Consider the following 44,290-nt stretch of genomic DNA (forward strand, 5'->3'; position numbering starts at 1 on the left):
AGGATGCGCCGCGCCGCACTCACAAATCGCTACTCCGTTCGAACAGCCTGAAACTTCGGTTCGAGCTTAGCGAGCTTCCCGCGCGCTGGGGAGGGGGAGACAGTCATGCGAGCCGCCATTAACGCCGCAGACAAGCGTCAAATCGCCGCGAATGCAGCGCATGACCGTGCGAATGACCGCCACGGCATCGGCATGAAACCCGTCCATGGTGATCTGCCACAAACCTGAGGTGGCATCGATCTGTCGTGGTGGCAGACGTTCGGGCACGATGCCGGGTACCAGATGAACATGGAGCACAAGGGTTGTCTGGGGCGCAGAGGGCATCTGTACCAGACCGACACCGCGTATTTCGACCAGCCCGGCCAGAGCCGAGGCAGGGCAGGCCAGCTTGCCCGCAAGATGGATCTGGTCATCGCCCACAAGCATGAACCCGCTATCGATCAGGCGGAGCAAAAGACTCGATTTCCCGGCACCGGAACAGCCGGTCAGCAGAACGCCTGAATCGCCCAGGCTTGCGCATGAGCCATGCACCAGCCCCGATGGCGGAATGTTGAAAGGCGATGTGCAGCTTTGGGAATGTGCGTTATGCTTGGGCTCATGCACGATCATTCCTCCCCTCCCTCCCGTCCTGTCCTGCAGGACAGTGTGACCTATTACGGTGTGACAGGGCTGGGCCCGGACGGAAAGCCTCCGGAGAGTCTGATCGAGGAATGCCAGAATGCCCTGGCGCGTATCCGGGATATTCTGGCGACCCATGACCTTGTGCCCGAGGATATCGTGCATCTGGCCTATATGATTCCTGACAGTGTCACGTTCAGCGCCTGTCAGCGCGTGATTGCCGAGGCTTTGGGTCCGGCGCGGCCGGCCATGACCCTGAGACTCAAGCCTTCATTCGATGTGCCGGGTCAGCGACTGGAATTCAATTTCATTGCCTCTGCCTGAGGCGCCCGACGGGATGACCCGTGTCCGGGCGCTGTGCATGCCATTGGGGTGATAGGGCGGACCACCGTGCCGGGCATCTTGATCTGCCCGGCACGGGGGGAGGGTTGATGCCTGCTCAGTGACGCGCGGAATAGAGGGTCGTCAGGCGGTCTGGTGTGTTGGCAATACGTTCGAGATGCGGGTAGCGCAGTCCGTCATGATACGGAATGGATACGGTGCGGAAGTGCTCGCCTGACTTGACCAGCAGCGTGATAGGCGCCTTGTCGGTCTTCGCGGCCTTGATGGCATCGATCAGGACTTCGGGGGTAAAGCTGTCGCCATTGACGGCGATGAGCTGGTCATGGATGGCAAGACCCGCCTTATAGGCCGGGCTGTCCCAGGCAACGGTGCCCAGCGTGCCGTTCTTGGCGTTGATGATCACGCCCAGTGAGAAACGAAGCCCCACGCGGTGGCGGTTCTTGAGCAGCTGCGCTTCGAAGGCATTCTCCTGATCGGTATAGACCAGCTTGTAGCCGCCTGCTTCGAGCCCGTTCAGCGGCGCGCGCTTCTGGACCGTGCTGATGCGCTCGTTCAGGAACTTGGCCCAGTCATAGGGGACGATCTTGTTGAGCGTCAGAACCACATCGTCGAATGTGTAGGGGCTGACGATGATGCTGCCGTCATTCGTGCCGAAAAAGGCCTTGGCAAAATCATCGATCGACTTGGTGTCATGGGACAGCTTGCGGATGGTCATGTCGGCATCCAGCCAGACGAGCTGGCCCTCGACATAATAATCCTCCGAGCGCTGGAAGTCGCGCCATGAAAGCGGCGAGCGCTGGGCGATGATCGGGTCATTGGTCGTGTCGGCCACAGGGCGCCAGCTACGCCCTGCCTGCGAATCATAGGTGGCGGCCATCAGGGCAAGGCTGTCGAAGCCCTGGTCCTTTGTCACAAGCCCCGAACGCGCGGCGAGGATGTTGCCCCAGAATTCTGTCTGGCCCTCATAGACCCAGAGAAGCGAACCGCGCTGGGGCGTGTTGAACGTGGCGCCGTAGAGATCGGCCGGACGACGATACTTGCCGTTCCAGGAATGGGTGTATTCATGCGCCAGCAGATCGCGCTGCGGGAAGGAATGCTTCCAGTCCGTGAAATAATCTTCGGACACGCTGTCTTCGCTTGACTGATGATGTTCGAGACCGATCCCGCCAAGCTCGTCGGTCAGCGCCATCAGGAAGTCGTAATGTGCGTAATGCTGCGAGCCGAAGGTCAGGAGCGCCTGCGTGACCAGATTGCGATGGATCTGCAATTCGGCGTCGTCATAGGCCAGGTCGCTTGGTTTGTCGGCCACCATATTGAGCGTGACGGGCACGCCGCCCGGGGCATTCAGCGCAACCTTCTTGACATAGGCGCCGGCAAAGATCGGGGAGTCGACCAGCGTGTTATACGGCACCGTCCCGAAGGTGAGCGTATCGCCCGTGGCCGGGCCCGTCGGACGCAGGGCGGTAGCGGCCTGCCAGCCATGGGGCAGGGTCAGGCTCGCCTGATAGGGCATGTTGCGCGAGTAATAGCCCGCCGGATAAAGCGAGACCTCGTTCCACTGCACGTTGACGATATGCGGGGTCATGACCACGCGGCCTTCATTATCCGTGACAGGCGAAAGCAGCTTGAAGTCCAGATCGAGCTGGGTCTGCGCCTTGGTGACGGGCACATGAAACGCAAAAACGTCCACGGGATCGCGCAGCCAGGAGAGGCTCTTGCCTCCCGAATGCACTTCGAGCCCGCCAAGCTGGGTGATGGTTCCCTCGGGCGCATGACCGCCCGGCACCCATTTGGGATAGAGCAAAACCAGCTCGCCCGCCTCGCGTGCGGCCTGGGGCACAGGCAGGGTTTCATGAATGCTCATCACGTGATGCGCCAGATCGGTGGCATTGACGCTGAGCTTGATGGTGCCGGGGAAGGCGCCGTCCTTTGCCTGAGGCAGAGGCGAGGGGAGCGGCGTCGCCTCGGGCTGCGGTTGGGCAGCCAAAGCGGGCAGGATCGGGCTGCCAAGAAGCAGGGCGGTCAGGAAACTGCCGGCGCGAAAGAGGCGGATCGTCAAGCGGGAACACTCCGGAAATAGGGTCTTGGCTGAAACGGTTCATTACCAAAATGGAAACAGAGGCGCATGGCAACCCATATTCCGGGCATAATTTCTCCCCCGTTGCGAACTCTGTCTGATCGCCCCGGCGAGGAGGGCCATCACCGGACCGTGCAACCCGTTATCGCCCAGGCACCGTCATCCCGACGCAAGGCCTCGTGGTGAGCACAGGGTCCCCCCGGAAATGCTGCTTTGCCTCGATCCGGGAGATCTGTCCTGTGCGGGTATGCCCCGGGGTTCCTGACGTTATCGGGGCGTTCGCCACATCAGAGAGGTCTGAAAATCTCGGCCTGCGAGGGGGGAATACCGCCTCAGCGCGAGGTCAGAAGCCCGATATCGCCACCGAGTGCGGCATGGTTGACGGTCACGACGCACTCGCTCAGCAGCCATTCCGGGCGCACCGTATCGAGATCATAGACCGGCACGACCATTCCCTCCCGGGCGGTTACCGTCAGGGCGGCCTGTTCGGCGCTCTCGGCGCCTCGCTGGATGATCATGGCATCGCATTCCGGCAGGGCGCCGGGGTCGACGCGAGTGATGATATTTGCGAGCTGACGCGATACCTGACGCAGCCATTCCACGGCGGGATCGGGTGCGAGCACAAGCACGGTATTGCCCGTGCCCAGAGCCAGACCAACCGCATGAAGCAGAGCTGGCCAGCTTTCGCAGGCGCAGAGAATGACGCCGCGCGGGCGCAGGGTATAGCGGTTGCTCTCGCCGGAGGGAGCGGGCAGATCGAAAGATAATCCGCTCAACCCGTGGGCAATGACGGCCCGAACGCGTCGTGCCGAGGGCGGATCACGCGGCTCGAGAAAAGACAGGAAAGCCCGTGCCGCGGAAGGAACAGGGGTTTCCGGCGCCGCGATGATCGGGCAGGGCGCGCCATGCATCAGCCTTGGTAGAAGAAGAGGCCCGCCCAGTTTGGGTCCGGAGCCGGACAGGCCCTTGCCACCGAAGGGCTGCATCCCGATCGTGGCCCCGATCATGGGGCGATTGACATAGATGTTGCCGGCTCTGCTTCGCGAGCAGGCACGCTCGGTAGTCGTGGAAAGGCGGCTCTGCACGCCGAAAGTGAGCGCATAGCCTGTCGCATTCAGCGCATCGATCACGCCATCGAGCTCATGCCGCGCGTAGCGCCGCACATGCAGGACCGGGCCAAATACCTCTTGTCCGATATCGGCCACGCGTCCGATCTCGATCAGGGTTGGCGCCACGAAATGCCCACGCAGGGTTTCGGCCTGCATGTCGGGCTGCCAGACGCGATAGCCGGCGCGCCTCATACGCTCGATATGATCTTCCAGTCGTGCCCGGGCACTGGCCGAGATCACCGGGCCGATATCGGTCCTGAACTGATCGGGTGCTCCGATGCACAACTCGCGTATGGCGGATTGAAGCCGCTCGATCAGCGTGTCGGCTCCGTCTTCCTGAATTAGCAGGACGCGCAGAGAGGCACTGCGTTGCCCGGCGCTGTCGAAAGCGGAAGACAGGATATCGGGAATGACCTGCTCGGGGGGCACGGAGCTGTCCACGAGCATGGCGTTCTGCCCGCTCGTATCGGAGAGCAGGGGCACGGGCTGACCCGTACGCCCGGTGCGTCCGAGCAATTCGCGACTGATGGTTTTCGCAACGGCTGTCGAGCCTGTGAACATCACCCCGTCTATGCGTGAATCCGCGACGAGCGAGGCGCCGACATTTCCCTCACCGGGCAGGAGCTGAAGGGCACGCGCGGGAAGTCCCGCCTCCAGAAACAGGCCGAGCAGCCGGGCGGCGATCAGCGGTGTTTCCTCGGCGGGTTTGGCAATGACGGCATTGCCCGCGGCTAAGGCCGCCGCAACCTGTCCGGTGAAACTTGCAAGCGGAAAATTCCACGGGCTGATACACAGAATAGTGCCAAGAGGCGCGCCAAGCCCGCCTGTTTCAGCAAGGCTGCGTAGCTGGGCGGCGTAGTACCGCAGGTAATCTATCGCTTCTCGCCATTCGCCCGCGGCATTGGCCAGGGTCTTGCCTGCCTCGCGTATCAGCAGGGCGATCAGGGTCGTCTGATCCTGCTCAAGAGCCAGGGCCATGCGATCGAGACAATCGGCGCGCGCAGCGGGCTCGGTGCGGCGCCAGATCATGTCGGTTTCGGCAGCGTTGAGCGCGGCGTCGATATCGCGTGGTCTGGCGTAGACCACCACCCCCACCCTGTCCTCATGGGTGGCTGGGTTGCAGATGGCGCGTGGCCTTCCCTCGGCTCTGGGCATGGCGGCGCCCATCGGGAGTGCCTGAAACGGGCCGAGCTGTGTCGGCAGACTGGCCGCGAGTCCTCCCAGTGTGAGTGGGTTCGCCAGATCGAGACTGGCGGCAGAGACCCGCTCGGGCAGAAACAGTTCGGTAGGGGGCGTGATGCGCTGGCTTGGCATGCCGCGCGGCAGGACATTGCGCGCCTTGGCCACCGGATCGGCGATCAGCGTGTCCAGGGCAATAGTCCGGTTGGCGGCCTGATTGACGAAAGAGCAAGGAGCCCCGTTCTCGAGCAGACGACGCACCAGGGTTGGGGCGAGGCGTGAATCGGGGCCGATCGGGGCCATGATCCGACAGCCCGGCCTTGCAGCATTCAGCCCCGCGTTGCTATGCCCCGCAACGGGAACGGCGTTGGCGCGCATCAGCGGGGCATAGAGCGTTTCGCCCATGCCATGCAGGGAGCCGAATTCGTATCGACCCGGGGTGAACGGTCCAGCAAGGGCCATGATGGTCGCGACGCTGCGGGCATTATGGGTGCCAAATTGCGGATAGAGCGCTTCCGGCGCCTCGAGTGCCCGCCGGGCGCAGGCGATGAAGCTGACATCGGTGTGGCATTTGCGCGTGAAGACCGGGTAATCGCTGGCCGATTCCCTCTGGGCGTCACGGATCTCCCGATCCCAGAACCCGCCCTTGACCAGACGGAGCACGAGGCGTCTCTCGGTCTCGCCTGCCAGCGCGATGAGATGCTCGATGACGGGCAGGCACCTCTTGTCGCTGGCCTGCACCGTGAAGCCCAGCCCGTTCCACCCGGCCAGCTCATGCAGATGGCAGAGAGCCTCGAACAGATCGAGTGACAGCTCCAGTTCGGTGCTGCGTCCGGCATCGAATATCAGGAGAATGTCGGCGGCATGGGCGCGTTGCGCCAGCGTGGCGAGAAAGGGCAGCAATTCGGCCCTGATCCGCGCGATCTGGGTCATGTCGAAGCGGGGATGCAGTGATGACAGGCGCAGCGAGAGCGCTGGACGCTCGAACAGTGAATTCCCCCGTGCCTGTCGCCCTAGGGTATCGATCATTGTCAGGGCATCGCGCCGCGCCATCTCGGCTTCCTCGGCGGTCTGGGCTGGCTCGTGCAGCGCGGCATAGGCGAGTGTGAAACCCTGCTGTTCCAGCTTCCGCCCGCGCCGCAAGGCCTGATTCAGGGTTTCCGCCAGAACGAACTGGCTGCCCATCATCCGTATGGCCTTTTCCACCCCATGCCGGAAGAAAGGGGCGGTTCCCCGCATGGCGAGACTGCGCAGTCCGCCTGTGACGGCATTGAAGCGCGACGAGGTGGACATGGCCCAGCTCGCGGCATTCAGGAAGAACGGATGGTCATGGCCTCCATGATGCAGCCACTCCCCCTGGCCGATCTGGTCATGGATCAGAGCATCGCGCGTTGCGGCATCGGGAATGCGCAACAGCGTTCCGGCAAGGCAGAGCAGGGCCTTTCCCTCGGATGAAGCAAGGGGGAAGGCCTGCATCATGGTCTCGACCCCTTTTGTATCCGCATTGTCGCGCAGGGTCGTCGCAAGGAGGCGGGACTGGGTCTCCACCTCTTCCAGCTGGCTGTCGGTCAGGGTCGCGCGGGTCAGGAGCGGGGCAAGGATCTCCGCCTCGGGACGGCGGGCAGCATGGGCAATGGCCTCACGCGTGGGCGAGAGCGCCGGACGGTGGGGGAGGAAACTGGAAAACGGGGTCATGCTGTCTCGATCACACGAGGACTTAAAGCCTGAGTCTAGACGGGGGAACGAAGCAGGAAAACCCCACGGTCGTTACTTGTGAGTCATGAACGTCTCTGGCCCGGTTTCGCTTCCGATCGGGGTAATGCGGCGGCAGGTCAGGCCTGGGAGATTGCAAAGCCAGTGACCGTAAGGAGTGCCGTGGGTCACGCCTCCCTAGGGTGTTCCTCGGCGGAGTTGCAAACGGTCAGGGGTGATGTCTGTTGAAGAGTCGCACGCTACGCTCCTCGATCTTAAGTTCGCGCAGCGCAGCAGCGAATTTTTCGAAATGCGGCGTTTTCAGATGCGCCTCGAAGGCTGCTCGTCCAGTATAGACTTCATGGAGCACGACGATGCCTTGGTCATCCTGCGGAGTCAGGACATCGAAGGTCAGACACCCCTCTTCATCTGCACGCGAACGATCGCTGTCATACCGGCAGATATCGAGAAATGCGGTCAGGCTTTCAGACGGAACGGTGAATTCCGCGATGACAGTAAAGTGCTCTGACATGTCCGTAACTCCGTCGAGTTTACTGAATTGACTTTTCTGCCCCAATTCTGCGAAGAGTAAACACCGATTCACGGGAGAGACCGGACAATTTTTCCGGCGCCGAAGGAGCAACCGCCCCGGAAACTCTCAGGCAAAAGGACCGCGATCGGCTGGAACTTCTGGAGAGAGGCATCCCTGTGGGGTGTCCGCCGACGGGATAGCGATCTCAGGCAAAGGCGACAGAAGGGGCGACGATTTTTTCGTTTTCTGCCTTGGGGGATTCCGCCCGTTGTTCGACCCGCTCTCATTCACGCCGCTCAATGACCTGCATATCGAGCTCGGAGCTCGCATGGTGCCGTTTGCGGGCTATTCCATGCCCCTGCAATACCCGGCCGGGCTCATGGCAGAGCACCTGCATACGCGCAAAAGCGCAGGGTTGTTCGACGTCTCCCATATGGGACAGCTGCGGATCACCCCCAAACAGGGCACGCTCAACGATGCCGCTCTCGCGCTGGAAAGCCTGATCCCGGTCGATCTGGCGGGTCTGGGCGCCAACCGCCAGCGCTACGGTTTTCTCACCAATGACGCAGGCGGTATCCGTGACGATCTGATGGTCGCCAATATGGGTGACTGGTTGTTCGTGGTCGTCAATGCCTCCTGCAAGGCCGCCGATACGGCGCTGATGGAAGCGGCTCTCGGGGATCGGGTGGTGATCGAGAAGCTCGATGATCGCGCCCTGCTGGCCCTTCAGGGGCCGGAAGCTGTCAACGTTCTTCAGGATCTTTGCCCGGAAGCCGCCGAAATGCGGTTCATGGATGCGATCGAGGCTGACATCGATGGCGTTGCCTGCACCCTGACCCGCTCGGGTTATACGGGTGAGGATGGCTATGAGATCGGCATCCCGGCCGAGCATGCCGAGCAGATCGCCCGTGCGCTTCTGGCCGATGAGCGCGTTCTGCCCATCGGTCTGGGTGCGCGCGACAGCCTGCGTCTCGAATCCGGTCTGTGCCTGTACGGGAATGACCTGGACGAAACCACCACACCCGTCGAGGCCGCTCTTGGCTGGGCCATGCAGAAGGCGCGCCGTGAAGGCGGCGCGCGTGCAGGGGGCTATCCGGGCGCCGAGATCATCATGAAGCAGGCGCGTGAGGGCGTGTCCCGCCTGCGCGTCGGTCTGGCTGCGGAAGGGCGCGCGCCCGTACGCGCTGGTACCGAGCTTTTTGCCGATGAGGCTGGCACGCAGAAGGTGGGTGTCGTCACCTCCGGTGCTTTCGGTCCGAGCATCAACGCCCCTGTGGCGATGGGCTATGTCGAGACGGCTTATGCCGTTCTAGGCACCACGCTTTACGGCGCCCTGCGCGGCAAGTTCGTGCCGGTTCAGGTGCGCGCCCTGCCTTTCGTCCCGCCCGGCTTCAAACGCTGAAAACCGTCAACTGAGAGAACGCGATCAATGAGCACCACCTATTATACCCCGTCCCATGAATGGATCCGTCTCGAAGGCGATATCGCCACGGTCGGCATCACGGCTCATGCTTCCGACGAACTCGGCGAGCTGGTTTTTGTGGAAGCCAAGGACGAAGGCACCGAAGTGCCGCAGGGTGAGCCCGCCGCCGTTGTCGAATCGGTCAAGGCCGCTTCGGACATCTATGCCCCGGTGAGCGGCGTTCTGGCCGGATTCAACACCCGTCTTTCCGATGAGCCGACCCTGGTCGGGACCGATCCGGAAGGCGAGGGCTGGATTTTCAAGCTGCGCGTGAGCGATTCCGCCCAGCTCGAATCCCTGCTCGATGCGGATGCCTACAAGGCGTCGCTCTGATCTGACCGCCGGGCTGGCTTGCCGGTCCGGCTCCTTTTGTACCGTCAGATCCGGATGGCCGGTCTGATGCTTCCTTCCGAGCACAGGGTGGCCCGTGCCGTCCTGACTCGTTTGCGTTCCTGACGAGGATCTGCCGAGACGTGACCCGTAACGCCCCGCTCAATACGTCGCCCAATACATCGCTATGGCCCGCGCATGAAGACGACCAGTTCGTCTCGCGCCATAACGGCCCGCGTCCCGGCGAAGTCGTTTCCATGCTCAAGACGCTCGGTGTACCGAGCATCGATGCGCTGATCGAGCAGACCGTGCCTTCTGCCATTCTGGACCGCAAGGCCTCTGGCGTCGGTCCTGCGCTGACCGAGAGCGAGGCACTGGCGCGGCTGAAGCAGATCGCAAGCCGCAATGTGGTCATGCAGTCCATGATCGGGCAGGGCTATCACGGCACGATCCTGCCTCCCGTGATCCAGCGTAACATCCTCGAGAACCCGGCCTGGTACACGGCCTATACGCCGTATCAGCCTGAAATCAGCCAGGGTCGCCTCGAAGCGCTGCTGAATTTCCAGACGCTGGTCTGTGATCTGACCGGGCTCGATATCGCCAATGCGTCGCTTCTGGACGAGGCCACGGCCTGCGCCGAAGCCATGGCGCTCGCCCAGCGCAACGCCAAGACCAAGAGCACGGTATTCTTCGTCGATTCCGACACGCATCCCCAGACCCTTGCGGTGCTGCGGACACGTGCCGAGCCTCTGGGCTGGACCATTCAGCTCGGTAATCCCGAAACCGATCTCGATCCTGAAGCCGTTTTCGGTGCGCTGCTTTCCTATCCGGGCAGTTCGGGTGCGGTGCGCGATTTTCGTGGGGTGATTGCGTCCCTGCATGAAAAGGGCGCGATTGCAGCCCTTACCTGCGACCCGCTGGCTCTCGTCATGCTTGAAGCGCCTGGCAAGCTGGGGGCAGATATCGCCATCGGCTCCATGCAGCGTTTTGGCGTGCCCATGGGCTTTGGTGGTCCCCATGCCGGGTTCATGGCCGTGCGTGATGCCTATAAGCGCACCATGCCGGGCCGTCTGGTTGGTGTGTCGCGTGACAGCCGTGGGGCTTCGGCCTATCGCCTCGCGCTCCAGACTCGCGAGCAGCATATTCGTCGCGAGAAGGCGACCTCAAACATCTGCACGGCACAGGTGCTTCTGGCAGTCATCGCCTCGATGTATGCGGTCTATCACGGCCCGGAAGGTCTCCGCGCCATCGCCCATCGCGTGAACCGTCTTGCATCCATTCTGGCCGAAGGTCTGCGCGAACTGGCCGTCAAGGTCGAGACCGGCGTTTTCTTCGACACCATCACGGTCGAAGCCGGTGAGTCCGCGGCCCTCGTGCTCGAGCGCGCCCGCAAGGCCGGGATCAATCTGCGCGATGCCGGTCAGGGTCGTCTGGGTATCGCCTGTGACGAAACCACCGAGGCGAGTCATATCAAGGCGCTGTGGCGCTGCTTCTGCCCGGATGATGCGCGTCTTGCCGCGCTCGAAGCCAAGCTGGACGGTAACACGACCATCCCGGAATCGCTGACGCGCAGCGGGGCGTTCATGACGGCCGCCGTCTTCCACGCGCATCGCTCCGAGACGGATCTGTTGCGCTATATGCGCCGACTGTCCGACATGGATCTGGCGCTCGATCGCACCATGATCCCGCTCGGCTCCTGCACCATGAAGCTGAATGCCACGGCCGAGATGATCCCCATCACCTGGCCGGAATTCGGAGCGCTTCATCCTTTTGCGCCAGCCGATCAGACCGAAGGCTATCAGGAGCTTTTCGGCATTCTCGAACACGCTCTTTGCGCCGTGAGCGGGTACGATGCCGTTTCGCTCCAGCCCAATTCCGGCGCGCAGGGCGAATATGCCGGATTGCTGGCCATTCGCGCCTATCATCAGGCCAATGGTCAGAGCGAGCGCGATGTCTGTCTGATTCCGGCCTCGGCTCATGGCACCAATCCGGCTTCTGCCCAGATGGTTGGCATGCGTGTGGTCGTGACCGCCTGCGACGCCTCAGGCAATGTCGATCTGGAGGATCTGCGCAAGAAGATCGCCCAGAATGAAGGCCGTATCGCAGCCCTCATGCTCACTTATCCCTCGACGCATGGCGTGTTCGAGGAGGCCGTGATGGAAATCTGCGATCTCGTCCACGAGGCGGGCGGTCAGGTCTATCTGGACGGCGCCAACATGAACGCGCAGGTCGGTCTGGCGCGTCCCGGTCTGTACGGCGCCGACGTGTCGCATTTCAACCTGCACAAGACCTTCTGCATCCCGCATGGCGGCGGCGGTCCGGGCATGGGACCGATCGGGGTCAAGGCGCATCTCGCCCCGCATCTGCCCGGTCGCCCGGAACGTGGCGATGCCCGCGCGGTGTCGGCAGCCCCTTTTGGCTCGGCCTCCATCCTGCCGATTTCGGTCGCCTATGTGCTCATGATGGGCGATGACAGTCTGCGCGAGGCCACCGAAATGGCGATCCTGAACGCCAATTACATCGCAGCCCGTCTCGAGCCGCATTATCCGGTGCTCTATCGCGGCAGCAACGGACGCACCGCGCATGAATGCATCATCGATCTGCGTCCGCTCAAGGATGCTGTGGGTGTCACGGTGGATGACATCGCCAAGCGCCTGATCGACCATGGCTTCCATGCCCCGACGGTCAGCTTCCCCGTGGCAGGCACCTTCATGATCGAGCCGACCGAGTCCGAAGGCAAGGCCGAGCTGGATCGCTTCTGCGACGCCATGATCGCCATCCGTGAAGAGATCCGATCAATCGAATCCGGAGCCATCGCCATGGAGGCCAGTCCGCTGCGTCATGCGCCTCACAGCACCGCCGATCTGGTGGGTGAATGGGACCGTGAGTACGACCGTATGCAGGGCTGCTTCCCTAACGGGCTGGACCGCGTAAAGTATTTTGCACCGGTCAACCGTATCGATAACGCCTGGGGTGACCGCAATCTGGTTTGTTCCTGTCCGGATATTTCCAGCTACGCCGAAGCTGCGGAGTAAGCTGGGTCGACCCTCGTCCCTTTTGAGGGGCGGGGGGCTTCTTTTTCTGGAAGAAAAAGAAGCAAAAAGACTTTTTTGGTTTTGGCTGGAGGCATTGGGGAGCGCTTTAGCCCTCGGACCGCCGGAGGCATTCTATCAATCGGCGGTGCCCCCTGAACCGGCACTTGCGCCTTCTTGCCCCCTCCCGGCTCAAACGCTCATCGAATCAAAAGTTTTTTGGTTCTTTTTTCCAAAAAAGAACGCTCACTTCCCATCCTGCCGCACATGAACCCAAACCCCGCCTGTCAATTCGATAAGGCGTTGCGGCGTCATGCGTACCGAAGCCGTGATCGACCCGGCGGCGGGGATGATTTCGTCGAAGGCCTGGAGGGACTCATCGCAATAGACGGGGAGGGGAGCGGGCAGACCAAAAGGGCAGACACCGCCAACCGGGTGGCTGGTGACGTCGAGCACGGCTTCAGGGCCCAGAAAGCGGGGCTTGCCGCCCAGCGCTTCGCGGGCGCGCCTGTTGTCGAGCCGTGCCGTGCCCGCCATGACCACGAGTACGATACGCCCGCCCACATCCACGCACAGCGTCTTCGCAATCTGGTCGGGCTCCACATTGTGGACTTCGGCCGCTTCGAGAACGGTGGCGGTGCTGCGGCCGTCATCGATGATCGACAGATCGGGGGCAAGGCGGGCGAGTTCGTCGCGAACGGAGTCCAGGCTCATACGGGTCTCAGCGTCTGATCAGGATATAATTGATGGTGAGGTCGATATCGAAATGGTCGCCCTTCATATCGGGCGGAACGGGGGGGAGTTGGGCACCCTGGAACATGCCCGTGGTCGCGGCATCGAGCGAATAGGAGCCTGACTGCCCGGTGAGTCGTACGGACTTCACCCGTCCGTTGCGGTCCAGAACCACATGCACGGAGGAGGGGCCGTCCTCGCCATTCTTGATGGCGTCCTCGGGATAATAGAGATGCGCGCGAATCCAGCGATCGATCTCGCTCCCATAGTCATCGCTCACCCCGCGAATGGAGTTGCGCGTCATGAACGGTGCGTTGATCTGACCATTGGTCGATAGTGGACCGAGCGACATGTCGATCGGCGCACCCGAACCGCCACGGCGCCCGCGCTGGCGACGCGGGGTGGAGGGGGCCTCGCCAAAATCGAGCGTGGTCATGTTCGCGAAGGGGTTATCCGACTGCCTGGTGGTCGGGCGGCGGCTCGAACGATGGCTATGGGCCCGTGTCTGGGTCTGCTTGCCCGATTTGGCAATGCCGGGGCTGACCGGACGGTCTGTCTGGGTCTTGGGCAACTCTGTCGAGGGGCCTTCGGGGACAGGCGGGGCTGCGGGCGGTGTGGGCGTCGGGACGGCCGGGGTCGGGGTGGATTCGGCCTGATCGGGTTGTTGCTCCTGCTGTTGCTCGGGGCTGGAGGCCGAAGGGGCATCATGGCTCGATGAGGGTTTTTCCTCACCGCCCGGCTTGTCCTCATGCGGGCCAGCCATGCCACTGCGGGAGGGCGGCGCGAACATCATCTCGACCTGGGGTTGTTCCATACCGTCGGGCAGGCCACGCGCATGGCGGGCGCCTTCGAGCAGCAGCAAGCCGATCAATAGGGCATGGGCGATGGCCGAGGCGATGAGAACGGTCGTGACGCCCGGGTCTTCCAGAACCTGAGGGCGGATCAGTGACGTGCTTGCGGGCTTGAGATCGGGTTCGAGACCTGTCCTGGGCTCGTAATGGGTGATGGGCGCGCGCGCACCCTTCATGGGCGGCAGGGCGCGCGCCGATCGTGCCGTCGGTGCAAAGAGCAGCGGCTCGTTTCGCACCCGTTTTCTGTCCGGGCGCGGGCCATTGGCCCCACCGGGAGAAGGTGAAGCCGGATCGACGGGTCGGGTGCGTTTCAGAAGAACACCTGCAAGAATCGGAACACACGCCGCCACGCAGCCGGGCAGGCACTCCCTGCATCACGACACGATCTGGCATCTGGCGCTATCATGGCATTGGACCCATGATCTTGCCAAGCGCATCAGCGCCTTACCTGTTACATAAGGGAAAAACGCGTGTACGATATTCCTGCCCTTTATGACTGCCTTGGGCAGGATCCGGCCCTTGCCGAAGCGATCGAGCGCATCGGTCCCTGCCGTCTTCGCGGAGCAGATGGCAAGACACCCTATCAGGCCTTGTTCCGGGCCATTATCGGACAGCAGCTTCATGGCCGTGCAGCGGAAGCCATACTGGGCCGGGTCTGCGCCCTTGCTGGCGGGGAAATGCCCTCTCCTGAGGCCCTGATTGCCTTGCCGGAAGAGGAACTACGCCGATGCGGATTATCCGCAGCCAAACTTATTGCATTGCGCGGGTTGGCGCAGGCGCGACTGGACAACATCGTCCCCGGTGCTGAGGACGCTGCCATGCTGGATGATGAAACGCTGGTGACACGCCTGACTGCCCTGCGTGGCGTCGGACGCTGGACGGTTGAGATGTTACTCATCTTTACGCTGGGGCGGCAGGATGTGCTGCCGGTCGATGATTTTGCCATAAGGGCAGGCTGGCAGAAGCTCAGGGGTATGGAACTCCCACCTCGGCCCGCCGCGCTGCGGGGAGAGGGTGAGCGTTTCGCGCCATGGCGGTCGGGCCTTGCGTGGTATCTCTGGCGTCTGTCCGAAGAAGGCAAGACGATCAAGAATGCTCTGACCGGCTAGACAGGGTCGGCCATGGCCGACCCGCCGTCAGAGGCTGGCCTGGTTATTTTCTGGCAAGATCCGGAATGAGCGAGAGGAGGAAATGCAGTCCGGGCGTGATGGTCGACAGGGGCACGCGTTCATTGAGCCCGTGACTGAAATCATCAGAGGATTTCATGAAAATGGGCGATGCCCCGTAACTCGGTATGTTGAGCGCACGAAACCACATGCTGTCGCTCGCACCCGAACTCATGCTCGGAAAGACAGGAACATCCGGATAGGCTTCATGCGCGGCGCGTGCCACGGCAGCCGAGAATGGCGTATCGAGGGGGGAAGGCTGGGTCTCGACCGACCCTGCGGTCTGATCTGCGATATGGACCGACGGGTCATCGATCACGGCGGTCAGCTCCCGGATCATGTCGTAGCGGGAGTGGCCGGGAAAGATACGGCAATTGATGTTGGCCTGTGCGCGCTGCGGTAGGGCATTTGGGGCATGGCCGCCATGAACCATGGTCACTACGCAGGTTGTGCCGATACTTCCCACCAGAGCAGGGTCTGCGCGTAGGATCGCAACGGCCTTCGCGTTGTCGGGGCTCGCTGCAAAGATACGCATGGCTGCGGCTAGTTTGGGGGGCGAGAAGCGAGCTGCATTCATGAAATAGCTGCGCGTCAGGGCATTAAGCTCGGGTCGAAAGCTATGGGCCTGGACCTTGAGGAGTGCCGCCGCAAGTACATCGATCGCATTGCGAGCGCGTGGCTCCGAAGAATGTCCGCCCGGATCGGCTACATCGAGGCTGAGATCGGCATAGGTTTTTTCCGCACCTGACCAGGTATAATAGAGGGGGCGGCCCGTTTCCTCGTCCAGTGTGCCACCGCCCGCGTCGAGATTGAGGACCTGGGACGCATTGGAGAACATCTTGGCCAGGATCTGGCCGGTCTTCATGGAGGTTTCCTCGTCCCCTGACAGGGCAAGGACGATGTCACGCTCTGGCTTGTAGTCGTGCTGGCGCAGATGGATCAGCGCCGTGATGGCCAGCGCATTGCTCATCTTCATGTCTGTGGAGCCACGGCCGAACAGATAACCGTCTTCCACGACAGGAGTGAACGGGTCGCGTGTCCAGTCTGTGGCGTTAGCAGCGACCACGTCCATATGCCCCGAGATCACCAGCGGCTTCAGCGAAGCATCCTGGCCCCGCCAGCGCAGCACCAGAAAAGCGGTGTCATCCTGACGCGTGATCGTGATGGCTGACTCGGGAAAGCCGCCGGACACGAGCGCCTTTCGATAAAGCTCTGCTACCGATACCGTCTCGTTCTGCGCACCCGCAACCGAGCGGAGCGATATGGAGGATTCTGCCAGAGTGAGGGCCTGCAGCCCCTCACGGGTGAGGGCGGGCAGCGGCTCGGCCTGTGCGGTACCGGTCGCGAGCAACAGCAGCAGGGCAGCGCGTCTGAACATGGTCATCCGGAATCCGGAAAAAGAGAGAAGGGGCATCATATGGAGTTGATGAAATCGAGCATTTTCTCGGAGAAAAGCTTGGGGTTATCGGCGTGGAGCCAGTGTCCGGCATCCGGAATGGTCTCGAGCGTGTAACGAGGAAACAACCGGCGCATGACAGGTTCGTGATCCTTGGCGATATAGGGGGAATGTTCGCCACGCAGGAAAAGTGTTGGCCCGTCATAGACATAGCCTTCGGGCACATAGGGCCAGTTTTCGATGTTGGGCATCGAGTTCGTGATATCCCTGAGGCCAATCTGCCAGCCAGGCTCGGTGCCCAGACGAACATTCTGGAGCATGAGATCGCGTACGCTCCGGTTTGGGATTTCCTTCGCAAGAAGCTGATCCGCGCCCTGACGGTCGAGATGATCCGGGAAATGGATGTGCAGCATGGCCTCGGCAAGCTTGGCCTGACCGAAGCCCGTCCGTGCAGGCGCCATGTCACCTACAAGCAGTCCCGATACCAGTTCGGGATGCTGCAGGGCCATGATCATGGCCAGCTTGCCGCCCATGGAATGACCGACAAGAATGGCGGGCAAGGCATCATGGGCGCGCAGGGTCTCCACCACATCCTCTACCATGGCCGGATAATCCATAGGTCCGTGAGGGCTGTCGCCGTGGTTGCGCAGATCAAGCGCCAGTGTGCGATGCGTATGAGCCACCTGACGCTGCAGAAACCCCATATTGCGTGCGCGTCCGAACAGGCCATGCAGGAACACGACCGGCGGATGTCCGGCCGGCTGGGCCGATAGGCGTTCGATAACGTTCAGCTGCACGATGAAGGGGTCCTTTCAGGCATTTGACCAGTCGGGCGCCGTGTGAGGCAGAGGCGGAGTCTGGGGTTTTCTGTTGCCTGGGGCAAGTCGGACCGACAATAAGGACAGCGATCTGCTTCGGTCCTCAAAGTCATGTCAGGATCTCTCTTGGGTTCAGGGTTCCACAAAGCTGTACGCCGGCAGGCCGTCACGCGAATCCGCCAGATGGTGCATGTTCCGTACTATGCCCGCGCCCTCGTGCGATCCAATGAAATCTGGTTGACTGTTCTATCGTCTTGTGTCGGCGCTCTTGCAGGGGTGAGCGTGTGGGTCATGACCTGCAGCACGCTTGCAGCGCATCGCTGGCTTTATGACCTGCATAATGATGGGCGCCTTTCCGGACTGACCAGCCTCGCCCCATGGCGCACTCTTGTGATGCCGTGTCTGGGCGGGTTGGTACTTGGCCTGTTCGGGCTACTGATCGCGAAACGCTTCCGCCATCGACCCGTTGACCCGATCGAGGCCAATGCCCTGCATGGTGGACGTATGTCTGTGCGTGACAGCGCTATCGTGGCGTTCCAGACCTTCCTCTCCAATGGCAGCGGCGCCTCGCTGGGGCTTGAGGCTGGGTTCACGCAGATTGCAGCGGCACTCGGGAGTTTCTGCGGCCGCCTTTTCAGGGTGCGCCGCGCCGATTTGCGTATCCTGGTGGGATGCGGAGCTGGGGGCGCGATCGGGGCGGCTTTCGATGCCCCCATCGCGGGCGCGTTCTATGCGTTCGAGCTGGTGATAGGGACCTATTCCCTCGTCAATCTGGCGCCTGTGGCGGTAGCGTGTATCGCGGCTGTGGGGACGGCTCATCTGCTGGGAGGCGTCAGCACGACGCTTTCTCTTCTGCCCCATCCTCAGTTGACCCTGCGCGATACGCTCCCGGTGCTGGCGCTCGGCGTGTTCTGCGGGCTGATCGGCATTGGCACCATGCGGGGCGTCACTCTGGCCGAAACAGTGTTCCGCCACCTGTCGTTGCCGTCTTGGCTGCGTCCTGCGCTGGGCGGGCTCATGGTAGGGGGGCTCGCGCTTTATTCGCCCTCCATTCTCTCGGCGGGCCATGCTGCGGTCAGAAAGGTTCTGGAGGAAGGGCAGGCTCTCGGGCCCATCTGCCTGCTCCTCATTTTCAAGGTCATGGCCTCGTCCATTTCCATCGGCAGCGGCTTTCGGGGTGGGCTGTTTTTCGCCTCGCTTTATCTTGGGGTGCTCTCAGGGTCGCTTTTTGGCTTTGGCCTCGAGTCATTGGGCCAGGGAGGCCCCTCGGTCACGACCTGCGCCGTGCTCGGTATGAGCGCCACGGCGGTCGCGATCATCGGTGTGCCCATGACCATGACCTGCCTGATCCTTGAGATGACCGCAGATCTGTCGCTTGCAAGCGGTGTGTTGCTGGCCAGCGTGCTCTCTCTCCTGACGGTGCGCCAGCTCTTCGGTTATTCCTTTGCGACATGGCGGTTCCACCAGAGAGGGGAATCGATTCGCTCAGCTATCGATGTGGGCTGGCTGCGCGAACTCGTGGTCGAGAAACTGATGCAGCGCGAAGTGCCCTGTCGCGCCCCGGAGATGTGTCTTGCCGAGGCGCGGCTGAGCTGCCCGCTTGGTATGGGGCCGCACATCGTTCTGACAGAGCCGGGGGGGCGTTATCGCGGGATCGTGTTGCTGTCTGAGATTCACGCCCCCGATCATGCGCCCGAGCGGTCTTTGGCGAGCCTCGCCCTGCAGAGGGAGACGGTTCTGATACCGGGCATGTCCTGCCGTGAGGCGGTCGGACTGTTCGAGCGGGCCGAGGCAGATGCACTTGTTGTTGTGGCTGATTTTGCCTCCGCAAGGGTCGTGGGAATACTGAGTGAGAAATATGTCCTGCGCCGCTATGCCGAGGCTCTGGACCGCACCAGAAGGGAGCTGGCCGGAGAGGCGCGTATGGTGTGACACGCAAGGCGCAGCGGGGCGAACCGGGCTGAAGAAATCATTGTCCAGCTGTTACGAGGCGTTGACACGACACGTCGACATGGGTAGCAGACGCGCACCAAGGACTCCCCGCTCAGGGGAGAAAAGCGAGGTATGGAATCGTGGGCGCACAGGACGACCTGAACGTTTCCTCGCAAGCGGGCGAAGGTGCTGAGAGCTTCGACAAGAGGCTTGCAGAGGCTGAAGCCCGGATGCGCGGCAAAAGCGGCAAGTCGGACAACGTTTCCACGCGGGATAGTGGCAATGCCGATTACTCGGCATTCGGGCTGGCAATGAGGATCGGGACCGAGATGGTCGCGGCGCTGGTTGTCGGTGTGGTTCTGGGGTATGGGCTTGATCGCCTGTGCGGGACCAAGCCTCTTTTTCTGATCCTGTTCTCGCTCGTCGGCGGTGCGGCAGGAATGCTGAATGTCTGGCGTGCGGTGAAAAACGCCAACGTCTGACGTGCTGGCGCAGGGTCATGTGCCGGTTTTTGGGTTTTCATGGATCGCCGGGGTTCTCCCGGGGTCTGCATCGTAAACGGGAGAGGCAGCTTGGCCGCCGGATCAACGATTGACGCGCTCGGCCAGTTCGAGCTTCATCCTGTTCTCGGGCAGATCGGCGAGGCGCTGCGCTTCAGCCAGTCTCCGGCCTTCATGCTGGTGGCTATCGTCCTGGTTCTCGGCTTCCTGTATATTGGCATGCGCCCCGCCGCCGTGGTGCCGGGACGAATGCAGGCCGCGGCCGAACTGGGCTACGACTTCATCCATAACATGGCTGTCGAAACCATCGGCAAGGAAGGCACCGCCTTCTTCCCGTTCGTTTTCGCTCTGTTTTTCTTCATTCTGGCCGGTAACTATCTGGGCCTGATCCCTTATTGCTTCACCTTCACGAGCCATATTGCGGTCACGGCGTCTCTGGCCATCCTCGTTTTCGTGGTGTCGATTCTGGCCTCGCTGAAATACCAGGGCATCAAGTTCTTCGCGCATTTCATGCCTGAAGGTGCTCCTGTGTTCCTTGCGCCGCTTCTGATCCCGATCGAGATCCTTTCCTTTCTTTCGCGACCCGTCAGCCTGTCGATCCGACTTTTCGCCAACATGATGGCTGGTCACGTTCTGCTCGAAGTTTTCGCCGGCTTCACCCTGATGCTGGCTGGTCTTGGAGCTTTCGGGTCGGTGCTGGCCGTGGCGCCTGTCGTCATCAATGTCGCACTGACGGCTCTGGAATTGCTGGTGGGCGTTCTGCAGGCTTATGTGTTCGCCATCCTCACCTGCATTTATCTGCGTGAGGCTGTGGCGCACTGAGTGCACGCCCCGATCCACGCTCAACTGTTGTTTCGTTGTAACCAAGGAACCTGACTCATGGACGTCTCTGCTGCTCGCGAAATCGGCGCCGGTATTGCTGTTATCGCTCTTGCCGGTGTCGGCATCGGCCTCGGCAACATTTTCTCGACGCTGGTGAGCTCGATCGCCCGCAACCCTGCCGCTCGCCCCCACGTGTTCGGCCTCGGCATGCTCGGCTTTGCGCTGACGGAAGCCGTCGCACTGTTCGCTCTTCTGATCGCCTTCCTGATCCTCTTCGTCTGATCGAAAGGCAGGGATAGCCATCATGCGCCTTCCGTCTCGTAATCTCGCTGCCCCGCTGGCCATTGCGCTGGCGCTCGGCACTGTGCCGGGACGGGCCTGGGCCGTTGGCATGCCGCAGCTTGACTTCTCCAACCCCTTGCTCATCGGGCAAGTGGTCTGGGGAGCAGTCATCTTCGCGGTTTTCTACGTCATTCTGAGCCGCTCGGCCCTGCCGCGCATCGAAGGGGTTCTGACCCATCGACGCAACCGGATCGAGGGCGATCTCGATATTGCCCGCCGTGCCCGTGACGACGCTGATCGCGCCGTTGACGAGCTGCGTCGCGCCCGTCATGACGCGGCCGCACAGGCTCAGGCCAATATTGACCGGGTCGTTCAGGAAGCCCGTTCGGCTGCCGAAGCCCAGACCCATGAAATGAACCATCGGCTCATGGCCGATATTGCCGAAGCCGAGAAGCGCATCGCCTCTGCCCGTGCAGAAGCGCTCGCGAGCCTGCCTGGCGTGGCGACCGAGACGGCCCAGAGCCTGATCGAGAAGCTGCTGCGCCCCGCCGGTATCGAGAATGCAATCTCCGAGGCACAGGTGCAGGACGCCGTCCGCACCGGTCTTGCGGCAAGCAGAGGCTGAGGGATAACGCGATGTTCCACGATCAACGTTTTTGGGTCGCCGTTTCCTTCGTCGCCTTCTTCGTGCTGTTCGGTGGCAGGCTTTGGAAGGCCATTGCGGCCGTTCTGGACGCCCGCGCCAATCAGGTCCGTAGCAACCTCGATGAAGCGAGCCGACTGCGTCGTGAGGCCGAGAAGATGCTTGAGGATGCCACGCGCGAGCGTGAGCAGGCTCTGGCCGAATCCCGCGCCCTGATCGAGCGTTCGCGTGAGGAAGCCGCAGCTATTGCCGAGCATGCCCGCCGCGAAGCCGAGGCTGTCGCGTCGCGTCGCGAGCAGATGGCGCGTGACCGTATTGCTGCGTCCGAGCGCCAGGCAATTCGTGAAATGCGCGAGGTTGCAGCCGATGCCGCGATCCAGGCAACACGCGCTCTGGTTGGCCAGTATCTGCGCTCTGAGCAGGCCGGGGCCTCAGCCCTGCTCGATCGGGGTATCAGCGACCTGCCCCAGGCGCTCAAGGCATCGAATGAGGCCGGATCGCGCAGCCAGAGCGCTGCGTGACCGATCTGTCCGGGCTCCATGCCCGGACAAGCCATAGGCGGTTTCTGCCATGAGTGTACGACTTTCCATCGTCATTGCTGTTCTCAACGAGGCGGAAAATATCCGTCCGGTTTGCGAGGAACTCGCGAACGTCTTCGAGAACGCCCCCGATATCGAAATCCTTTTTGTCGATGATGGCAGCACGGATGCCACCTGCAAGGCGCTTCTGGCGGCGCGCGGGGAGCTGCTTCCCGGACTGCGCCTGTTGAGCCATGATCGGCGTCGGGGTAAATCGGCAGCCCTGCGCACGGGTATCGAGGCGGCGCGCGGGCATTGGGTCGCCACGCTCGATGGTGACGGACAGGACGATCCGGCGGTCATCATCGACATGCTCAAGCGGGCCGAGGCCTGCAAGGAGGGTGAGCCGCTGGTGGTGGGTGTGCGCCTCAAGCGCAGCGATCGGTTGTCGCGTATCATCGCCACGAAGCTGGCCAATGGCCTGCGTCGTCGTCTGCTCAAGGATGGCTGCCCCGATACCGGCGCCCCGATGAAGCTTTTCGCGCGCTCTGCCTTCCTGCGTATCCCCCAGTTCGAAGGCGTGCACCGCTTTCTTCCCGCCCTGCTGGGTTGTTACGGCGCAAAGCTCATCTGTGTGGAGACGCGTCATCGCGCCCGTCTGCACGGACAGTCCAAATATACCAATTTCAATCGCGCGCTCGTCGGCATCCGTGATCTTCTGGGTGTCATGTGGCTGCTCAATCGTACGAGACTGCCGGGCCGCGTAACCGAACGCTGAGGGCTCTCATGACTCTGACTTGGCGCCACTATCTCGGCGTGGCCTTGCTGACCCTGCTGATCTTCCTGCCGGGACGCATGACCCTTGTACCGCTCGATCGCGACGAGCCGCGTTACATGGAAGCCTCGGCCCAGATGATCGAGAGCGGCAATTATGTCGATGTCCGCTTTCTCGATCAGCCGCGCTATCTGCAGCCCGCGGGGATCTACTGGCTCGAGGCGACTGCCGAGAGAATCGCAGGCGGCGCTCACAGGCGTCATGTCGCCTGGCCCTATCGCATCCCCAGCCTGATCGCCGCCATCGCGGCGGTGACCCTGACCGCCTATCTCGGCGCGAGCCTTTTCGGTGGGGTGGCCGGTCTTCTGGCGGCGGGTTTTCTGGCGGTTTCCACGCTGCTGACCGCTGAAGGCCGCATGGCCACGATCGATACGGTGCTGCTGCTCGATATCCTGCTGGTTCAGACCGCGCTGCTGCGCGCCTATATGGATGAGCAGCGTAACCGTGTGACGCCGCTCCCGATCGCGCTGCTTTACTGGGTGGCGCTTGGCTGCGGGCTCATGCTCAAGGGGCCGGTGGTGCTGATCCCCGGTCTCGCGACACCTCTCGCGCTCCGTATCATCGAGCGTCAGGCGCGCTGGTTCCGGCGCCTGCGTCCGAGCTGGGGCTGGTTGCTGACCCTTGCCGTGGTACTGCCCTGGTGCATCGCCATCGGCGTGGTGAGCCATGGCGAATTCTTCTCGCGTGCCGTTGGGACGAATTTTCTGGGGAAGATCGGTCATGGGCAGCAGGCGCATGGTTCGCCCCCGGGCTTCCATATCGCGGTCTTCCTGCTGGCTTTCTGGCCCGGTTCGCTCTTTCTGGTTCTGGGCCTGCCCGCCATCTGGGCGCGTCATCGCGAGCCAGCCATCCGCTTCCTGCTGTGCTGGATCGTTCCGCACTGGCTCGTTTTCGAGGCGATCGCCACCAAGCTGCCGCACTACGTATTGCCCACCTATCCGGCAATTGCCATCCTCACAGCCGCGACCCTGACCCGCTGGCCACTGCATCGCCCCAACGCGCTCTGGGCGAAAGGCATGATGGGGCTTTATGGGCTTCTCTGGGGGGTACTCTCCCTCGCTTTCGTCGTGGCAGGGTCAATCCTGCTCTGGACGAGCGAGCGTCGTCTCGATTATGGCGCCCTGATTGCGTTTGCAGGGGCCTTGCCGCTGGTACTCTACGCATTCTGGCTCATCTGGAAGACTGAGCGCTTTCGGGCAGCCTGGGTCATGCTGAGCGCGGCCGTGGTGATCCATGCAGGGATTTTCCTGACGGTCATCCCCAATCTGGGTCTGTTGCAGCTCGCACCGCGTGCTGCCGCTCTGTACGATGATTATCGCCCCTGCGAGGACAGTACCCTCGTTTCCGTTTCCTACTCCGAACCGAGCCTGGCTTTTCTGGCAGGGTCGAACACGAAGCTTCTGGGAGTGGGGCCAGCGTCAGACTATCTTGCGAAGAATGCGTCCTGCGCATTGGTTCTGGTCGACCGAAAGGATGAAACAGCCTTGTATGCTTCTATGGCAGCCAAAGGCTTCGGTCTGACGGAATATGGCCGTGTGAACGGGCTCAATTATTCCAATGGTCATCATCTTGATCTGGGACTTTTCGCCCCTGTGCGTCAGTAGAGCCTGACAGGATGAGTAGCTTGAAGAGGGAAAGCGGTCTTATTTCTATTCGCTTCACTTCTTCAAGTAATCATCTATCCAACCGTGGAGTGATCAGGCGGTACGGTCGGCAGCAATCGTGGCAACAAGAAGCGCGCCAATAACGGGAATGAAGGAGATCATCGACAGGGCGCTCAGCGCGCTGAACGGGTGAGCAAGAAGATTGGCGATTTCGACGGTGAACATGTGAATTTCCTTGGGTATCTGATGTGTCGGCGCGGTAAGAGCGCTTAAACCGATCCAAAGGCAATCTCATAAAACGCGTTCCAGCAATGCAGTAAACGCATGGAACGAACATGGTTTCTATTTACGGGTTACTGGGGGTATTAAAGGGATATAAAATTCCGCCTCCCCCACCCTCGAACGTTATCTTGTTGCTTTGATGAGCGCCATCGGCTTGGGAAGGGCACCGTCTCTTTTCAGGCCATGCCATGCAAGAAGCGTGTCGACCAGAAAGGAAGAGAGCGCACCGACCGTGCAGAACAGGGCGCCTCCAAACAGAAAGATGAGCCAGGCGACGGTCTGACTGTTGTGCAGGCTGCCAACGAAAAGCGCCAGAGCGGCGCCGCAGGTCGAGGCGCCTCCCACCCCCCCCAGCATGATGGCGCTGTCGAGTGCGAAGACACGGCGTCTCAATCGGCGCTGATGACGCTCGAGTTTTGCGCGCTCCTCCGGATCATCCGTCTGGCCGTCCAGACGATGCGCCACTTCCTCCACGTGATCGGATACCCGGGCCAGGCGTGTATTGAAGAGCGTCAGGAGGGAGGCCACGCCGGACAGCATGAAAACCGGGGTCAGCGCGGTCTGGATGACATGCGCAACGCTGTCGATGGGTTCGGGGGCCAGAAGGGCGTTGAGGCCGACAGGGTCGAGCGCCATGGGGCAGGGGCTCCGGAGTCTGGAGGGCAGGAGAGGGGCAGGTTCTACAGCCCTGGCAAAACTCTGCAACATCAAGGGCCCGGCACTGGCACGGGGCCGAAGCTGTGTTAGAACAGGCTGTAACAGAATGCTCCCTGCTTCAAGGTGGAAATTCCGCGCGTGCCGAACCTTCTCTCCCTGCGCCAGCGTCTCTGCGCCGCTCTTCTGGTTGCCCCACTGGCTCTCGCCGCCGCACGGTCTGCAAAAGCTGCAAGCGTCGAATTCTCCCGCCTCACCTGGACCGAAATCCAGACTCAGATTCGAGGCGGCACCGACACCATCATCGTGCCCGTGGGCGGGACCGAACAGAGCGGCCCCTATATTGCGGTCGGCAAGCATAATGTGCGGGCTGAAGTGCAGGCTCAACGGATCGCCCAGGCGCTTGGCCACACGCTGGCCGCGCCTGTGATTGCCTATGTGCCTGAAGGCGGGACGGATCCGCGCAGCTCCCATATGCGTTTTGCTGGTACCATCTCGATCCCGCCCGCCGTGTTCGAAGGGGTGATCGAAGGCGCGGGAGAGAGCTTTCATGTGCAGGGTTTTCGTCGTGTCGTGTTTATCGCCGATCACGGGGGATATTTGTCCTATCTCAAAGCGGCTGTGGCCAGGCTGAACAATAAATGGCGCGGTCAGGGAGAAGCGATCTACCTGGCCGCTTATTACGATAGCATCGGGTCCACCTACGCTCAGGTCCTGCGTCAGAAAGGCTTCGGGGCCGATCTGGGCAAACATGCCGATCTGAGCGATACGGCGCTCATGCTGGCCATCGACCCGGGGATGGTACGTGAAGAGGCCCTCAGGGCGGCGCCCCTGCCAGGCGTGGCCCAGGGTGTCTATGGGGGCGACCCCCGTCCCGCCACTGCGGATCTGGGGCGTATCGGCACGGAGATTCAGGTTCAGGCAGCACTCAATGCCCTCGGCAGATCCCGCTGAGATGAATCGTTTTCAAGGAGCATCTATGAAGTTCTCACGTCATGCGTTCGTTGTTTCGCTGTTGGGTCTGACGCTCGGCGCAGCCCCTGCGACACGAGCGCAAGAGGCCGCACCGAAAACGGTTCCGGCCAGCCCTGCCGCCCCGAACGAGACGGCACCCGCAGGCTCCGCGGCCCCGGCAGCCCCCGTCACGAGTGCTCCTGCAGCCGGGGCTCCTTCCGCTGCCCCGGGCGCGCCGGCAGCTCCTGCGGTGGCCGATGCCCCGATCCAGACCATACCGGGAATGCCGCCCGTGCTGGATCCGCACGACATCTATAGCGAGACGGTGGCGGGCAAGATTTCGCCCGCGATCAAGGACGATCTGGCACGGGTCTATGTGCCCAATCTGCGTGGCAACAGCGTATCGGTCATCGATCCGGCGACCTTCAAGGTCGTCGACACCTTCAAGGTCGGCCGCAGCCCGCAGCATGTCGTGCCGAGCTGGGATCTGCGCACGCTCTGGGTCACCAATAATGCCGAGGGCAGCAATGACGGCAGCCTGACGCCCATCGACCCGCGCACCGGCAAGCCCGGTCAGGCCATCACGGTCGATGATCCTTACAACATGTATTTCACCCCCGATGGCAAATACGCCATCGTCGTGGCCGAGGCTCACGAGCGCCTTGATTTCCGTGACCCGCACACGATGGCGCTTGTCGGGTCGGTCGAGGCACCGCAATGCAAGGGCATCAACCACGCCGATTTCTCCATCGACGGGCGCTACGCCATTTTCACCTGCGAGTTCGGGGGGTATCTGGCGAAGATCGACACGGTCAATCGCAGTCTGATCGGCTATCTGAAGCTTTCCAAGGGCGGTATGCCGCAGGATATCCTGACAGCGCCTGACGGGCATAAGTTCTACATTGCCGACATGCATGCCGATGGCGTGTTCGTGGTCGATGGCGACAGTTTCAAGGAAACGGGCTTCATCCCGACCGGCCCGGGCACCCATGGCGAATATCCCAGCCGCGACGGCAAGTTCATGTATGTGGCCAATCGCGGATCGCACAAGATCCATGGCCCACGTCGCAGCCCCGGTAGTGTCTCGGTCATCGACTTCGCGACCGACAAGGTGGTCAAGACCTGGCCGATCCCCGGCGGCGGGAGCCCCGACATGGGCAATGTCAGCGCAGACGGCAAGCTGCTCTGGCTCTCGGGTCGCTTCGACGATGTTGCCTATGCCATCGATACCGAGACGGGCGACGTGAAGAAGATTCCTGTCGGTGCGGAGCCTCATGGCCTGACTGTCTGGCCGCAGCCGGGCCGTTACAGCGTGGGTCATACCGGCATTCTGCGCTGATCCTGCTTATCCCGCTCCGGTACCAACTTTGGCATCGGGGCGGGGCTTGCTTTGAGCACGCCGTTGCCCTCCCGGTCAGCGCCCGGGAGCTGGCGCGTCATCCAGCCTCACAGGTCAGAGTTCGCTTGAACAGGCCCAAGGCCTGACTCTCCGCCTGCATAATGGCGGGGAGTCAGACGAGCAGATCATCGCAACGCACAGGCCGTCCTCCAGGCATTCCGCGAATACGGGCACATGGCAGGGTCCGCGATAGGCCGGCCCCGGTGGGCCACGCCCTTCATCACCTTATCATGGCGTTTCGTCAGCAAATCCGGGATCCGATGGCGGCACAGGATCATGCGTGTGAGACACGCTTTCGCCAAACACCGCTCTCCTTAGGAGCCCCAGCTCGAGGCTGATCGCCGCGCCCCGATGGATTATCACGAGGCTGCGCGGTGGAGGCATCCCCCGTTTCTGTCTCACGGCATCGATGAGGGGGCCTGGGCGGGATATACGTTTGGCCGTGACCCGGCGGATCTGCCCGCAGCCATGTGGCCATGACTCTGACCGGTGCCCGGGTCATCGACCAGCTGACGCGGGAGAGGCTGGTCAAGGCGCTCTCCTGACATCCCCTCCTTGGCGCTCGGGGCAGTTTCTGCCCCGGCTCATAGCGGGATCTGAAATTGCAGCCAGTAGCGGTCGCCCCGCGTGCTGTTTTGAACACCCATCTCATGCTGCCATTTCAGGGCTACCGCGTAGGGCGGTCTGAAAAACCAGATCAGTTGCGGACCGAGACCGTATTTGGCCAGGCGATTGCCATCCCCCACACGATGACCGTTCTGGACGTCATTGGTGAATTGCGAGGTGACGAACCCGTTCAGCCCCAGCCGCAATTGCGGCAGAGCCGGGCTCAGCATGTAATTTGCGCCGAAATCGATATTGATGACATTGCCCGATTTATAGTCCGTCGCGCCATTGCGGGCATTGATCTGCAATTCCCCTTCGGCCGAGACATCGAAGCGTTTGGTCGGCATCCAGGTCAGTGCGGCTTCCTGATTGAACCCGAAAACATGCGTGGATTCATTCACTAGATCCGTCCTGCTGAAGGAGCCGATCGGCATAAAGGCGCCCTCACCCAGATAGACGTGCAGTTTGGGCGTATGCCAGGACAGGTAGAGCGGTGCCAGGTAGAGCCAGTTCGGTCCAAACGCCGTACTCCCCTGACCGCCTGCACGCAGGGTCAGGCTGTTGATGGCCAGAATGGCGCTGCTCGAGAGCGTCGCGCCCAGAAACTCTCCGTGCCAGCTATGGAACAGGCGGGCTGCATTGGCGATGGCCGTGGCCCTGAAACCGGGAACCGACGATTTCCTGCTGGTGCTTGAATAGGCCCCATTCGGGTTCACCACAAAATAGTCCTGCCAGTAGGTCTGGCCTGGCGGAGGGGTGAGCGCAGGATAGATGGTCTGAACACCCGAGGCCCAGTTGGTCTGCCCGCCCTCAGTTGCCCGGCTGGCGGGTGTCAGCGCGCCGATGACCGCCATCAGACAGACCGAGCGCGTGAGATGCCCTGTGAACTGCGTTTTCATCTGATCCCCCATGGTGATGCCGTGGGGAAAAAATCATCATGAGCGAGGCAGGTGGTTCTTGTCCGGGAGAGAGGATTTTCTTGCTGCGGGCTCGCGCTTTGTCCCTGGGCGGAACAATAACGATACCGCAACGTATTGGGGCGTGATATGGGCGGTTTCAGGCCAGATGGGGGCACGAAGGGAGGGCAGGGAGCATGCCGCTCGTCATGCAAAGCTATGATACGCTGGGTCTGTCGCCACGGGCGGGTCTGGAATTCTGGCAGGATGTCGTCTGCCGGTCTTTCGTCCCGCTGGAATGCCGCGCTCAGGGGGCAGGGTTCCACGGGGCGGTAAGGCGCCTTGAAATGGAGGCGTTCAGCCTCACGACTGTCTGTTCCGGCGCGCAATCGGTTGCCCGAACGCGTCGTCTGATCAGCGCGGCCGGGGAGAGCCATTATCTCGTCAGCCTCGGCGTGACCGGCAGGGGGCAGGTTATCCAGGATGGACGGGAAGCCATCGTGACGCCCGGCAGTTTCGCCCTCTATCATACCGACAGGCCCTACACGTTGCGCTTCAATGAGGATTTCGAGCAGATCATCCTGATGATGCCGACTGAGGCGCTGGACGCCCGGTTCGGCCATGCGCCGGGCCTGACCGCCACAGTGATGGACGGGGCCAATCCGCTTTGCGGTCTGGCTGCGTCCTTTTTTCACGGGTTGACCGGGATCAGCCGATCCCTGCCGGATCTGCTCGTCCCGCGCCTGACCGCGCAGGCGGCTGAACTCGTGGCCTCGATGCTGATCGCCTCTGGATATCGTTCAGGCGCGCCGACGTCGCATCGCCTGACCATGGGGCTCCAGATACGCAACGCGATAGAGACGAAGCTGCGTGATCCTTCTCTGGGGCGCAAGGCGCTGGCCGAGCAGTTTCGTATCTCGACGCGCTATCTCGATGACCTGTTTGCCGATCAGGGCATGGGCGTCTCGGAATACATCATGAAGCGTCGTCTTGAGTGGGCGCGTGAGGCGCTCGCCGATCCTTGTCGTGATCGCTACCAGATCGGCGAGATCGCAGCGATGAGCGGCTTCGTCAGCCAGGCGCATTTCAGCCGTGTCTTCGCTGCGGCCCATGGCTGCGCGCCACGCGCCTTCCGTCTGGCCAGCCGTGAAACCCGAGAGACCAAGGGGCTTTCGGATGGCTGAACGCCTGCCTTGCATGCCGGATATCATGAGGCATGTTTTGCTTCCGTAGCGGACAAGACAGGTGATCGTTGCGCTCTAGGATCGATCCTGTGCCGGGCTCTCCTGTCCGGCTGGAGATCTAGTGACGGAGCGGAACAGTGAGCCTCAAGCACCCTCGATACAAGGTCGCTGTCGTACAGGCAGCCCCTGTCTACCTTGACCTCGACGCCACCATCGACAAGACGATCGCCCTGATCGATGAAGCCGCAGCGAAGGGGGCGGCGCTGATCGCCTTCCCCGAGACATTCATCCCCGGCTATCCGTGGCATATCTGGCTGGACAGTCCCGCCTGGTCCATCGGGAGCGGTTTCACCGGGCGGTATTTCGACAACTCGCTGGCCTATGACAGCCCGGAGGCCGATCGCCTGAGGGGCGCGGTCAAGCGGGCAGGAATCACCGCCGTGCTGGGTCTGTCCGAGCGTCAGGATGGGTCGCTCTATATCGCCCAATGGATCATCGGCCCCGATGGGGAGACGATTGCCACCCGACGCAAGCTGCGCGTGACCCATGTGGAGCGCACGGTCTATGGCGAGGGCGATGGCAGCGATTTGGCGGTCCATGCCGTGCCGAGTCTGGGGCGCGTAGGGGCGCTCTGTTGCTGGGAGCATATCCAGCCCCTCACGAAATACGCGATGTACGCCCAGAACGAGCAGGTGCATGTGGGTGCCTGGCCAAGCTTCTCGCTCTATGAGCCCTTCGCCCATGCGCTGAGTGCCGAGGTGAATATTGCTGCCTCACGCATCTATGCCGTGGAGGGCGGCTGTTTCGTGCTGGCCCCGTGCGCCGTGGTCTCCGAAGCCATGATCGAGACATTATGCACGACGCCTGAGAAGCGGGGTCTGCTCAAGGCAGGCGGGGGCGCTGCCCGCGTCATTGGCCCGGATGGGCGCGATCTTGTCGCGCCCCTTGCGCCAGATGAAGAAGGTCTTCTGATCGCCGAGATCGATCTGGCCGCGATCCCGATTGCCAAGGCTTCTGCGGACCCGATCGGGCATTATTCGCGCCCTGATGTGACGCGCCTCCTCTTCAATCCGGTACGGGCGCGCCGTGTCGACTACATGCGCCCCCGTGACCCCGACCCGGTCGAGGCAGGCTCCTTCTGCGTTCCACCCGGCCTGGAGGATTGAGGATGGAAAGCGCCATTGCCCCCCATCTTCGTTGCCCCCGGCATGATCCTGACCTCAATCCGCGCCGCATAAGCGATGATTTCCTGCCGCCTTTCCCGGCCTGGACGGCGAGGGACAAGACGGAGCAGGACCAGAGCGTCATGGGGTATTTCGGCGTGCAATGGCGCGATCCGGCGCTCAGGGAGGCCGCAGATCGTCTGCTCGACACGCTGGCACAGCGGCTGGCCGGATCTGCCGTCAATGTGGAGCGGGCGATTTTCGAGGATGGGGCGGGATATGCCAATGCCGTGCTGATCGGCTATTGGCCGGACCCTCAGGCCCATGCCGGATGGTGGCGTGTGCAGCAGGAATGGTGGCAAGGGCAGGCCTGTGCGCTCGGTGGGCTTGGGCTGTATCGGGAGGTTTTCCTGCCGCGCAGTACCCATCTGGAAACGCTGTTCAGCGCGTCGGACCGGCTGGAGGGCATCGGAGTGATGCTGGGCGGGCGCAGCGCTGAGCCCATTCAGGAACATGGTTATTGGGGCGGGATGCGCGACCGTTTGCCCGCCAGCCAGAAGGAGGCGTTCGCAGCCTCCGGAGGGCGGGAGATCGTGCCGATCGCGCCGGGTGCACGGCTGGTGATCGGGCATGAGGGCCTGGCCCTGATCCGGTCCGGTCAGGACTGGTCGGATGTGATCGGGCAGGAACTGGCGCTCTATCGGGACCGGATCGAACCAACGCTGCGCGCAGGCATGATGTTCCTGCGCGATAAGGGGGTGGAGATCGGCTGCTATTTCAATCGCTACATGCAGGTGGATGAAACGCGGGGAGGCAAACCCTGCCGCAGTTTCGGCATGAGTGTCTGGCGCGATCTGGCCTCTCTGGAGCATTGGGCCGAGCATCACCCGACCCATAAGGCGATTTTCGGCGATTTCCTCGAAGTGGTTCAGGCGCTCAGAGGCATCCTGAGCCTGCGCCTGTTCCATGAGGTGGCCGTCCTGCAATCCGACGCACAGATCTACGAGTATCTCGGCTGTCATGACCGTACCGGTATGCTCAACGGATTGGCATAGGGTGCCCTGCCAAGGACAGGCCCATGAGTCCGAAGCAGCGCGATCAGAATCTGGGCGAGGGGGGCAGTGTGCCACTGCCCGCTCCCTCTCAGCGGGTCGGAAAAGTTTCGCCCACCATCGATTCGCTCAACTTCCAGAGTCCCTCGGCCCGTGCCGGATCGACGGCATAGGCGCGCACGCCGGGGATGGTGATGCCGAGGGGCTCGTCATCGGGGACAATGGCGCTCACGCTGCAATTCTCGCCGTAGCGCCCGCCAATGGCCTGCGGATCGGCTATGGTTGCCGCCCAGACTGCGCTTGCCGCGCCTTGCGGGATGGATTTGAAAACGAAGGGCGGTCGCCCGGCCTCGGCCTCCTGCCGGTTGATCCCTTCGACCATGGCCTCGATTGCGCCCTCGGGCATGTGGCGTACGAGTTCCGTGGCGATCCCGCCGGGATGCACGGCCATGGCCCGGATATCACGGAGCTTGTGTCGCGCATCGAGCGCGACGGCAAACAGGATATTGGCCGTCTTGGAACGGCCATAAGCGCCGAACGGTGTGTATTCGGTGCGCTCGAAATTCGGGTCGTCCAGATCGACATCGTCATAGCGATGCCCGGCAGAGGACAGCATGATGACGCGCCCGCCTGGCTTCACGAGGGGCATGAGCCGGTTCACGAGGACGAAATGCCCGAGATGATTGGTCCCGAACTGCGTCTCGAACCCGTCTTTCGTATATCCCAGCGGTGTTGCCATCACCCCCGCATTTGCGATCAGCGCATCGAAGGGAAGATCGGTGGCCAGAAGACGATCGGCACAGTCACGCACGCTCGCCAGATCTGCGAGATCGAGGGGTGTGACACTGAACAGGGCGGGGTCGATCATGTGTGTGGCCTGTCGGGCCTTGGCGAGATCACGCGCCGTGCCGACAACCTGTGCCCCATGGGCGACCAGCGCCCGGGCGGTTTCGACGCCGAGCCCTGCTGAAACGCCAGTGACAAGATAGCGCTTGCCGGTGAGCGACACCCCGCTGAGCACGTCATCGGTCGTCGTCTGTGCGTTGAGAGAAATGGACATGAACGGCCTCATGGGCAGAAGGCGCCTGCATCTTGCCGGCCGACAGGACACAAGCTAAACGGAAGCATACTCCGCTTTTCATATACGGAATCATATTCCGTTTAACAAGAGGGTTCTCTCCGATGACCGACACCCCCAAGGCGCGCCGTCCGCGCTCCGATGGGCAGCGCAGCCGCCTGGCGCTTCTGGCTGCAGCGCGCAGTGCCTTCATGGCGGGGGAAAGCGATATCCGCATGGATGCCATTGCGTCGCGTGCCGGGGTCGGGGTTGGGACGCTCTATCGTCATTTCGCCGATCGTTCCGCCCTGATCGAGGCGGTTTATGCCGATGAACGCGATCAACTCGTGGCGTCGGCTCCGGTTTTGGCCGCCCGCCACAAACCGCTCGAAGCGCTGCGCCAGTGGATGCAGCTCTTTGTGGCTTATGCCGCGACCAAGAAGATGATGACTCCGGTGCTTGAAACCGTGACCGGCGGCGCGGCCTCTTTGCATGAGCGCTCTGGCGCACCGATTATCGACGCCATGCAGCGCCTGACATCGGCCTGTGTCACGGCAGGCGCTCTGCGAGACGATATCGATCCTATGGACATGCTGCGCGCGGTCTACGGGGTCTGCACGATTGCCGGAGACAGGCCGCAACAGGCCGTCCAGTTCATCGATATCGTTCTCGCTGGCGCCCGTCCTGGAGTAACGCCCTAGGAGGGCTGCCTGCCTGCCTGCCTGGCGGGCCGGGCGCAGTAGGCGCTTATTTCATGGGGAAGCCGAGCGCGCGCAGGGAAGACAGTATCGTATCACGCCCATGCAGGGCTGCCCGTGTCGCGATTCGTGCTGCCATGGTTTCGGACCATAGCCTCGGCGGCAGGCCCTGCTCCTTCTGGAAATCACCGTCGCGCGCGTCATGCAGTGCGATCAAGGATGCCTCATCCGCGACGCCATAATGCTCGTGATGGAGCACGACCGGCTGTGGCAGGCGTGGCTTGACGCTGGCCGGACGAGACGGGTCGGGATAGCCGACGCAAAGCCCGAAGACTCCGATGCAGCGTGCGGGAAGGCCGAGTTCGCGAGCGACTTCTTCGGGATGGTTGCGCAAACCGCCGATATAGACGGTTCCCAGTCCCGCAGCCTCGAGCGTGGCGACAGCATTCTGGGCAGCAAGAGCCGTGTCGATGGCGGCCAGAAGCGTCAGCTCGGTATAGTCGAGCGCCTCGTGGCCCTGGCCGCTCGCGCTGGCAACCCGCTCGAGGCGGGAGAGATCGGCCAGCCACACGAGGAAAACCGGGGCCTGGGCGATGTGGGCCTGGTTGCCACAAAGCTCAGAGAAGCGGGCCCGCCGCCCGGGATCGCGTAGCGCGACGACGCTCCAGGCCTGGAGGTTGCTCGAGCTTGGGGCAGATTGTGCGGCAGCGACGGCAGCTTCGATGGTGCCCTCGGGCAGGGTGTCGGGCAGATAGGCGCGCACACTGCGATGGGTCAGCAATGAGTCGAAGATATCGGTCTGTGCAGCGGGTGTCTCTGCCAGCTCCGGGGGAGGGGCGGTACGATACCGTTGCTGCCAGAGGGTGGTGAGGCGATCGGTCATGACGGGCTCCACTTGGGGCCCGTCCTTGAAGGAGCAGGACGCAGCCCGTGGCGCACCTGCCCGACGGGCCTTCAGGCGGGGTAGGTTAGGAGTGAATGCAGCGGTACGTCCAGCTTGTCGCGGCCGCCCAGACCATCCAGCTCGACCAGAACCGAGGTGCCAACCACTTCGGCGCCAACATTCTGTAGCAGCCTGATCGAGGCGGAGAGCGTGCCACCTGTGGCCAGGAGATCATCGAGCACCACCACGCGCTGGCCTGGCTTTACGGCGTCTTCCTGGATGTGCAGTTCGTCCTGACCGTATTCCAGTCCGTATTTGAGCGCGATGGTCTTGCCCGGGAGCTTACCAGGCTTGCGCAGCATGATGAAGCCGCAACCCAGGCGCATGGCGACCGGAGCGGCGGTCAGGAAGCCACGGCTCTCGATTCCTGCCAGCAGATCGGGCTGCCACGGGGCGATGGCGCGTGCGAGGCGGGCAGTTGCGATCTGCCAGGCATCGGCATTACGGATCAGGGTCGAGATGTCGTAGAACAGGATGCCCGGCTTGGGGAAATCCGGGATCTCGCGAATATACTTCTTGAGATCGAGTTCCGGCTGGTCGCCGTGCGTCACGTTCTGGGCCATGGTCCTGCTTCTCTTCCCTGGTTTACTGGAGCATCAAAAGGCGCGGCATCTAGCCGCTTCGGGTCGCAAAAGTAAATGTCGGGCCGCCCCAAGGCTCAGCCCTTGGGCGCCTCTGCCGCCGTGATCGCCTCGAGCAGGGCGGCGCGTCGGAATGGCTTGGGCAGGATCACGGCACCCGGCACCAGATCGTCACGCGACGAGGAATCGTCGAAATCACCCGAAATCAGGATCACGGGCAAAGCAGGGCTCGTGTCCCTCAAGCGCAGCGCCAGTTCGGCTCCAGAGCTGCCGGGCAGGTTCAGATCGGTGATCAGAAGACCGGGCATGGTGTTTGCGGCCAGAGCGAGCGCCTCGCTGGCCGAGGCTGCGCGCGACACGCCCCGGTCGAGGGTGGAGAGAATCGTTTCAACGATAAGGGCAATGGAATCGTCATCCTCCACAAGAAGGACAGGCGAATCGGGCATCTCTCAACTCTCCACCACGGGCGTTGCCGATTATTCGGCAGCCGATACGGATTTGTGGCCGTGAGGACGCAAAATGGCAAATACGCCCATCATCAGAGCCGCAAACAGCATCAGCGCGGCCATAGGCATGGGGGTATCCGCAGGGAGGAGCCCGATAGCCGTGCTGGCCAGTGAACCCAGCGCGTATTGCATGGTTCCTGCAAATGCCGACGCGCTCCCGGCAAATTGAGACTGGTTGCTCAAAGCCCCCACCATTGAATTGGGGCCGATGATACCGGTCATGCCCAGGGTAAGCATCATGCAGCCCACAATCGGGATCAGCATGATCGGGCGGATGTGATGGTTCGGGCCCAGATACTGCTCTGCCAGCATCACGACCACCAGAAGCGCGATGGCGCCGAGGATCGCTATGACAAGCGCCCAGCCGAGCATGGCCGACGAACTGACCCGCCCGACCAGGGCGCCGTTGATCTGTGACGAACCGATCATGCACACCGCGAACAGGCCGAACAGCATGCCGTAATGGGCGGGGGTGAAGCCGAAGATATGCTCGAACACGGTGGGAGCGGCCGTGAGATAGGTGAAGGACAGGAAGCCGCAGAAACCCCAGACCAGAGCATTGGTAATGAAGCAGCGCTCACGCGCGATGAAGAGATAGCGGTGCAGAAGCGAGAGCGGCCGCAACTCGCGACGGCTCTCGACAGGCAGCGTTTCGGGAAAGGCACGCAGCAGGAACAGCACGCACACCCCGCCATAGACGGCCGACACCCAGAATATGGCCCGCCAGCTGATATAGTCGAGCGCAATCCCGCCCAGCATCGGAGCAAGAATGGGCACGATCCCCTGAATGAGGATCAGCTTGGACATGAGCTTGGCAGCTTCGTTCCCCGTCGAGAGATCGCGTACGCAGGCACTCGGAATCACGATGCTTGCCGAAGCCGCGATGGCGGCCACGAGCCGGAAGACGCACATCCAGCCCATGGTCGTGGCCATGGCGCAGCCTACGCTGCCCAGCGTGTAGACGATCATGCCAAGCAGCATGGGAATGCGTCGCCCGAAGCGGTCGGCCAGAGGCCCCATGCTGATCTGCCCGATCGCCAGACCGACCATCCAGGCCGAAAGCGTCATTCCGGCACTGCCTGCAGGGGAGTGGAGCGACTTTTCGAGCGCCGGGAAGGCAGGAAGATAGATATCGGTCGAAACCGGACCTACCGCCGTCAGGAACCCCAGAAGCAGGGGAAGCCAGCCAGGCATGACGACGGGAGCGGCCCGGGCAGGGTCGCCCCGCAATCCGGTGGCAGAGTTATCAGAAAGAGAAATCCCGTCGGGAGAGGCCATGAGGCGCTCCTGCTGGATGATGGACTGCAAGATGGTAGGCTTATGCCCTGTGTCAGACAGGTGCCGCGCTCTTCAAGCGCATCATAAAGAAGGCGGTTTTTGGACCAGTCTCTGGCAATGACCTGTCAGATATCGCAGCGCTCAGGTTTTTCAATGACTTTTTTCAATCTTGTCCGGGACTTTTTTCGCTGAAGAGCGGCCCAAATGATGCTTGAGGGGCTACAGGCGTTTCACTTTGCGTTGTCTTCCGGAAGGTCTTCTGACAAGGCAGCAAGCGCGCCGCCCTCACGCCTTGCCCGCCTCATGAGCAGCCACGCCAGAATCGACGATCCGATGAAAAGCAGGAACCCGAGACCGATCTGGACACCCTGACCGAGCTGGGCCCCTGCACCGACAAGGACGAAAACGAGGTTTTGCGGAATGGCGCCCAGAAATGTGGCCCAGCCAAACGCCGCCAGCGGCACGCCGTAAAGTCCGGCGGCTACCGTCACCATGATGGCTGACCCGACGGGCATCAATCTGAGGGTGAGCACCGCCTGGAATGGCGTCTTCTCAAGGACATGGCCTATGAGCGTCAGTCGCCCCCTGAAGCGGGCCTGCCAGAGCGCACGCTGCGCGGGAGAAGCCATGCGTCGTGTCCAGAGGAAACCGAGAAGGGCACCTGCAAGGCTCGCAGCGCTCGCCAGACAAAAGCCTGCCAGCGCCCCGAAGACGAGACCCGCCACCACGCAGAGCGCCTGACGGGGCAGGCCGAACAGGCTGTAGGGAATACCGATGGCGAGGAAAACCAGTGGCGCAAGCGGTCGATGTTTCCACCCTTCGATATAGCCAAGCAGGGCACGGGTCAGCGAAAACTCCCTCACGGCAAGCAGAAGCGCCGTGACCAGAAGCAGGGTCAGAACAGGTTTGGAGAGCGCCTTGAGCTGCGACCGGCGCGATGGGGAGGAAACGGTCAGAACGTGGCTCCATACGGTGTGTCACGAGCGATTAGCAGCCCTTTAACGCCAGAGGAAGGAGCCTATGATGCAGATGGGTAACAGTGGGTGACGATTCTGTCACCCGAGCGCAATTGTCACGCAGGTTTCGTTGCTGTTGGTGAACGTAACTGGTAGCCGGAGAGTGAGTTTCTGTTTGATGTCGTAACGATATTGACGACGTCGGGCAGCGACACTCTGATCGTCTAGTGCCGAGGGAACCGCTACTCTATGTCGTCCAGTTTCACGCATCGCTGTCTTATGACGCTTCTTGCAGGCACCGCCCTGGCAGGAAGCGTTCAGGTCTCGACCGCCGCGCCGACCCGTCACAAGCACCATGCGTCCACCCACCGGACGGCAAGCACGGCTCCCGCTGCGGCAGCGACCCCGGTCGCAGCGCCGGTCGCTCCGGTTGCGCGCCCGGCTCCGGCGGCAGTCATGGCACGCACGCAGCCCGAGGAAATTGCCGTGACAGGCCGCAGCAGCCGGACACGCCAGCCCGGCGCCGGTCTGCTGCGCGTCGAAACGGCCCCCAAGGCCGTTCAGACCATCACGCATGACTTCATCGCCAAGCTCGCTCCGAGTGTGAACCTGCAGCAGGTCATCGCCATGCTGCCCAGCACCAACGTGGCGCAGGCCGATCCTTTCGGTCTTTACACGGGTCAGGTGAACGTGCGTGGCTTCGACACGACCGAAGTGGGCTGGCTGCTCGATGGCGCGCCGCTGAACGATATCGGTGGCGGCCAGTTTTATGCGAACGAGGTGCTCGAATCCGAGAATCTCGAAAGCGTGTCCCTGCAACCCGGATCGGTCAATATCGACACCCCGGTCATCAGCGCCTCGGCAGGCATGACCTCGATGACCATGAGCAACCCGACCCATCATTTCGGTGGGGTGATGGACGTGTCCTTCGGATCGTTCGATACGTTCCGCCAGTTCATCCGCCTGAACTCGGGCGATATCGGCAATAGCGGCGTTCGCGCCATGTTCGCTTTCAGCCACACCAAGGGCAATACCTGGCGCGGTCCCGGTCAGGCCGAAAAATACCATTACGACTTCAAGATGGTGAAGGACTTCCGCAACGGGAGCCATACCGGTCTGACGGTGGCCTATAACGACCAGACGAACGACTTCTATCTGGCCCCCAATCTCAGCCAGTGGCGCACCACGGGCTACTCGACGAATTATGCGACGGATTATGCGGGGCCGACCTCGGCTGGCGCCAATTATTACAAGCTGCACGTCAACCCGTTCGAGAACGTCGTTGCGTCGCTGCCGACCCATATCGTCATCACGCCCAAGCTGACGCTCGAGGATTCGCTGTATTTCTGGCACGGTATCGGCAACGGCACCGGCGCGTCAGTCATCAATGCCTCGTCCTATATGGGCAATCAGGCGGTCAAGCTCGACCTCGGTGGCGCCAAGAGCGTGCTGGCCCTTGCGCCGTCAAACCAGGAACAGTTTCGTACCGGCAACACGATCTCGCTGCACTACAAGCCCGATCATCACCACGATATCTCGCTGGGCTGGTGGTACGAGTACGCCAATCTGTACCAGTACTCGCCTTATGGCATCGTGAATCAGTCGACGGGTGAAGCCAACAATATCTGGGGCACCACAGACGTCATCAAGACGACCACGGGTCAGCCTTTCCGCGCTCGTGACTTCCTGTCGCTCACGCAGGTCAACATGATCTTCATCGGCGACACGATGAAGTATTTCAATGACCGCCTGAACATCCAGATCGGCTTCAAGGAAGCCATGGTCACGCGCCGGATGTACAACTACACGCCGGGCACGCAGTATAACCGCAACCTGCACACGCCCGAGCCGCTGCCGCAGATCGGTATCGCCTGGAACTTCAACAAGCAGCATCAGATTTATGTCTCGGGCAGCACCAACTTCAAGGCGCCGTCCAACACCTCTCTGGTCGATTACTATAACACGGCAGGCGCCCGTACGCAGCGCGGCGGATCGTCCAAGCCCGAGTATACGATCGAGGAGGAGCTGGGGTATCGCTACAACGGCGATCTGATCGTCGGATCGGTCTCGTTCTTCAACTACAACCTGACCAACCGTCAGCAGACCCTCAATTATTATGATGGTGCATCCGGCGCGAGCTACAGCCAGACCGTCAATGCCGGTGGTCAGACCACGCGTGGCGTTGACGTTCAGCTCGGCACCCGCTCCTGGCACCATTTCCGTCCTTACGTGACGTTCGAATATCTGCGTTCGACCATCGACAACAATATCCGCGTCGGTGCGGATCTGCTGCCGACCGCTGGCAAGATCGCCATTCGTTCGCCGTCCAAGCAGGCCAAGTTCGGTCTCGATTACGACGATGGCAGCTTCTGGTTCTCGGGTCAGGTCATCTATGTCGGCAAGCAATATGCCAGCTTCATGAATGACAGCTCGGTTCCGCAATATGTCACGAACCAGGTGGGTATCGGCTATCGCTTCAAGAATGCCGGCTTCATGAAGTCGCCGCAGATCCAGCTGAACATGACCAACCTGACGGGGGCCAAGTTCCGCAACGGCGTGTATGGCTTCACCACCAATGCCAATGCGACACGCGGTGTGTATGGCACCATGATCGCTTCCGGCGGTCAGCCTTCCTACTATCTCAACCCGCCCTTCTCGGCGATGGTCACCCTCTCCACAGGGTTCTGATCATTCTGCAAGAGGTGCCACCGTCCAGCCGAAATGGCTGGCGGTCGGTTCGGGGGTGATCTCGCATTGCAGGCCTCTGCGGCCTGCATTCACGAAGATCGTTTCCTGTTCGAGCGCGTGTCGGTCCAGAAGGATCGGCACGCGTTTTTTTTGTCCGAACGGGCTGATGCCGCCTGTCTTATAGGCGGTCAGGCGTTCGGCATCGGGCGGAGCCATCATGGCAGCAGATTTCCCCCTCAGGGCAGCGGCGACCGCCTTGAGATGCAGCTTGTGATCCGACCGGATGATCGCGCAGGCAGGTTTGTCCTTGTCTACCCAGACCATCAGCGTCTTGAAGACACGTTCAGGCGAGACGCCGAGCGACTCAGCCGCCTGTAGTCCCTTGCGGCTCGCCTCAGGGTCATAATCGTGAGCATGCAGGGTGTAGGCTATGCCCTCTTTCTCCAACAGGACGAGGGCAGGGGTCTGGCCAGAGACGGGCTTCATCGCGGGGGTTCCATGAAACGTGTGATTATGCCTCATCAGAAAACCGCGCTACCTGTCTGTCAAATCGTCCCGCAGTCGCGTCCCCGTACCGTTCCCCGGCAATAGTGCCTTACCCCTGTTCGACTTCCACGGGTTGAGGCAGCGGCCTGCGGCGCAGGAATGCCAGCACATTACCCAGCAGGATCAGCACCAGCCCCGCCAGCATCGGCGCAGACCAGGTCACCTTTTCGAGGAATGCCGACATGCCCAGGGCAATGACCGGTGAGAGAATGGTCGCATAGGCGGCGCGATCCGCTCCGATGCGCCGCACCAGTTCGAGATAGAACAGAAACCCGGCGACCGAGCCGAACAAGGCAAGGTAAAGCAACCCGCCCAGCCAGCGCGTCGTAAGCGGGAAGTGATAGCTATGACCTGAGAGCGGGATGACAACGGCAAGTAGAGTGGCACCGCAAACCATGCCCCAGAAAATGGTGTTGGTGAGACTCAGATCGAACGCGGCCAGATGGCGCGAGAGCATGTTCCCGCAGGAAAACAGGAACGTCCCCAGCAAAGCGAAGCCCATGCCCGCAAGCATCAGGTGCCAGTTTTCATGAGCCATATCGCCGGCCAGAAGAAGGGCCACGCCACATACTCCCAGAAGCCCCCCGGCCAGCACACGCATATCCGGCGTCTTGCGGAAGAATAGCCAGAGATTGAGCGTGTTGAACAAGGTGGCCATGCTGAAGATGACTGAAACTGTCCCGCTCGGCAGATAGAGTTCAGAACTGTAGATGCCGAGAAAGTTGCAGGAGAACAGGCAGGCACCCATGCCCGCAATCCAGTGCCATGCCGCTTTGGGTGGTACACGCAGCCTGCCGGTCAGGGCCAGACCGGCCCCGATAAGCGTTGCCGAGAGAACAAAGCGCCAGAAAATGGCCACGTCGGCAGTCGTTCCGCCAATCTGGAGATGAATGGCGAACCAGGTCAGCCCCCAGAGGATGACAACGGCGAAAAACAGGAAGGGGGCCATTTATGCGCTTTCTTGATCCCGGAGACAGGGGAAACCTACCTTATGGGATCGTTCTTCCCAGAAAAAGAGTAGCTCATGACGAAAACGTCATATTTCATGCGACTTTGAGCAGGATGATGCGTTGAGAAACCCGTCCTGTCAGCGGCGTAAAGCCAGACGGCAGAACCTTGCAAAAAGGAACAGTGTCATGAGTTCATTCACGGACAAGGTCAGCGGCACCGTCAAGCAGGTGGTCGGCTCGATCAAGGAAGAAACAGGCAAGCTGACCCATAACGAGAGATTGGAGGCCGAAGGCGCCGCCCAGAATCTCGAAGGCAAGGCCGAGAAAACAAAGGGCGATGTCAAAACTGCCGTCAATAACGGCATTGATAGCGTCAAGGATGGCCTCAACAAGCTTTGAGGTTTTCATGAAATCCGCCTCGCACTATCCCGCGAGGCGGATTTCTTTTGCCTGATCACTCAGCCGATCAGAAGGGTGAGGGCCGATATCGTCAGCAGGCCCCCCATGAAGCGATTGATCAAAGCGGTATGGCTCGACATCGCATCGAGACGATACAGGGAGAGCCCGAGTACCGCCCAGCCGAGTTGAGACGCGAGTCCAATAACGAGCTTGATGCTGATCACGAACGCCAGCGTCCGTAACCAATGCGGGCCTTGGGGAAGGTAGGCTGTGTCGGTCGTCAGCGCCAACATCCATGCTTTCGGGTTGGACCAGCAGAGCAGGAGCGCCCGGCTCCAATGAAGCAAGGCAGCTTCAGATGCTGCATCGGGGCGCTGACAGGCAATTGACCAGACGAGATAGAGCATCCAGTTGGCCCCCAATGTCCCAAGAACACGGGTAAGAATGGGCATGGGCAGAAGAATGATGCCACCGCCGATTACGCCGACAACGAGCATTGCGCCGAACGCCAGGGTAATAGCTGCGATGCTCGGCAGGGTACTCCTCAGCCCGGAGCGTCCGGCAATGGTCATGATTAGCAAATCATTCGGCCCGGCGCTTGCAGAGCTTGTCAGCGCGAAGACCAGAAAGGAGGCGATGGCCTCACCGGAGAGGCCAAGGGAAGTCTCGAGGGGGAAAGTTGCTTGCATCGAGGAAGCACCGTGTCAGGTTCACGCGGCAAGACCTCAAAATGTCCCGCCGTTAAAGCGGGGCTGGGAGGGGGCCTAGCAGAAACTCTGCAGGCGCACCCGCCCGACCCTGTCTGTGCAGGAGACGGGTACGACGAGGGGGAGATGCTACTGTGCCATGGAAAGATGAGCTCAGCGGCCTCCGGTGCACTCGCAAGGACGCGCATGCGCGCTGGTGAGGGGGAAATTTTCGTTTTTTTCGGATTAATTTGGTTTTGTTGTGTCGGGGATGGGTCTGGGAATCGGGAATGGTCTATGTGTGGTGTGGGTTTTGGGTGTTTTGAGGAAGTGTTTGACA

At 61.8% G+C, this 44,290-nt stretch carries 42 protein-coding genes and 1 riboswitch (1 of these 43 only partly in view); of the genes, 21 read left to right on the top strand and 21 right to left on the bottom strand.

Annotation, left to right across the window (positions count from 1 at the left end; genetic code table 11):
* Both rapZ and AA0535_RS00500 read right to left on the bottom strand, forming a co-directional pair.
* Window positions 1-23 carry the 5' portion of an RNase adapter RapZ gene (gene rapZ, locus AA0535_RS00495; RefSeq protein WP_264813915.1) on the bottom strand. 946 nt of this gene lie to the left of the window's left edge, so only the first 23 of its 969 coding nucleotides appear in the window; the start codon lies at window positions 21-23; its stop codon lies off the left edge, out of view.
* A 43-nt stretch (window positions 24-66) separates the two neighbouring features.
* Window positions 67-609, bottom strand: coding sequence for an HPr kinase/phosphorylase (locus AA0535_RS00500; RefSeq protein ID WP_264813916.1), 543 nt, complete (start codon window positions 607-609; stop codon window positions 67-69).
* On the opposite strand from AA0535_RS00500, the gene AA0535_RS00505 reads away from it, so the two are divergent.
* A complete protein-coding gene (locus AA0535_RS00505) occupies window positions 598-942 on the top strand; it encodes a RidA family protein (protein WP_264813917.1) in 345 nt (114 codons plus the stop codon). The two genes, AA0535_RS00500 and AA0535_RS00505, sit on opposite strands and share 12 nt — an antisense overlap.
* A gap of 115 nt (window positions 943-1,057) precedes the next feature.
* On the opposite strand, the gene AA0535_RS00510 is transcribed toward AA0535_RS00505, so the two are convergent.
* The 3 genes from AA0535_RS00510 to AA0535_RS00520 all read right to left on the bottom strand — a co-directional run bounded on the left by AA0535_RS00510 (window position 1,058) and on the right by AA0535_RS00520 (window position 7,549).
* Complete coding sequence (locus AA0535_RS00510; protein ID WP_264813918.1) at window positions 1,058-3,019, bottom strand: M61 family metallopeptidase; 1,962 nt, start codon at window positions 3,017-3,019, stop codon at window positions 1,058-1,060.
* Window positions 3,020-3,369: 350 nt separating this feature from the next.
* Window positions 3,370-7,020 (bottom strand): bifunctional proline dehydrogenase/L-glutamate gamma-semialdehyde dehydrogenase PutA, encoded by a 3,651-nt coding sequence (gene putA, locus AA0535_RS00515; protein ID WP_264813919.1) that lies wholly within the window; start codon window positions 7,018-7,020, stop codon window positions 3,370-3,372.
* Between the two features lie 226 nt (window positions 7,021-7,246).
* Window positions 7,247-7,549 carry a putative quinol monooxygenase gene (locus AA0535_RS00520; RefSeq protein WP_264813920.1) on the bottom strand — a complete coding sequence of 101 codons (303 nt, stop codon included), beginning with the start codon at window positions 7,547-7,549 and terminating at the stop codon, window positions 7,247-7,249.
* Window positions 7,550-7,610: 61 nt separating this feature from the next.
* A riboswitch (glycine riboswitch) is annotated at window positions 7,611-7,701 on the top strand.
* A gap of 116 nt (window positions 7,702-7,817) precedes the next feature.
* On the opposite strand from AA0535_RS00520, the gene gcvT reads away from it, so the two are divergent.
* From gcvT to gcvP, 3 genes are all read left to right on the top strand, one after another.
* Window positions 7,818-8,951 carry a glycine cleavage system aminomethyltransferase GcvT gene (gene gcvT, locus AA0535_RS00525; RefSeq protein ID WP_264813921.1) on the top strand — a complete coding sequence of 378 codons (1,134 nt, stop codon included), beginning with the start codon at window positions 7,818-7,820 and terminating at the stop codon, window positions 8,949-8,951.
* A gap of 27 nt (window positions 8,952-8,978) precedes the next feature.
* Window positions 8,979-9,344 (top strand): glycine cleavage system protein GcvH, encoded by a 366-nt coding sequence (gene gcvH / locus AA0535_RS00530; protein ID WP_035443956.1) that lies wholly within the window; start codon window positions 8,979-8,981, stop codon window positions 9,342-9,344.
* Window positions 9,345-9,484: 140 nt separating this feature from the next.
* Complete coding sequence (gcvP, locus tag AA0535_RS00535; protein WP_264813922.1) at window positions 9,485-12,376, top strand: aminomethyl-transferring glycine dehydrogenase; 2,892 nt, start codon at window positions 9,485-9,487, stop codon at window positions 12,374-12,376.
* A 243-nt stretch (window positions 12,377-12,619) separates the two neighbouring features.
* Here the strand turns inward: gcvP and AA0535_RS00540 are convergent, their stop codons facing one another.
* Together AA0535_RS00540 and AA0535_RS00545 are read right to left on the bottom strand one after the other, a co-directional pair.
* Window positions 12,620-13,087, bottom strand: a complete 468-nt coding sequence (locus AA0535_RS00540; protein WP_264813923.1) for a YbaK/EbsC family protein — start codon at window positions 13,085-13,087, stop codon at window positions 12,620-12,622.
* Window positions 13,088-13,094: 7 nt separating this feature from the next.
* On the bottom strand, window positions 13,095-14,192 hold the full coding sequence (locus AA0535_RS00545; protein WP_264813925.1) for an energy transducer TonB: 1,098 nt from the start codon (window positions 14,190-14,192) through the stop codon (window positions 13,095-13,097).
* Window positions 14,193-14,426: 234 nt separating this feature from the next.
* Here AA0535_RS00545 and AA0535_RS00550 point away from each other — a divergent pair, with 234 nt between their 5' ends.
* Window positions 14,427-15,065, top strand: a complete 639-nt coding sequence (locus AA0535_RS00550) for a DNA-3-methyladenine glycosylase family protein (RefSeq protein ID WP_264813926.1) — start codon at window positions 14,427-14,429, stop codon at window positions 15,063-15,065.
* A gap of 43 nt (window positions 15,066-15,108) precedes the next feature.
* Here AA0535_RS00550 and AA0535_RS00555 read toward each other — a convergent pair whose 3' ends face one another.
* Together AA0535_RS00555 and AA0535_RS00560 are read right to left on the bottom strand one after the other, a co-directional pair.
* A complete protein-coding gene (locus AA0535_RS00555; RefSeq protein WP_264813927.1) occupies window positions 15,109-16,506 on the bottom strand; it encodes a M20/M25/M40 family metallo-hydrolase in 1,398 nt (465 codons plus the stop codon).
* Between the two features lie 29 nt (window positions 16,507-16,535).
* Window positions 16,536-17,315 (bottom strand): alpha/beta fold hydrolase, encoded by a 780-nt coding sequence (locus AA0535_RS00560; protein WP_264813928.1) that lies wholly within the window; start codon window positions 17,313-17,315, stop codon window positions 16,536-16,538.
* Window positions 17,316-17,627: 312 nt separating this feature from the next.
* Here AA0535_RS00560 and AA0535_RS00565 point away from each other — a divergent pair, with 312 nt between their 5' ends.
* The 8 genes from AA0535_RS00565 (at window position 17,628) to AA0535_RS00600 (ending at window position 24,472) form a co-directional block, all read left to right on the top strand.
* Window positions 17,628-19,268 carry a chloride channel protein gene (locus tag AA0535_RS00565; protein WP_264813929.1) on the top strand — a complete coding sequence of 547 codons (1,641 nt, stop codon included), beginning with the start codon at window positions 17,628-17,630 and terminating at the stop codon, window positions 19,266-19,268.
* A 140-nt stretch (window positions 19,269-19,408) separates the two neighbouring features.
* Complete coding sequence (locus AA0535_RS00570) at window positions 19,409-19,750, top strand: AtpZ/AtpI family protein (protein WP_264813930.1); 342 nt, start codon at window positions 19,409-19,411, stop codon at window positions 19,748-19,750.
* A 90-nt stretch (window positions 19,751-19,840) separates the two neighbouring features.
* The gene (locus AA0535_RS00575) at window positions 19,841-20,590 is read left to right on the top strand and encodes a F0F1 ATP synthase subunit A (protein WP_264813931.1); all 750 of its coding nucleotides are present in this window, start codon (window positions 19,841-19,843) and stop codon (window positions 20,588-20,590) included.
* Between the two features lie 57 nt (window positions 20,591-20,647).
* Entirely contained in the window at window positions 20,648-20,872 is a 225-nt protein-coding gene (locus AA0535_RS00580; RefSeq protein ID WP_023977841.1) for an ATP synthase subunit C family protein, read from the top strand.
* Window positions 20,873-20,894: 22 nt separating this feature from the next.
* Complete coding sequence (locus tag AA0535_RS00585) at window positions 20,895-21,497, top strand: F0F1 ATP synthase subunit B family protein (protein ID WP_127102979.1); 603 nt, start codon at window positions 20,895-20,897, stop codon at window positions 21,495-21,497.
* A gap of 11 nt (window positions 21,498-21,508) precedes the next feature.
* Window positions 21,509-22,036, top strand: a complete 528-nt coding sequence (locus AA0535_RS00590; protein ID WP_264813932.1) for an ATP synthase F0 subunit B — start codon at window positions 21,509-21,511, stop codon at window positions 22,034-22,036.
* Between the two features lie 49 nt (window positions 22,037-22,085).
* Window positions 22,086-22,811: a glycosyltransferase family 2 protein gene (locus AA0535_RS00595; RefSeq protein ID WP_264813933.1), complete on the top strand. Its 726-nt coding sequence runs from the start codon at window positions 22,086-22,088 to the stop codon at window positions 22,809-22,811.
* A gap of 8 nt (window positions 22,812-22,819) precedes the next feature.
* Entirely contained in the window at window positions 22,820-24,472 is a 1,653-nt protein-coding gene (locus AA0535_RS00600; RefSeq protein WP_264813934.1) for an ArnT family glycosyltransferase, read from the top strand.
* Window positions 24,473-24,565: 93 nt separating this feature from the next.
* Here the strand turns inward: AA0535_RS00600 and AA0535_RS00605 are convergent, their stop codons facing one another.
* Window positions 24,566-24,697: a hypothetical protein gene (locus AA0535_RS00605; protein ID WP_264813935.1), complete on the bottom strand. Its 132-nt coding sequence runs from the start codon at window positions 24,695-24,697 to the stop codon at window positions 24,566-24,568.
* Between the two features lie 180 nt (window positions 24,698-24,877).
* A complete protein-coding gene (locus AA0535_RS00610; RefSeq protein ID WP_264813936.1) occupies window positions 24,878-25,390 on the bottom strand; it encodes a DUF2721 domain-containing protein in 513 nt (170 codons plus the stop codon).
* Between the two features lie 159 nt (window positions 25,391-25,549).
* Between AA0535_RS00610 and AA0535_RS00615 the strand changes: the two genes are divergently transcribed.
* Both AA0535_RS00615 and AA0535_RS00620 read left to right on the top strand, forming a co-directional pair.
* A complete protein-coding gene (locus AA0535_RS00615; protein WP_373319242.1) occupies window positions 25,550-26,362 on the top strand; it encodes a creatininase family protein in 813 nt (270 codons plus the stop codon).
* Between the two features lie 25 nt (window positions 26,363-26,387).
* Window positions 26,388-27,701 carry a YncE family protein gene (locus AA0535_RS00620; RefSeq protein WP_264813937.1) on the top strand — a complete coding sequence of 438 codons (1,314 nt, stop codon included), beginning with the start codon at window positions 26,388-26,390 and terminating at the stop codon, window positions 27,699-27,701.
* A 644-nt stretch (window positions 27,702-28,345) separates the two neighbouring features.
* On the opposite strand, the gene AA0535_RS00625 is transcribed toward AA0535_RS00620, so the two are convergent.
* On the bottom strand, window positions 28,346-29,266 hold the full coding sequence (locus tag AA0535_RS00625; protein ID WP_264813938.1) for a SphA family protein: 921 nt from the start codon (window positions 29,264-29,266) through the stop codon (window positions 28,346-28,348).
* Window positions 29,267-29,460: 194 nt separating this feature from the next.
* On the opposite strand from AA0535_RS00625, the gene AA0535_RS00630 reads away from it, so the two are divergent.
* The 3 genes from AA0535_RS00630 (at window position 29,461) to AA0535_RS00640 (ending at window position 32,665) form a co-directional block, all read left to right on the top strand.
* Window positions 29,461-30,447, top strand: coding sequence for an AraC-like ligand-binding domain-containing protein (locus tag AA0535_RS00630; protein ID WP_264813939.1), 987 nt, complete (start codon window positions 29,461-29,463; stop codon window positions 30,445-30,447).
* A 137-nt stretch (window positions 30,448-30,584) separates the two neighbouring features.
* A complete protein-coding gene (locus AA0535_RS00635; protein ID WP_264813940.1) occupies window positions 30,585-31,613 on the top strand; it encodes a carbon-nitrogen hydrolase family protein in 1,029 nt (342 codons plus the stop codon).
* Window positions 31,614-31,615: 2 nt separating this feature from the next.
* Window positions 31,616-32,665, top strand: coding sequence for a phenylacetaldoxime dehydratase family protein (locus AA0535_RS00640; RefSeq protein ID WP_264813941.1), 1,050 nt, complete (start codon window positions 31,616-31,618; stop codon window positions 32,663-32,665).
* Between the two features lie 88 nt (window positions 32,666-32,753).
* Here the strand turns inward: AA0535_RS00640 and AA0535_RS00645 are convergent, their stop codons facing one another.
* On the bottom strand, window positions 32,754-33,722 hold the full coding sequence (locus tag AA0535_RS00645) for an SDR family NAD(P)-dependent oxidoreductase (RefSeq protein WP_264813942.1): 969 nt from the start codon (window positions 33,720-33,722) through the stop codon (window positions 32,754-32,756).
* Between the two features lie 122 nt (window positions 33,723-33,844).
* On the opposite strand from AA0535_RS00645, the gene AA0535_RS00650 reads away from it, so the two are divergent.
* Window positions 33,845-34,420: a TetR/AcrR family transcriptional regulator gene (locus tag AA0535_RS00650; protein ID WP_264813943.1), complete on the top strand. Its 576-nt coding sequence runs from the start codon at window positions 33,845-33,847 to the stop codon at window positions 34,418-34,420.
* Window positions 34,421-34,466: 46 nt separating this feature from the next.
* Here the strand turns inward: AA0535_RS00650 and AA0535_RS00655 are convergent, their stop codons facing one another.
* From AA0535_RS00655 to AA0535_RS00675, 5 genes are all read right to left on the bottom strand, one after another.
* Complete coding sequence (locus tag AA0535_RS00655; protein ID WP_264813944.1) at window positions 34,467-35,300, bottom strand: NADPH-dependent oxidoreductase; 834 nt, start codon at window positions 35,298-35,300, stop codon at window positions 34,467-34,469.
* A gap of 71 nt (window positions 35,301-35,371) precedes the next feature.
* Complete coding sequence (locus AA0535_RS00660; RefSeq protein ID WP_127102991.1) at window positions 35,372-35,923, bottom strand: adenine phosphoribosyltransferase; 552 nt, start codon at window positions 35,921-35,923, stop codon at window positions 35,372-35,374.
* A gap of 95 nt (window positions 35,924-36,018) precedes the next feature.
* On the bottom strand, window positions 36,019-36,387 hold the full coding sequence (locus AA0535_RS00665) for a response regulator (protein ID WP_264813945.1): 369 nt from the start codon (window positions 36,385-36,387) through the stop codon (window positions 36,019-36,021).
* Window positions 36,388-36,417: 30 nt separating this feature from the next.
* Window positions 36,418-37,725, bottom strand: coding sequence for a multidrug effflux MFS transporter (locus AA0535_RS00670; protein WP_373319243.1), 1,308 nt, complete (start codon window positions 37,723-37,725; stop codon window positions 36,418-36,420).
* 230 nt (window positions 37,726-37,955) lie between these two features.
* Entirely contained in the window at window positions 37,956-38,588 is a 633-nt protein-coding gene (locus AA0535_RS00675) for a TVP38/TMEM64 family protein (RefSeq protein ID WP_264813946.1), read from the bottom strand.
* 342 nt (window positions 38,589-38,930) lie between these two features.
* Here AA0535_RS00675 and AA0535_RS00680 point away from each other — a divergent pair, with 342 nt between their 5' ends.
* Window positions 38,931-41,369, top strand: a complete 2,439-nt coding sequence (locus tag AA0535_RS00680) for a TonB-dependent receptor (RefSeq protein ID WP_264813947.1) — start codon at window positions 38,931-38,933, stop codon at window positions 41,367-41,369.
* Here AA0535_RS00680 and ybaK read toward each other — a convergent pair whose 3' ends face one another.
* Complete coding sequence (gene ybaK / locus AA0535_RS00685) at window positions 41,370-41,855, bottom strand: Cys-tRNA(Pro) deacylase (RefSeq protein WP_264813948.1); 486 nt, start codon at window positions 41,853-41,855, stop codon at window positions 41,370-41,372.
* Between the two features lie 109 nt (window positions 41,856-41,964).
* Window positions 41,965-42,864, bottom strand: a complete 900-nt coding sequence (locus tag AA0535_RS00690; RefSeq protein ID WP_264813949.1) for a DMT family transporter — start codon at window positions 42,862-42,864, stop codon at window positions 41,965-41,967.
* A gap of 187 nt (window positions 42,865-43,051) precedes the next feature.
* On the opposite strand from AA0535_RS00690, the gene AA0535_RS00695 reads away from it, so the two are divergent.
* Entirely contained in the window at window positions 43,052-43,264 is a 213-nt protein-coding gene (locus tag AA0535_RS00695) for a CsbD family protein (protein WP_264813950.1), read from the top strand.
* Between the two features lie 59 nt (window positions 43,265-43,323).
* Here the strand turns inward: AA0535_RS00695 and AA0535_RS00700 are convergent, their stop codons facing one another.
* Window positions 43,324-43,953, bottom strand: coding sequence for a LysE family translocator (locus tag AA0535_RS00700; protein ID WP_264813951.1), 630 nt, complete (start codon window positions 43,951-43,953; stop codon window positions 43,324-43,326).
* Window positions 43,954-44,290: the final 337 nt, after the last annotated feature.

The organism is Asaia krungthepensis NRIC 0535, from assembly GCF_025995175.1.
GTDB lineage: Bacteria > Pseudomonadota > Alphaproteobacteria > Acetobacterales > Acetobacteraceae > Asaia > Asaia krungthepensis.

Bases quoted from the DNA above. Each gene is read 5' to 3' on its own strand.
- AA0535_RS00505 (WP_264813917.1), top strand. From the start codon at position 598: ATGCACGATCATTCCTCCCCTCCCTCCCGTCCTGTCCTGCAGGACAGT.
- AA0535_RS00500 (WP_264813916.1), bottom strand. From the start codon at position 609: ATGATCGTGCATGAGCCCAAGCATAACGCACATTCCCAAAGCTGCACA.
- putA (WP_264813919.1), bottom strand. From the start codon at position 7,020: ATGACCCCGTTTTCCAGTTTCCTCCCCCACCGTCCGGCGCTCTCGCCC.
- AA0535_RS00520 (WP_264813920.1), bottom strand. From the start codon at position 7,549: ATGTCAGAGCACTTTACTGTCATCGCGGAATTCACCGTTCCGTCTGAA.
- gcvH (WP_035443956.1), top strand. From the start codon at position 8,979: ATGAGCACCACCTATTATACCCCGTCCCATGAATGGATCCGTCTCGAA.
- AA0535_RS00540 (WP_264813923.1), bottom strand. From the start codon at position 13,087: ATGAGCCTGGACTCCGTTCGCGACGAACTCGCCCGCCTTGCCCCCGAT.
- AA0535_RS00555 (WP_264813927.1), bottom strand. From the start codon at position 16,506: ATGACCATGTTCAGACGCGCTGCCCTGCTGCTGTTGCTCGCGACCGGT.
- AA0535_RS00565 (WP_264813929.1), top strand. From the start codon at position 17,628: ATGACCTGCAGCACGCTTGCAGCGCATCGCTGGCTTTATGACCTGCAT.
- AA0535_RS00580 (WP_023977841.1), top strand. From the start codon at position 20,648: ATGGACGTCTCTGCTGCTCGCGAAATCGGCGCCGGTATTGCTGTTATC.
- AA0535_RS00585 (WP_127102979.1), top strand. From the start codon at position 20,895: ATGCGCCTTCCGTCTCGTAATCTCGCTGCCCCGCTGGCCATTGCGCTG.
- AA0535_RS00590 (WP_264813932.1), top strand. From the start codon at position 21,509: ATGTTCCACGATCAACGTTTTTGGGTCGCCGTTTCCTTCGTCGCCTTC.
- AA0535_RS00595 (WP_264813933.1), top strand. From the start codon at position 22,086: ATGAGTGTACGACTTTCCATCGTCATTGCTGTTCTCAACGAGGCGGAA.
- AA0535_RS00600 (WP_264813934.1), top strand. From the start codon at position 22,820: ATGACTCTGACTTGGCGCCACTATCTCGGCGTGGCCTTGCTGACCCTG.
- AA0535_RS00605 (WP_264813935.1), bottom strand. From the start codon at position 24,697: ATGTTCACCGTCGAAATCGCCAATCTTCTTGCTCACCCGTTCAGCGCG.
- AA0535_RS00610 (WP_264813936.1), bottom strand. From the start codon at position 25,390: ATGGCGCTCGACCCTGTCGGCCTCAACGCCCTTCTGGCCCCCGAACCC.
- AA0535_RS00620 (WP_264813937.1), top strand. From the start codon at position 26,388: ATGAAGTTCTCACGTCATGCGTTCGTTGTTTCGCTGTTGGGTCTGACG.
- AA0535_RS00625 (WP_264813938.1), bottom strand. From the start codon at position 29,266: ATGAAAACGCAGTTCACAGGGCATCTCACGCGCTCGGTCTGTCTGATG.
- AA0535_RS00630 (WP_264813939.1), top strand. From the start codon at position 29,461: ATGCCGCTCGTCATGCAAAGCTATGATACGCTGGGTCTGTCGCCACGG.
- AA0535_RS00640 (WP_264813941.1), top strand. From the start codon at position 31,616: ATGGAAAGCGCCATTGCCCCCCATCTTCGTTGCCCCCGGCATGATCCT.
- AA0535_RS00645 (WP_264813942.1), bottom strand. From the start codon at position 33,722: ATGTCCATTTCTCTCAACGCACAGACGACGACCGATGACGTGCTCAGC.
- AA0535_RS00650 (WP_264813943.1), top strand. From the start codon at position 33,845: ATGACCGACACCCCCAAGGCGCGCCGTCCGCGCTCCGATGGGCAGCGC.
- AA0535_RS00655 (WP_264813944.1), bottom strand. From the start codon at position 35,300: ATGACCGATCGCCTCACCACCCTCTGGCAGCAACGGTATCGTACCGCC.
- AA0535_RS00660 (WP_127102991.1), bottom strand. From the start codon at position 35,923: ATGGCCCAGAACGTGACGCACGGCGACCAGCCGGAACTCGATCTCAAG.
- AA0535_RS00665 (WP_264813945.1), bottom strand. From the start codon at position 36,387: ATGCCCGATTCGCCTGTCCTTCTTGTGGAGGATGACGATTCCATTGCC.
- AA0535_RS00670 (WP_373319243.1), bottom strand. From the start codon at position 37,725: ATGGCCTCTCCCGACGGGATTTCTCTTTCTGATAACTCTGCCACCGGA.
- AA0535_RS00680 (WP_264813947.1), top strand. From the start codon at position 38,931: ATGTCGTCCAGTTTCACGCATCGCTGTCTTATGACGCTTCTTGCAGGC.
- ybaK (WP_264813948.1), bottom strand. From the start codon at position 41,855: ATGAAGCCCGTCTCTGGCCAGACCCCTGCCCTCGTCCTGTTGGAGAAA.
- AA0535_RS00690 (WP_264813949.1), bottom strand. From the start codon at position 42,864: ATGGCCCCCTTCCTGTTTTTCGCCGTTGTCATCCTCTGGGGGCTGACC.
- AA0535_RS00695 (WP_264813950.1), top strand. From the start codon at position 43,052: ATGAGTTCATTCACGGACAAGGTCAGCGGCACCGTCAAGCAGGTGGTC.
- AA0535_RS00700 (WP_264813951.1), bottom strand. From the start codon at position 43,953: ATGCAAGCAACTTTCCCCCTCGAGACTTCCCTTGGCCTCTCCGGTGAG.